We start from the raw sequence: 42,054 nt of genomic DNA, 5'->3' as shown, positions 1-42,054 counted from the left end.
TGCCGCTGGGCGTGAGCACGTTGGTGTTGAAGTCGGCATGCGCGTCGAGCCACAGCACGCGCAGCTTGCGGCCGGCCTCGCGGCAATGGCGCGCGACGGCGCTGATGCTGCCGATGCCCAGGCAGTGATCGCCGCCCAGCAGCACCGGCAGGCGGCCGAGCGCGAGCTCCGCGTACATCGCTTCGTGAACGGCCTGGTTCCAGGCCACGACCTCGGGCAGGTGGCGGTAGCCGTCCACCGGCGGCTGCCAGGGGTTGCGCGGGCCGATCAGGTTGCCGCGGTCGACGACCTCGAGGCCGTGGCCTTCGAGCGCCGCCTGGAGGCCGGCGACGCGCAGCGCCTCCGGGCCCATCGAGGCGCCGCGCGCACCGGCGCCGATGTCGGTCGGTGCGCCGACCAGCGAGATCTTCGTCGTCGTGCTCATGTCGGTCACATGTCCTCGGCGAAGCGCCCCGTCTGGGTGTCGGGGGCGTCCAGGCCGTAGTGTCGCTCGATCAGGCCCCAGGCTTCCTCGGCGCTCTCGACGAAGTGGAAGAGCTTCAGGTCCTCGGCCGAGATCATGCCGGTGCCGACCAGCAGGTCGAAGTCGATCAGGCGGGTCCAGAACTCGCGGCTGACGAGCAGCACCGGGCGCCGCCGCACCTTGCCGGTCTGCATCAGCGTCAGCGCCTCGAACATCTCGTCGAGCGTGCCGAAGCCGCCCGGAAAGCACACCAGCGCGATCGCGCGCATCAGGAAGTGCATCTTGCGCAGCGCGAAGTAGTGGAACTGGAAGCACAGCTCCGGCGTGATGTAGTCGTTGGGCGCCTGCTCGTGCGGCAGCACGATGTTCAGGCCGATGCTCGGCCCGCCGGCCTCGAAGGCGCCGCGGTTGCCGGCCTCCATGACGCCGGGGCCGCCGCCGGTGACGACGGCGATCGGATGCTCGAGGCGCCGCGAGGCGGTCGTGACCATGCTCGCGAAGCGCCGCGCTTCCTCGTAGTGGTGCGACATCGCGAGCGCCATGCGGGCGCGCTGCAGCGCCGGCTCGTCGCCGCCGGCCTCGGCCTCGGCCAGGCGCCGGGCAGCGAGGTCCTGCGGCGCGATGCGCGCGCTGCCGAAGATGACGATCGTCGACTCGATGCCGTGTTCGCGCTGCACCAGCTCGGGCTTGAGCAGCTCGAGCTGCATGCGCACGGGCCGCAGTTCCTCGCGCAGCAGGAAGTCGGTGTCGTCGAAGGCCAGACGGTAGGCGCTCTCGGGGCCTGCATAGCGCGAGGCGGGCGTGACCGCGGCCACGTCTTCCTGGGCCGACGGGAAATTGCGCGCGCGCAGATCGTCGAGGGGTTCTTCCATGATTCGGCTCGTCGCGCCGCGGTGGCGGCGATTCAGTGAGGGTTGCCGCAGACCGGGCAGTCGGGACGCCGCGCGACGCGGATCTCGGTCCACTCCATCGCGCGGCCGTCGAGCATCTGCAGTCGCCCGGCCAGGCTGGGGCCGACGCCGGCCAGCAGCTTCAGGGCCTCGGCGGCCTGCATGCTGCCGACGATGCCGACCAGCGGCGCGAACACGCCCATGGTCGCGCAGGCCACCTCCTCGAAGCCGGCGTCCTCGGGGAAGAGGCAGGCGTAGCAGGGGCTCGCCGCGCTGCGCGGGTCGTAGACGGAGATCTGCCCGTCGAAGCGGATCGCCGCGCCCGCCACCAGCGGCTTGCGGTGCGCGACGCAGGCCCGGTTGACGGCGTGGCGGGTCGCGAAGTTGTCGCTGCAGTCCAGCACGACGTCGGCTTCGCGCACCAGCACGTCCAGCCGGGCGGCGTCGGCGCGCTCGACCAGCGCCTGCACGCGCACCTCGGGATTGATGGCTGCGATGCTGCGCGCCGCCGACCGGGCCTTCGGCGTGCCGACGCGGGCAAGGTCGTGCACGATCTGGCGCTGCAGGTTGGTCAGGTCGACCTCGTCGTGATCGACGACGGTGATGCGGCCGACGCCGGCCGTGCCCAGGTACAGCAGCGCCGGCGACCCCAGCCCGCCGGCGCCGATGACGAGCGCGTGGCCATCGAGCAGGCGCTGCTGGCCTTCGACGCCGATCTCGTCGAGCAGGATGTGGCGGCTGTAGCGCAGCAGCTGGTCGTCGTCCATGCGGCAAGCATAGCGGGCGCACCAGGCAGAAAGCCCGCCGTAGCGGGCTTTCCGGCACGACGCAGGGGTCGCGTCAGTTGGTCTTGGTGTCCTCGGGCTTGCGCTCGGTCTGCGTCTTCGACGCGACCACCGTCTTGCCCTTCAGGCGGTTGAGCGCCTGCTGCAGCGGGAAGTCCTCGGCGCTGCCGAACTCGGGCAGCGGCTTGGGGGCCTTGTCCTTGCCGTTGGCTTCCTCGAGCTTCTTCAGGGCTTCTTCGCGGGCCTTCTCGCGCGCGGTGTCCTTGATCTCGGCGCCCTGGCCGCTGGAGATGTGCTTCTCGAGGTCGGCCTCGCGGGCCCGCAGGCTGCCGAAGATGGTGCCTTCCGCGGTCTCGTCGAGCCACACGTCGGGCACGATGCCCTTGGCCTGGATCGAGGCGCCGCTGGGCGTGTAGTAGCGCGCCGTGGTGATCTTGAGCGCGGTGTCGGGCGACAGCTGGCGCACCGTCTGCACCGAGCCCTTGCCGAAGGTCTGCGCGCCCATGATCGTGGCGCGCTTGTGGTCCTGCAGCGCGCCGGCGACGATCTCGCTGGCCGAGGCCGACCCTTCGTTGACCAGCACGACCAGCGGTACCGACTTCAGCGCCTCGGGCAGCTTCTTCAGCGGGTCGCTGCCGCGGCGGGCGTAGAACTCGGCGTTGGCCTTGAAGACCTGCTTGGACTCGGCGATCTGGCCGTTGGTCGACACGACCACCACGTCCTTGGGCAGGAACACCGACGAGATGGCGACCGAGGCCTCGAGCAGGCCGCCCGGATCGTTGCGCAGGTCGAGCACGATGCCCTTCAGGTTGGGGTCCTGCTTGTACAGCTCGCCCAGCTTGACCGCGAAGTCCTCGACGGTGCGGTCCTGGAACTGGCTGACGCGCAGCCAGCCGTAGCCGGGCTCGACCATGCGCGAGCGCACGCTCTGGACGCGGATCTCCTCGCGCGTGATCGTCACCGGGAAGCTGCGGTTCTCGTCCTTGCGGAAGACCTGCAGCAGCACCTTGGTGTTGGGCTCGCCGCGCATCTTCTTGACGGCCTGGTCCATCGTCAGGCCCTTGACGAAGGTGTCGTCGATCTTGGTGATCAGGTCGCCGCTCTTGATGCCGGCGCGGAAGGCCGGCGAGCCCTCGATCGGCGTCTGCACCTTGACCAGGCCGTCTTCCATGCCGATCTCGATGCCGACCCCGACGAAGCGGCCGCTGGTGCCTTCGCGGAATTCCTTGAAGGTCTTCTTGTCGAAGTACTGGGAGTGCGGGTCGAGGCCGGCCACCATGCCGCCGATGGCGTCGGTGATCAGCTTCTTCTCGTCGACCGGCTCGACGTAGTCGCTCTTGACCATGCCGAAGACCGCCGCGAGCTGCTGCAACTCTTCCAGCGGCAGGGCGCCGGTGGTGTTGCGCGCGATCGCCGTCAGCTGCATCGTGGTCAACGCGCCGGCGACGGCACCGAGGGCCAGCCAGCCCGCCACTTTCGTCTTTCCACCCATGACGTCCCGCGTCCTTTCAGCAAGGTCGACCCAGTATAGGACTGGGCCCCGGCTATGAGCGTGGGCGAGTGCCGAAAGTTGCGTGCAAGCGAGGGCTTTGCACGCCTTCACGTCCGGACGCCGGCTCAGCCCGGCGCGGGCTGGCGGGGGAAGGTCACGACGTGGTCCACCTCGGCGCGGATGCCGATCCACTCGCCGAGCTGGTGGTCGTGGTGCGAGGGCACGTGGGCCAGCACGCGCTCGCCGCTGGCCAGTTGCAAGGTGTAAAGAAACTCCGAGCCGCGGAAGGCCTTGCGCTCGATGCGCGCCTTCACCGGCGAGGCGTCGTCGTGGACGATGTCGTCGGCGCGCAGCAGCACCTCGCACTCGCCGTCGGGATAGGCCGCCGGCATCGGACACTCGCCGACGTCGCGCAGGTCGCCCAGCGGGGTGCGCACCTGCGGGCCGCCGCCGTGGTCGCCCTCGACGATGCGGGCCGGCGTGAAGACGCCGTGGCCGATGAAATCGGCCACGAAGCGGGTCGCCGGGCGGTGGTACAGCTGGTAGGCCTGGTCCCACTGCTCCAGCCGGCCGCGGTGCATGACGCCGATCGTGTCGCCGAGCGCGAAGGCCTCGAGCTGGTCGTGGGTCACGAACAGCGCGGTCGTGCCGGTCTGCTTGAGGATGGCGCGCAGTTCCTGGGCCAGGCGCTCGCGCAGGTCGACGTCAAGGCTGGAGAAGGGCTCGTCGAGCAGCAGCAGGCGGGGCGACGGCGCCAGCGCCCGCGCCAGCGCGATGCGCTGCTGCTGCCCGCCCGACAGCTGGTGCGGCGCGCGCTTCGCGGCCGCGGCCAGGCCGACCAGGTCCAGCAGCTCGGCCACGCGCTCGTCGCGCCGGGCGCGGGGCAGCTCGGCGACGCCGAAGGCCACGTTCTGCGCCACGGTCAGGTGCGGGAACAGCGCGTAGTCCTGGAACACCATGCCGATGCGGCGCGCCTCGGGGGCGAGGTGGCGGCCGGTCGCGGCATCGCCCAGCACCTCGTCGCCCAGCGTGATCCGCCCGCCGGCCAGCGGCTCCAGGCCCGCCACGGCGCGCAGCAGCGAGGTCTTGCCGCAGCCCGACGGGCCGATCAGCACGCCGATCTCGCCCTGGGCCAGGCCGAACGACACCGCGTCGACGGCCGCGCGCTCACCGCCGCCGGGGTGAGCGGCGGTGTAGCGGATCGAGACCTGATCGAGCGCCAGCAGCATCGCCCTATGATACGAATTGATTTCAAATGAAAGTCGTTCGTATTCATATTGCCCTTGCCGAGTGCAGCCGGCGCTGCGGCGGCGGCTGAGCTGGCATGCGCCGTCTCGCCATCGTCCTGTGCATCCTGCTGGCCTTGCCGCTGGTCGGCGTGCTGGGCGCCTGGCTGACGCCGCAGGCCCAGACCTGGGAACTGCTGCGCCACCAGGCGGCCACGGTGCTGCCGGGCTATGCGTTCAGTTCGCTGGTGCTGGCGGCCGGGGTGGCGATCGGCGTCGCGCTGCTGGGCGGGGCGACCGCCGCAGCGGTGACGCTGTTCGACTTTCCGGGCCGTCGCGTCTTCGAGTGGGCGCTGCTGCTGCCGCTGGCGATGCCCGCCTACGTGCTGGCCTATGCGAGCACCGACTTCCTTCAGTACAGCGGCCCGCTGCAGACTGCGCTGCGCGACCTGACCGGAGCCCAGGGGCCGCTGTGGCCGGACGTGCGCAGCCTGCCGGGCGCGATCGTGCTGTTCACGCTGGCGCTGTATCCGTACGTCTACCTGCTGACCCGCGGTGCCCTGGTCGAACGCGGCCTGCACCTGATGGAAGCCGCCCGGCTGCTGGGCGCCGGGCTGGGCCGGCGCGTGCGCACGGTGGCCCTGCCGCTGGCGCGGCCGGCGCTGGCGGCGGGCGTGGCGCTGGCGCTGATGGAGACGCTGGCCGACTACGGCGTCGGTTCCTATTTCGGCCTGACGACCTTCACCACCGGCATCTACAAGGCCTGGCTCGCCATGGACGACCGCATCGCGGCCGCCCAGCTGGCGACGCTGCTGCTGGCGATCGTGGCGGTGCTGCTGTGGGCCGAGCGGCGCGCCCAGGCGCGCTTGCGCTATGCCAGCGCGCGGGGCGGCGCGTCCGAGCGCGAAGCGCGCCCGGTCCGGCTGCGCGGGCGCCAGGCGCTGCTGGCCGTGCTGCTGTGTGCGCTGCCGGTGCTGCTGGGCTTCGTTCTGCCGGTCGCGGTGCTGCTGCGCGCGGTGTGGCGCGAAGCCCTCCATGGCGAGTTCGGGCTGCCCTGGGAGCGCTTCTCCGGCTGGGCCTGGACCAGCCTCCAGCTGGCGACCCTGGCGGCGCTGGCGGCCGTGGCGCTCGCGGTGCTGCTGGGCTTTCTGCTGCGCAGCCGCGCGGGGGGCGCGCTGCCGCCGCTGGCGCGGCTGGTGTCGCTGGGCTACGCGGTGCCGGGCGCGGTGATCGCCGTCGGGCTGCTGCTGCCGGTCGGCTGGGTGCAGGCCGCGGCGCCGGGGTCGGCGGCGGCCGGCTGGGTCACGCTGGCGGCCACCGGCAGCATCGCGGGCCTGTTGTTTGCCTACCTGGTGCGCTTTTCGGCGGTGGCGCTGCAGTCGGTCGAGGCCGGCTATGCGCGCATCCCGGTCAGCTTCGACGACACCGCGCGCACGCTCGGTGCCGGCGCGCGGCGGCTGTTCTTCGGCGTGCATGCGCCGCTGCTGACACGCTCGGCGCTGGCCGCGGCGCTGCTGGTCTTCGTCGACGTGATGAAGGAACTGCCGGCGACGCTGGTGCTGCGGCCCTTCGACAGCGACACGCTCGCGGTCGTCGCCTACCAGTTCGCGCGCGACGAGCGCCTGGCCGAGGCCGCGCTGCCCTCGCTGGCGATCGTGCTGGTCGGGCTGATCCCGGTGGTGCTGCTGAGCCGCGCGATGCGCGCCCGCTGAGTGCCCGGACCGGCGGCTGGCGCCTCCGACAGGAATCGAACCTGTATCTGCCGCTTAGGAGGCGGCCGTTCTATCCATTGAACTACGGTGGCGGACCGCCGTGATTGTAGGAGCCGCCCTTGCGACGTCGGCCCGCGGTCAGTTCCAGCGAAAGATCCAGATCAGGTCGACCGCCGGGTCCTCGCCCGACTGCGCGCGCAGCGTGAAGCGCTGCGCGATCCGGTAGATCAGCTGCCAGTTCCCGGCGGTCGCGTTCAGGCCGCGTTCGTAGCCGACGTAGACGCGGTCCGAGAGCTGCTTGCCGAGCGTCACCACGGTGTCGCGCACGGTGCCGTCGCTCTGCCGCACCGACAGCTCGTCCAGCTGCAGCGCCCGCGCCACGTCGAAGCTGCTGTCGGCGCCGTCGCCGGCCAGCAGCGCGAGCGCGGCGCGCTGCAGCAGCAGGGTCTCGGTGCCGCCCAGGCTGTCGTAGCTGCGCCCGGTGACCAGCAGCGCCAGCTTCTCGGTGTCCGGCAGCTCGGGGTCGGAGAACAGCCGCACGCGCGGCGACTGCGCGCTGCCGCCGACGATCACGCCGACGCGCGTGTCGGTGTTGGCACGCACGGCCTCGATGTCGAGCCTCGGGTTGGCGACGTCGCCGACGAAGGTGATGACGCCGCGCTCGATCGCGAGCTTCTGGCCGTAGGCCTCGTAGGTGCCGTTGTCGGTGCGGACCTCGCCGTGCGTCGCCAGCTTGCCGCCGGGACTGGTCAGGCGCAGCTGGCCCTGCAGGCGCGTGTCGATGCCGCGACCGCGGATGCGGAAGCGCTGGCCCAGATCGACGCCGACGCGCAGCTCGACGCCGCGCGGCGGGCGGCGCGCGGCGGTGTCCGCCGCTGCGGCCCGGTCCCCCGGCCGCTTGACGGTGACGTCGTCGCCGAGGGTCGGCGCATCGCCGCGGCTGGCGTCGATCAGGCCCTCGTCGGCGCGCAGGTCGCCGTCGATCCGGAGCGTCTGCGCGTCCAGCTGCACCGCGACCTTGCCGCTGGCGACGACACGCCGGTCGACGCGGCCCAGCACCGTCGCGCGCTCGGCCTCGAACTGCAGTCGCGCCTGCGGCTGCTCGCCCAGGCGCGCTTCGCCGCTGGCGCCGATCTCGCCGTCGCCGGCCTTGAAGCGCAGCGTCGTCAGCCGCGCGGTGTCGCCCTCGAAGCGCGCGTCGAGCTGGCCGTCCGTCAGCGTCACGCCCTCGAGCGTGTTGCGCACCGCGAGCTGGCGGCCCTGGACTTCGCCGATCCACTGCGGCGCGCCGAAGCGGCCGGCGATCCGCAGCGTGCCGTCCAGCGCGCCGCCGAGCCGCCAGCCGGCCGGCACCCAGGCGCCCCAGGTGGCCAGCTGCTCGACCTGCACGCGCAGCGCGCCCTCGATCGGCGCGTCGGGCGCCGGCCACAGCCGCTGCGGATCGGTGCGCACCCTCTGCGCGCCGACGACGCGGCCGAGATTGGCGCCGGCCACGAGCTGGTTCATGCGCCAGGTGCCGGCCTCGGCCACCAGCTCGATGCGCGCGTCGCTCAGGCCCAGCGGCTGCACGCTGCCGAACTCGCTGACCTGCAGGTCGCCGCCGCTGCGCGCGATCTCGATGCGCGCGTTCACCGTCGGGTCGCTCGTCACGCTGGCGCGCGCGCCGACCTTCAGGTCGCCGGTCCAGCCGAAGTCCGGCTGCAGCCGCTGCAACAGCTGCGCGACGACGAAGGGCTCGACCTCGGCCTGCAGGTCGAGCCGCGGTTCGGCCGTGCCGCTGCGCTCCCAGCGCAGGCGGCTCCAGCGCAGCACCGCGCCCAGCACGTCGGCGCTGCCGGGCTGGGCCTGCAGGCGCAGCAGCTGCGGGCCCTGCTGCAGCTCGAAGGCCAGGTCGCGGGCGATGACCAGCGGCAGCGACGGCGTCGCACCCGCCTTGGCCGCGGCTGCGGTCTTGTCCGGACTCGCGGCCACATTGGGCCGCAGTGCCAGCTCCGGCAGCGTCACGCGCCAGGACTGCGGTGCCGCGCCTTCACCGGCGCGCCAGTTGCCGGCGAGCGTGGCGTCGAGGGCCAGCGGCGCCGGCTCGCCCTCGGTGGACTCGGTGCCGGCCGGCTGGGGCTGGCGCAATGTGGCGCGCAGTTCGGCGCGGTGCTCGGCCAGCGTGCCGTTGGCCTGGAGGTTTGCCGCCGGCACCAGCAGGCCGGGCAGGCGCAGGCGCGTCAACGCGGCCTGGGCTTCGACGCGGGTACGGGCCATCGCGGCGCCTGCGGCCTCGGCGCCCGGCAGCGTGGCGTTCCACTGGCCGGTGGCGAGATCGAGGCCGTTGCTGCCCAGGGCCAGGGCCTCGAACTTGAAGCTGCCGCGCGTACCCAGCGTGCCGCGCGCGCCGCCACCCAGCAGCCAGGCGCCGAGCGATCCGTCGGCCTCGGCGTCGACCTGGGCGCGGCCGGCCAGCGCGCCGAGTCCCAGTGCCTGGGCCAGCGGCGCGAGCTGCGCCAAGGCCGGCGCCTCGAGCTTGAACTGCAGCCGCTCGTCGGCCGTCGCCGCGGCGCGCGAAGGCGCGCGCATCTTCAGGCTCAGCGAGGCGCGGTTGTCGGCGGCACGCGCTTCGCCGTCGACGCCGAGCCGGCCGCTGCCGTCGGCGTCGGCCTGGAGCCGCAGCGCCAGGGGTTGGCCGGCCAGCGCGCTGTCGGTCAGCTCGGCACGCAGACTGCCGCGCAAGGCGGCCAGCAGGGCGGCGGTGTCGGGCGTGTCGGCCGGCACCTGGACGTCCAGCGCGAAGTCGCCGTTGAGCGCATTGCGACTGCGTCGCCACGCGGCCGCCGGCTCGCCGGGCAGCCACAGCGATGGGTCGAAGCCGGCCAGCTTCAGCGTGGCCTCGGTGGCCCAGAAGCCGCCGTTGCGCCGCGCCTGGGCCTTGCCGTCCAGCCGCGCGGCACCGGCCGTGGCCGCCAGGCGCGAGAGCGTGGCCGAGGTCGGCGTCGCGCTGCCGGTGGCCACCAGGCGCACGTCGTCGCGCAGCGGCCGGGGTGCGCGCTCGCGCGGCCCGCCGACCAGCGTGCCCTCGAGCCGCGCGTCGAAGTCCAGCGCGCCCCAGGCCGCACTCGATCCTGCGGCCAGCGGCGCGTGCTTCAGCGCGATCGGCCCCGACAAGCGCAGCGGCGGCGCGCGCTGGTCCAGGCCCTGCAGGACGACGCCACCGAGCTCGAGCTTGGCCTCGGCACGCCCGGCCTCGATGCGGCCCGAGCCGCCCAGCGTGCCGGCCGGCGTGCGCAGGTCGGTCGCCAGCTGCAGCAGCGCGCGCTCGATCTGCCAGCGGTCGTCGCGACCTTGCGCCAGCACGTCGATCTCGCGCACCGGCGCGCGCTGCTGGTCCCAGCGACCGGGCAGGCCGTTGCGCGCCTGGACCTCGACGCGCAGGGGCTCGCCGGCCTGCAGCTGCACGACCGCGGTGCCGGCCAGGTCGGTGACCGGTGCCGCGGCGACGCCGAAGGGCGCCAGCAGGCGCGCCAGGTCGAGCTGCTCGAAACGCGCGTCGAGCTGCGCGACCGGCAGTGCCGCAAACGGCGTGACGCGCGCCAGCGCCTCGAGGCGCTGCGACTGCATCGCCAGGCTGCCCTGGGCGTCGAAGGCCGCGAGCGGCCCGCCGGCCTGCAGCGCGAGCGTCAGGTCGCGGGCCCAGGCCGGCAGGGCGGCGGCGTCGGCCTGCGGATCGCTGCGCACCGACAGGCGGGCCTTCAGGGTCATGGGCGCGGCGGCGTCGATCTGCGCCGCGCCCTCGGCGCGCAGGCCATGCCAGCGCAGCGCGAGCGCGTCGACGCGGTGCACGGGGCCGACCTCGAGGCGCGCCGTCAGCTCCTCGACCGGCTGCGCCAGCCCCGGCAGCTCGAGCCGGGTCACGCGCAGGGCGTCGATGACCGCGGTCAACGGCAGTTGCAGGTTTGTCGGCGCGACGGTGGGCGGCACGGGTTGCGGGGCCGGCGTCGTCGTCACGGCGACGGACTGCGCCTCGGCCGAGCGCGCGCTCAGGTGCACGAAGGGCGTGCTCCAGCGCCAGTCCCGCAGCTGCAGGCCGCTGGTCCGCAGCCCGTCGATGCGCACGCTGCTGCGGCCGGCCTGCAGCGTCAGCCGCGCGAGCCGGAACTCGCTGCCTGCGCCGAGCAGCGCGCCTTGCGGCTGATCGAGGGCGATGCCCGGCAGGTAGGGGGCGGCACGCTCGAGCCACCAGCGCGTTCCGGCTTCGGTGTGCAGCGCCTGCCAGGCCGACGCGACGAGGGCCACGCCCGCCGCCGGCAGCGCCAGCATCGCCAGCAGCAGGAGGCGCCAGCGCCAGCGCGTAGCCGCGACGGCCATCAGAACGTGACCCCCACGCTGACATGCAGGCGCACCGACTTGACCTTCTGGCCGTAGGCCAGGTCGACGCGCAGCGGGCCGATCGGGCTGCGCCAGCGCACGCCGACGCCGTAGCCGATGGCGGGCTCGTAGTCCTCCCAGTCCTGGGCGGCGTTGCCGGCGTCGACGAACACCGCGCCGTACCAGTTGCGCCATTGCGCCGAGGTCTGCGAGAAGCGGCGCATCAGCTCGATGCTGCCGGTGGCCATGACCGGCCCGCCGACCACCGCACCGTCTCGCACTGGGCCCAGCGTGCGGTAGCCGTAGCCGCGCACCGAGTCGTCGCCGCCGGCGCGGAACAGCAGCGAGTCGGGGATGCCGAGCGACTCCCTCTTCAGCACCTGCGCGACCTCGGCACGCACCTGGCCGAGCCAGCCGCCGAACAGCGGCTGGTACCAGACCCCGGCGAGGTAGAGCCGCGCGAACGGGCCGCGCTCGCGGTCGGCGTCCTGCGCCACGCCGGCACCGCCCTGCGCGCTGAGGATCAGCCCGCGCGTCGGGAACACGAGGTTGTTGACGTCGCGACGCACCCACTCGGAGTTGGCCAGCACCGCGCGGTCGGTCGTGCTCTGGGTCGCGGTGTCGAGCGTCGTGCGGTTGTATTCGAGGTAGTAGAGGCGGTCGAGCCGTTCGGTGTCGCGGCTGCGGCCGACGCGCACGCGCTGCGTCTGCGTCACGGCGCCGCCGGCGTCGAGGTAGTCGGCGCGCAGGCCGACGAGGTTGCGGTAGCCGCCGGGCTGCGGATAGGTCAGCAGGTCGAAGGACAGCTCGCGTTCGTCGCGGCCGAGCTTGAGCTTGCTGCTGGCCACCAGGTCGCGACCGAAGGCACGCCGGTGCGTGTGCTCCAGGCCGACGCGCGGGCCGGTGTTGCTGGAGAAGCCGACGCTGACGGTGGCGTTCTGCGTCGCCTGCTCGCGCAAGCGGGCCACCACCGTCGCGCGGTCGGCCTGCTGCGGGTCGAGGTCCAGCTCGACGGCGACGCCTTCGTAGAGCCCGGACTTCTGCAGCGCCTCCTGGTAGTCGAGCAGCATCTTCTCGGTGTAGGGCTGGCCGGTCTCGAAGGGCAGCAGGTTCAGCGCGGCCTCGGGCGGCGTACGCTCCAGGCCCTCGATGCGAATCTCGCCGATGCGGTAGGCCGGTCCGCTGTCGACCACGACGAAGAGCCGCGCGCGGTTGCGCGCCGCGTCGACCTCGGCGCCGGTGCCGGCGAAGGCCGCGCTGGCGTAGCCGCGCGAGCGCAGGCTGGCGAGCAGCGCGTTCTTGGCGGTGTTCCAGGCCGGCTGACTGAACGCGCTGCCCGATGGCAGCAGCCAGCGCGACTGCAGGCGCTGCCAGCGGCGCTGCAGCGCCGGGTCGCCGGCGCCCATCGCTTCGGCATAGGGTCCCTGGATCTCGAGCTGCACGCGCTCGACGCGCGTCGGCGGGCCGGGCTCGACGCGCACGCGCAGCAGCGGCGGCCCGCCCTCGGCGTCGTCGCGCGCCACCTCGACGACGGCGTTGAAGTAGCCCTCGGGCTCGAGCAGGCTGCGCACCTGGGCCGGCGTGGCTGCCAGCAGGCGGCCCACCTCGACCGGCGAGATGTCGGCCTGGTCGCGGAAGCGCACCAGGTCCAGGTGGCGCAGCAGCAGGTCGCGCAGCGGATTGGGCGCCCGCAACTCGATCCGGTAGGCGCCGTTGGCGCCGGCCGGCAGCGTGGCGACGCCGGGGTCGAACAGCGGGGCCGCGTACTGCTCTTCGGGCGGCGGCGCCTCGGCTTCGGTGTCGTCGTCGGCCGTCTGCGCCGCGACCTGCGCTGCGCCCAGCAGCCCCGCGAGCGCGAGGGCCGGGCCGATCCGTCGCAGCGCGGCGCGCAGGCTCACTTGCTGAGCAGCCGCATCGCCCCCTCCAGCCCCTGCAGCGTCAGCGGGAACATCCGCTGCTGCATCAGCTGCTGGATGACCGAGATGCTCTGCCGGTAGCCCCACACGCCCTGCGGCTCGGGGTTGATCCACGCGTACTTGGGGAACGCATGGGTCAGCCGCTGCAGCCACTCGGCGCCGGCCTCCTCGTTGTTGTATTCGACGCTGCCGCCGGGTTGCAGGATCTCGTACGGGCTCATCGTCGCGTCGCCGACGAAGACCAGCTTGTAGTCCCGGTTGTACTTGCGGATCACGTCCCAGGTCGAGTGCTTCTCGCTGAAGCGGCGACGGTTGTTCTTCCACATGAAGTCGTAGACGCAGTTGTGGAAGTAATAGAACTCGAGGTGCTTGAACTCGTTCTTGCAGGCCGAGAACAGCTCCTCGACGCGGTGGATGTGCTCGTCCATCGTGCCGCCGACGTCCATCAGCAGCAGCACCTTCACCTTGTTGTGGCGCTCCGGAATCATCCGGATGTCCAGCAGGCCGGCGTTGGCGGCGGTGCCGTGGATGGTGCCGTCGAGGTCGAGCTCGAGCTCGTTGCCCTCGCGCGCGAAGCGCCGCAGGCGGCGCAGCGCGACCTTGATGTTGCGCGTGCCGAGTTCCTTGGTGTCGTCGTAGTCCTTGTAGGCGCGCTGCTCCCAGACCTTGACCGCGCTCTTGTTCTTGCCGGCGCCGCCGATGCGGATGCCCTGCGGGTTGTAGCCGGAGTTGCCGAAGGGCGAGGTGCCGCCGGTGCCGATCCACTTGCTGCCGCCTTCGTGGCGCCCCTTCTGTTCCTCGAAGCGCTTCTTCAACGTCTCCATCAACTCGTCCCAGCCCATCTTCTCGATGGCCGCCTTCTGCTCGGGCGTCAGCTCGATCTCGAGCGTGCGGCGCAGCCATTCGAGCGGCACTTCCTGGGTGAAGTCGGCCACCGTCTCGACGCCCTTGAAGTAGGCCGCGAAGGCGCGGTCGAACTTGTCGAAGTGGGCCTCGTCCTTGACCAGCGTGGTGCGGGCCAGGTAGTAGAACTGCTCGACGGAGGTGTCGATCACGCCGGCCTGCAGGCCTTCCAGGAGCACGAGGTACTCCTTGATCGACACCGGCAGCTTGGCGGTGCGCAGCGAGTAGAAGAAGTCGATCAGCATGGCAGCTCGCGGTGGGTCGCCGGGCCGTGGCGGGGGCGACCCTCGGGTCCGATGGTAGCCAATGCGACTCAGGCGCCGCGGTCGGTGCGCGGATCCCCCGGCGAGACGACCTGTCGATCGTCGCCGCGCCACGGCCGGCGACGCGCCGGAGAGGGGGGCGCGGCCGCGGGCGGCGGTGCCGGTTCCGGGGCCGGCGCGGGTCGCGTGGCGCGGGCCGGCGGCGGACGCGGCGTGGGCCGGTAGGGCCGGGCCCGGACCGGCCCGAAGATGCGGCGCTCGCGCAGCGCACCGAAGGCGACGAGCGCGATGCCCGACAGCTCGAGGATCCAGTTCCAGCGCAGGCCGAAGGCGGTGTCCTTCAACCAGATGTCGACGTGGTGGAAGGACGAGGCGCGCGCCACGACGAACACCAGCAGGAAGCCGATGCCACCCAGCGCCAGCGCCCGGCCGCGCGACAGCGGCCACGACAACCGCCCGAGCCAGGCGGCGCCGGCGATGCCCGCGACCGCGACGGCGGCGATGAAGGCGACCTGCACCTCGTGGCGATGCTCGTACCAGCCATCGGCGCGGGCCATGTCGCGCCCGATCTGCGTCAGCGCGCTCTGCAGGTCGAGCTGCTTGTTGAGGCCGAGGATGGCCATCGCGACCGCCAGCAGCAGCCAGTAGCGCGCGGGCGCTGGCGCGGCGCGCCCGCGCTGCGTCTGGCTGGCACGCCAGCAGGTCCACGCGGCGACCGCGTAGGCCGCGACCGTGAGCCAGCCGCCGATCGTCGGGTCGCCGATGCCCGGTTCCCAGCGGCCGGCGACGTTGGCCATCTCGTCGGCCCGTCCTTCAGCGCGGACGCTGCAGCTGCCACTGCAGGTGCGCCTTGACGGTCGGCCACTCGGTCGCGGTGATGCTGTAGACCGCCGTGTCGCGCAGCGTGCCGTTGCCGGCGCGCTGGTGCGCCCGCAGGATGCCGTCGAGCTGCGCGCCGAGTCGTTCGATCGCACGGCGACTCTGCTGGTTGAAGCGGTGCGTGCGGAACTCGACCGCGATGCAGTCCAGCGCCTCGAAGGCATGGCCCAGCAGCATCAGCTTGCACTCGGTGTTGAGCGGGCCGCGCTGGGCGCCGGCGGCTGTCCAGGTCGAGCCGATCTCGACGCGGCGGTGGGTCGCGTCGATGTTCATGTAGGTCGTCATGCCGACGATGCGGCCGGTCGCGTCGAGCACGGTGAACGGCAGCATCGAGCCGCGGGCCTGCAGGCCGAGCCGTCGCTCGATCTCGGCCGCCATGTTCTCGGGCGTCGGGATGCTCGTGTACCAGAGCTTCCACAGCTCGCCGTCGCGCACCGCCCCGGCAAGCCCCGCCTCGTGCGTCGCCGCCAGCGGCAGCAGCGACGCGTGCCGCCCACGCAGCTCGACCGGATCGGGCCAGGGTGTCGCCATGCGTTCAGCGGTTGCGCGATTGCATGAACACGAGCTTCTCGAACAGCGTCACGTCCTGCTCGTTCTTCAGCAGCGCGCCCAGCAGCGGCGGGATCGCGACCTTGTCATCCTGGCTCTGCAGGGCCGACAACGGGATGTCCTCGGCCAGCAGCAGCTTGAGCCAGTCGAGCAGTTCGCTGGTGCTGGGCTTCTTCTTCAGCCCGGGCAGGCCACGCACGTCGTAGAAGCTCTTCAGCGCCGCGGCCAGCAGGTCCTTCTTCAGCCGGGGGAAGTGCACCTCGACGATCTGGCGCATCGTCTCGGCCTCGGGGAACTTGATGTAGTGGAAGAAGCAGCGGCGCAGGAAGGCGTCGGGCAACTCCTTCTCGTTGTTGCTGGTGATGAAGACCAGCGGCCGGTGCCTCGCCTGCACCAGCTCGCGCGTCTCGTAGACGTGGAACTCCATGCGGTCGAGCTCGCGCAGCAGGTCGTTGGGGAACTCGATGTCGGCCTTGTCGATCTCGTCGATCAGCAGGGCGACCGGCTGCTCGGCCGTGAAGGCCTGCCAGAGCGTGCCCTTGACGATGTAGTTGCGGATGTCCTTGACCTTCTCGTCGCCGACGCCGGACAGCTGGCTGTCGCGCAGCCGACTCACCGCGTCGTACTCGTACAGGCCCTGCTGGGCCTTGGTCGTGCTCTTGATGTGCCACTGCAGCAGCGGCAGCTTCAGCGCGCGCGCCACTTCCTCGGCCAGCATCGTCTTGCCGGTGCCCGGCTCGCCCTTGATCAGCAGCGGACGCTGCAGCGTGATCGCGGCATTGACCGCAAGCATCAGGTCCGGGGTGGCGACGTACTGGTCGGAACCGTTGAATTTCATGGCGCTGGGAGTGAGGGACGGCGAGGCGACGGTATGTCGGCGCCGACCGATTCAGTATAGGGGCGCCCTTATACTCCCGCGCCAGACTCAACCCCCCGCCGGACCATGAAGACTCTGTTCCCCGCGATGCTCGCGCTGTGCGCGCTGACCATCGGCACGACCGCGCACGCTCAGGACAAGGCCGGCGACGCTGCTGCCGGCCACAACAAGAACGCCATGTGCGTCGGCTGCCATGCGCTGCCGGGCTACCAGGCGAGCTTCCCGGAGATCCACAAGGTGCCGATGATCGCGGGCCAGAACGCCAAGTACATCGTCGCGTCGCTGAAGGCCTACAAGAAGGGCGAGCGCAAGCACCCGACGATGCGCGGCATCTCCGAGTCGCTGAGCGAGCAGGACATGGCCGATCTGGCGGCCTACTACGAAGCCGAAGGCGGCCCGCGCGCCGAACTGCCGGCCACGCCGGCCAAGGCGGCCGCGCCTCAGGTCGCCGAGCTGCTGAAGAAGGGCAACTGCGCCGCCTGCCACGGCGAGAACTTCAGCAAGCCCATCGACCCGAGCTACCCCAAGCTGTCCGGCCAGCATGCCGACTACCTGACGGTGGCGCTCAAGGCCTACCGCACCGAAGGCAACCCGCAGGTCGGCCGCGGCAACGCCATCATGGCGGCGCAGGCCAAGCCCTACACGCTGGCCGAGCTGAAGGCGATGGCGGCCTACATCGCCTCGCTGCCCGGCGACCTGAAGACGGTGCCGCAGGCGCGCTTCAAGTAAGTCCGGCGCCGCCGGCTCCCCCGCCAGCCGCCCGACCGCGAGGTCTGGCGGCTTTTTCGTGCCCGACTCGGGCGATCGCCGGCTACAGAACGGCGCGGCGCGGCCGATCTGAAGGAGTGGCAAGCCGTCGTGGAGAGCCCGTTGGGGGGCCAACATGTTGAAGCGCATTCCTGTCGACCAGCTGCGGCTGGGCATGCATCTGCACGAGCTCTGCGGTGCCTGGGTCGACCACCCGTTCTGGCGCTCGAAGTTCGTGCTGCGAGACTCCGCCGACCTCGAGAGCATCCGCGCCAGCAGCATCCGCGAGGCGGTGATCGATGTCGATCTGGGCCTCGACGTGGCGCCGGCTGCGGCGCCCGTCGCCGCCGTGGCCGTGCCGCCGCCTGCCGCGCCGGCTGCGGCCGAGCGCCCGCGCGAGCGGACGCAGGCGCGCGCGCAGCATCTGGCGCACGCGCGCAAGCTGGTGCGCCAGTCGCACCGCCAGGTGCTGTCGATGTTCAACGAGGTGCGCATGGGCCGCGCCGCCGACATGGACGGCGGCCGCCGCCTGGTCGACGAGATCGCCGGTTCGGTGATGGACAGCCCCGGCACCCTGGTGAGCCTCGTGCGTCTCAAGTCGGCGGATCAGTACACCTATCTGCATTCGGTGGCCGTGTGCGCGCTGATGGTGTCGCTGGGTCGCCAGCTCGGCCTGGCCGAGGACGCGGTGCGCGAGGCCGGCCTCGCCGGACTGATGCACGACCTGGGCAAGGCGATGATGCCGATGGACGTGCTCAACAAGCCCGGCAAGCTGACCGATGCCGAGTTCACCGTCATCAAGAGTCATCCGAAGCGCGGCCACGAACTTCTGGTCGAAGGCGGCAACGCCAGCGCCGAGGTGCTCGACGTGTGCCTGCACCACCACGAGAAGTTCGACGGCAGCGGTTCCCCCGAGCGGCTGTCCGGCGACGCCATCTCGCTGGTGGCCCGCATGGGCGCGGTCTGCGACGTCTACGACGCCGTCACCTCCGACCGCCCGTACAAGGCCGGCTGGAATCCGGCCGACGCGCTGCGGCAGATGGCGCAGTGGAAAGGGCACTTCGACCCGGTGGTGTTCCAGGCCTTCGTCAAGTCGATCGGCATCTACCCCGCGGGTTCGCTGGTGCGGTTGGCGTCGGGTCGGCTGGCCGTGGTGCTGGAGCAGAACGGCGGCTCGCTGCTGGCGCCGCGCGTCAAGGCCTTCTTCAGCACCAAGTCCAATCTGCGCATCGTGCCCGAGGAGATCGACCTCGCGGCGCCGCGTTGCAGCGACAAGATCGTCGCCGTCGAACCCCCCGAGCAGTGGCGCTTCCAGGACATCGACGAGCTGTGGGCCGGAGAGGCCGCGCGACCCTAGAGCCCGCTCCACGCTCTATACACTCGGGCGGTCCACCTCGCTCCCGCGACCACCGCCATGACGAAACGCCTGACGATCCTGGCCGGCCTCGCGCTGGCTGCCGCCGCCATCGCCGCGCCCGCCCAGACGCTGCGCTGGGCCACGCAGGGCGACATCCAGACCACCGACCCGCACTCGCAGAACGATTCGCTGACCAACGCGGTCAACGGCCAGGTCTACGAGACGCTCGTCAACGTCGGCAAGCAGCTCGAGCGCGTGCCCGAGCTCGCGACCGAGTGGCAGCAGCCCGATCCGCTGCTGTGGCGCTTCAAGCTGCGGCCGAACGTGAAGTTCCACGACGGCACCCCGTTCACGGCCGATGACGTGGTGTTCTCGGTGCAGCGCGCGGCGCAAGCCAGCTCGGACATCAAGGTCTACGCCAACGCGCTGGGCGAGGTCCGCAAGATCGATGCGCTGACGGTCGAGTTCCGGCTCAAGCAGGTCAATCCGATCTTCATGAACCACCTGGGCACGATCTTCATCATGAGCAAGGCCTGGAGCGAGCAGCACAAGGTGACGCGCCCGCTGGACTTCAAGGCCAAGGAAGAGAGCTACGCGTCGCTGCACCAGAACGGCACGGGCCCGTTCATGCTGGTGTCGCGCCAGCCCGACGTGAAGACCACCTACAAGCGCAACCCGGCCTGGTGGGGCCGCATGGAGGGCAATGTGCAGGAGGTCGTCTACACGCCGATCAAGAGCGACGCGACGCGTTCGGCGGCCCTGATCTCCGGCGAGCTCGATTTCGTGCTCGACCCGTCGCCGCAGGATGCGCCGCGGCTGCGCAACACGGCCGGCGTCCGGGTGGTCGACGGGCCCGAGAACCGCATCCTCTTCATCGGCATGGACCAGTCGCGCGATCAGCTGCTCTACGGCAAGGTCCCGGGCGATCGCAACCCCTTCAAGGATGTGCGCGTGCGCCGGGCGCTCTACCAGGCCGTCGACATCGAGACGCTCAGGACCAAGCTGATGCGCGGCCAGAGCCTCCCGACCGGCGGCCTGACGCCGTCGCCGCTGGGCACCTACAACGACCCCGTGCTGGAGAAGCGCCTGCCCTACGACCTGGCGGCGGCGAAGAAGCTGATGGCCGAGGCGGGCTACCCGCAGGGCTTCGAGGTCACGCTGGACTGCCCGAACAACCGCTACATCAACGACGAGGAGATCTGCCTCGCGCTGGCGGCGATGTGGTCGCAGCTGGGCGTCAAGCTCAAGGTCAACGCGATGCCGCGTGTCCTCTACTTCCCCAAGCTGCAGCGGCTGGACACGTCCATGTACCTGCTGGGCTGGGGCGGCGCGACCACCGATGCCGAGATCATCTTCACGCCGGTGATGCGCAGCCGCGGCGAGGGCGGCGTCGGCTCCTGGAACTTCGGCGACGTGAAGAACCCGAAGTTCGACGAGCTCGCCGCAACCTCGAGCCGCGAGCCCGATGCAGCGAAGCGCGAGACCCTGGTGAAGGCCGCGCTGGCCGAGTATCAGCAACAGGTGCACGCGATCCCGCTGCACCGCCAGGTGATCCCGTGGGCGGCGCGCAGCAACGTGAGCTTCGTGCACCGCGCCGACAACTTCTTCATCTGGCAGTGGGTCACCATCAAGTGACCGCATGCCGGGCGGTCAGCGCGTCGCGCGGCGCCTGACGCCCTCGATGTAGGCCTCGCCGTCGGGCGGCAGGCCGCTCTTCTGCGAGGCCCAGACCATCTCGCCCAGGCACTCCATCACCTCGTGGGCCGCCTCGTGGGCCGAGCCGCGGCGCGCGGCCAGCAGCTCGAAGGCCTGGCGGATGCCGCGCGGCTGATCGACGCTGAGCTGTTCGCTGATCGACAGATGCATCGACAGGTGCAGGAAGGGATTGGTGCGCCCGTTCTCGACGGTGTAGCTCGCCGCGACGGCGGCTTCGGCGTCGGCCAGGTCGGCGTGGTACTCGGGGTGCTGGGCGATCCAGTCGGCCGCCAGCGCCTCGATCGGCGCCAGCACCTCGCCGGCGCGCTGCTTGCGGAAGGCCTCGCAGAAGAAGCGGCGGACCTCGTGTTGTGACGGGCTGAACATTCCACAATTGTCGGGTCCTTCGCCCGACCCCGAGGTCCGCATGCAGATCACCACCGAGCAGCTCTTCGACGACGCGCGCACCCACAACGGCTGGCTCGATCGGCCGGTACCGGCGTCGACGCTGCGGCGCCTGTGGGACCTGCTGAAGTGGGGTCCGACCTCGGCCAACTGCAGCCCGCTGCGCGTGTGCTTCGTGTCGTCGCCCGCGGCGAAGGCGCAGCTCGTGCCGCTGATGTCGGCGGGCAACCGCGACAAGACCGCGCAGGCGCCGGTGACGGCGATCCTGGGCATGGACCTGGGCTTCGTCGACACGCTGCCGCAGCTGTTTCCGCACGTCGACGCGCGGCCCTGGTTCCAGGGCGAGGAGATGCTGCGCAACACCGCCTTTCGCAACAGCAGCCTGCAGGGCGGCTACTTCATCGTCGCGGCGCGCGCGCTGGGCCTGGACTGCGGGCCGATGAGCGGCTTCGACGCGGCCGCGGTCGATGCGGCCTTCTGGTCCGGCACGCGCGTGAAGACCAACTTCATCTGCAACCTGGGGCACGGCAACCCGGCCGAGCTCTTCGCGCGGAGCCCGCGCTTGTCGTTCGAGCAGGCGTGCCGGGTGCTGTGAGCTTCAGCGTCATCTCCGACCCGGTGTTCTGGGTCGTCGCCGTGCCCGCCGTCCTGATGATGGGACTGGCCAAGAGCGGCTTCGGCGCCGGCTTCGGCGCGCTGGCCACGCCGCTGATGGCGCTGGCGCTGCCCGTGCCGCAGGCCGCCGCGATCATGCTGCCGCTGCTGGCGGTGATGGACGCCTTCGGGCTGGCTGCGCTGTGGCGCGAGGCCGACCGCGCGCTGCTGAAGCTGCTGCTGCCGGCCGGCCTGCTGGGCACGCTGCTGGGGACGCTGAGCTTCGGGCTGATGCCGGCCCACGCGGTGGCCGGTATCGTCGGCGCGCTGACGCTGCTGTTCCTGGCCCAGCGGCTGTTCTTCCCGCCGCACGCCGATGCACCCGCGCCGCCGCGCTGGCTGGGCTTCGGCCTGGGGATCGCGGCGGGCTACACCAGCTTCGTCGCGCATGCCGGCAGCCCGCCGGTGATGGCCTACGTGCTGCCGCTGCGGCTTCAGCCCATGATCTTCACCGGGACGATGGCGGTCTTTTTCGCCGCGGTGAACGCCTCCAAGTGGATCCCGTATGCCTGGCTGGGCCTGATCGACGCGCGCAACCTCGCGACCTCGCTGCTGCTGATGCCGCTGGCGCCGGTGGGCGTGCTGATCGGCGTGCGGCTGGCGCGGCGCATGCGGCCGACGCTGTTCTACCGGCTGGTCTCGATCGGCATGTTCCTGACCGGCGCGAAGCTGCTCTGGGACGGCCTGCGCGGCTGAGCGCCCGCCCGCCGGTCGATGCGGGTTTCCTCGGTGCTTGTAATTATGAATTTTGTCGGCTAGTCTTCATCTATCCCACCCCCGACACCCCATGGCCGACCTCAGCGACCTCCAGCCCCTGACCGGCGCGATCCGCCCGGTGTCGCTGCACGAGGAAGTCGCCTCGCGGCTGCGCACGCTGATCTTCGAGCGCCAGCTGGCGCCCGGCCAGTGGGTCGACGAGCAGGCGCTGGCGCGCGACTGGGCGATCAGCCGCACGCCGGTGCGCGAGGCGCTGAAGGTGCTGGTCGCCGAGGGCCTGGTGACGCTGACGCCGCGCCGCGGCTGCGTGGTCACCGAGGTGTCGGAAGACGACGCCGAGCGGCTGTTCCCGGTGATGGCCCTGCTGGAGGGGCGCTGCGCCCACGAGGCCGCGCTGCATGCCAGCGACACCGAGCTGCGGGAGCTGGCGCAACTGCACGACACGCTGGAACGCCATGCCGCGGCGCGCGACATCGAGGCCTACTACCGCGCCAACCACGTCTTCCACAGCCGCGTGCAGGCGGTGGCCGGCAATCCCTGGCTGGGCCGGGCGACCGATCAGCTGCGCGTCTTCATGCGGCTGCTGCGCGGCCGCCAGCTGCACCAGCCGGGCCGCATCGACGATTCGATCGGCGAGCACCGCGAGCTGATCGAGGCGCTGCTCGCGCGCGACGCGGAGCGCGCCGGCCGCCTGATGCACGACCACCTGATGGCCCAGCTGGATGCGCTGAAGGCGCTGCGCGAGGCGGAGCGCGCAGCGGCCGCGCCGCGTCGCAAAGGCCGGGCGAGGGCGGCATGAGCGCGACGGGCCGCTCCCGAGCGCTCATCCCGCAGCGCGCAGCGCGGAGGGTCGTCCAGTGAGCCTGTGGCGCCTGTCGACCCACAACTCGCGCGGCCGCGGGGCGCCGCCGCCGACGCGTCGGCGCGTCGTGCCGCGGCCCGATCCGAAGCGGCTCGACCGCATCGCGCGCACCAGCCGCAAGCTGCTGTCCGAGCCCGGCGAGGCCAACAGCTTCGTCATCGCCGGCGATCTGCTCGACGAACTGCAGGCGCTGCCGCCGGAGCAGCACGCCGAGCTGTTCGCGCTGCTCGAGTCGCAGTTCGGGCCCGACCCGCAGGCGGTGCTGGGTGCGGCGCAACGCTACGCGGCCGAGCCCAGCGCCGCGGCGCTGATCGAACTGACGGCCCGCGCCGAGCCGCCGCGCCAGGAGCTGCTGCGCCGACTGAGCCGCGCGCCGGGCGGCATTGCCGCGATCGTCGCGCTGCGGCGGTCGCTGCTGGCGGCGCTGAAGACGCGCCCCGAGCTGGCGGCGGTCGAGGCCGACTTCCAGCACCTGCTGTCGTCCTGGTTCAACGCCGGCTTCCTGCAGATGGAGCGGGTCGACTGGAGTTCCAGCGCGGCGCTGCTCGAACGCATCATCGAGCACGAGGCCGTCCACGCGATCGACGGCTGGAACGACCTGCGCCGTCGGCTGCAGCCGGACCGCCGCTGCTTCGCCTTCTTCCATCCGCAGCTGCCGGGCGAGCCGCTGATCTTCGTCGAGGTCGCCCTGCTGGCCGAGATGCCCGAAGCCGTCGGGCCGCTGATCGACCCCGGCTCCGAGCCGCGCGCGCCGCGCGAGTTCAAGGTCGCGACCTTCTATTCGATCAGCAACTGCGAGCCCGGGCTCAAGGGCGTCTCGCTCGGCAACTTCCTGATCAAGCGCGTGGCCGAGCAGCTGAAGCACGAGCTGCCGCAGCTCAAGACCTTCTGCACCCTGTCGCCGATGCCGGGCTTTGCCGACTGGCTGCGCAAGAGTGGCGGCAGGACGCCGCGCCAGGAGCTGTCGACGCGCCAGCGCACACGGATGACCGAGGCCGATGCGGTGCTGCGCGCCGAGTTCGGCGCCGACCTCGCGGGGCTGGGCAGCGGCTTCTCGCCGGACCGGGCGAGCCCGGCCGGCCGCGAGGCGATCGAGCGGCTGGCGGCCCACTACCTCGCGCACGAGTCGGTCGAGCCCGGCGGCAACGCGGTGGCCAAGTTCCATCTCAACAACGGAGCGCGGCTCGAGCGCCTCAACTGGGCCGGCGACCGCAGTGCCAAGGGGCTGAAGCAGGCGCTGGGCATGATGGTCAACTACCTGTACAACCTCGACGAAGTCGAGTTGCAGCACGAGCGCTTCGTGCACGGCGAGGTGGTCAGTTCACGGCGCGTGGCGCGCAAGCTGTAGCGCGGGCTGCAGTCCTTCACGACAACAACGGAGACAAGTCCATGAGCAAACCGACGATCGCGGGTCGCCGCGGGACCCTGCACACCCTGGTCGCGCTCGCGGCCGCGCTGGCCACGCCGTGGGCGGCGGCGCAGGCCTGGCCCAGCAAGCCGGTGACCATCATCGTTCCCTTCCCGGCGGGCGGCGGCACCGACGCCTTCGCGCGGCCGCTGTCGGCGATCCTGACCAAGCAGGTCGGCCGCCAGGTCATCATCGACAACAAGGGCGGCGCGGGCGGCACGCTGGGCGCCGGCATCGCGGCCAAGTCGGCCCCCGACGGCTACACCTGGTTCATGGGCGCGGTGCACCATGCGATCGCGCCTTCGGTCTACCCCAAGCTCGACTACAACATCCAGACCGACCTGGTCCCGGTGGCGCTGATCTCCAAGGTGCCGCAGGTGGTGGTGGTCAACCCGGGCAAGATCCCGGCGAACAATCTCAAGGAGTTCCTGGCCTACGTGCGCGCCAACCCGGGCAAGGTCAACTACGGCTCGGCCGGCAACGGCACCTCGCACCACCTGGCGGGCGAGCTGTTCAAGATGCAGACCAAGACCTTCATCACCCACATTCCCTACCGCGGGGCCGGGCCGGCGCTGCAGGACCTGATCGCCGGGCAGGTGGACGTGATGTTCGACGGACTCGGTTCGTCGGCAGCGCACATCAAGGGCGGCCGCATCAAGGCGCTGGCGGTGGCGGCCGAGAAGCCGGCGCCGGGTTTCCCCAACATCCCGACCAGCATCGACGGCGGCGTGCCGACCTACCAGGTCTCGACCTGGTACGGCCTGTGGGCACCCAAGGGCACGCCCAGGGAGCTGATCGACCGCATGACGGCCGAGGTCACCAAAGCGCTCAATTCGCCCGAGCTGAAGGAAGCCTGGACCGGCATCGGCTCGGAGACACCGACACTGACCGGCGCGGCCTTCGGCGACTTCGTCAACGCCGAGATCGCGCGCTGGGCCGAGGTGGTCAAGGCGTCGGGCGCCAAGCTGGACTAGTGATGACAGCTCCCACGTCGCTGCGCTCCTGCCCCCCGAGGGGGCGCTCAGCCGCCTTGGGGCGGCCCGGCGGCGTCTGAGTCGAGGCCGAGTCATGTCCGGACACCTGCGCTTCGAGCGCGCTGCGCACGATGCGCGCGTCGGCCTGTTGACGCTGTCCAATCCGGGCAAGCACAACGCGATCAGCGTCGCGATGTGGCGGGAACTGCGCGAGATCGCCGCCGGCCTGGACGCGATGACGCCGACGCTGCACGCCGTGATCGTGCGCGGCGAGGCGCACGAGTTCGCGGCCGGCGCCGACATCGAGGAGTTTCCGGACTTTCGCTTCGACCGCGACCGGCTGCGCGCCTACCACGAGGGCCAGGTCGCGCCGGCGCTGCAGGCGCTGCGCGCCACCGACGTGCCGCTGATCGCGCAGATCGAGGGTGCCTGTGTCGGCGGCGGCCTGGAGATCGCGGCCTGCTGCGACCTGCGCATCGCGCAGCACGGCGCGCGCTTCGGCGTGCCGATCGCCAAGCTCGGCTTTCCGATGGCGCCGGCCGAGCTGGCCGTCGTGCTGGCCGTGGCCGGGCGCGACGGTGCGGCGGAGTTCCTGCTGGAGGCCCGGCTGATCGATGCCCCCACGGCCTTGCAGCGCGGGCTGGTGCAGCGGGTCGTGGCCGACACCGCCGCCGAGGCGCTGGCGACCGCCGGGCGGATCGCCGCGCTGCCGGCCAGCGTCGCGCGCGCCAACAAGCGCAGCCTGCGCCAGCTGCTGGCCGGGGGGCCGAGCGCCGCCGAACTCGAAGCACACTTCGGCTACGCGAACAGTGCCGTGCACCGCGAGGGCATCGCTGCCTTCAATGAACGGCGACCACCGAACTTCGAGACCGAAGACCCGTCATGAGCGCCCACAACGAGAACCTCTTCGTCGCCCTGCGCGCCGGATTCCCGGCCGACCTGGATCGCATCGCGATCGAGACCGACAGCGGCCTGGCCTACAGCTGGCGCGACCTCGACCGGGCGACGGCGATGATCGCCAACCTGCTGGACTCGCTGGACCTGCCGGCCGGCGCGCGGGTGGCCGCGCACACCGACAAGTCGGTCGAGGCGCTGCTGCTGTACCTGGCGACGCTGCGCGCAGGCTACGTCTACCTGCCGCTGAACAACGGCTACCAGCAGGCCGAGCTCGAGTACTTCATCGACAACGCCGAGCCGAGCGTCGTGGTCTGCACCGGCCGCAACTTCCACTGGGTCGGCAAGCTGGCCTTCCAGCGCGGCGTCGGTCACGTGTTCACCTTGAACGACGACCGCAGCGGCAGCCTCCTCGAGCGCGCCGCTCAGCACGCGGACCGGCACACGGCCGCGACCCGCAGCGCCGGTGACCTGGCCGCGATCCTCTACACCTCGGGCACGACCGGTCGCAGCAAGGGCGCGATGCTGAGCCACGGCAACCTGCTCAGCAACGCCCGCACCCTGCAGCGCTACTGGGACTGGCGCCCCGACGACGTGCTGATCCACGCCCTGCCGATCTTCCATGTGCATGGGCTGTTCGTGGCCTCGCACGGCGCGCTGATCAACGGCAGCACGATGCTGTGGCTGTCCAGGTTCGACCCGCGCGCGGTCGTCGAGCGCCTGCCGCGGGCGACGGTCTTCATGGGCGTGCCGACGCTCTATGTGCGCCTGCTGCAGGAGGCCGGGCTGACGCGCGCGGCCTGTGCGGCGATGCGGCTGTTCGTCTCGGGGTCGGCGCCCCTGCTGATCGAGACCTTCCGCGACTGGCAGGAGCGCACCGGGCACACCATCCTCGAGCGCTACGGCATGAGCGAGACCGTGATGCTGACCTCCAACCCCTGTCGGGCCGAGGACGGCACCCGCATCGGCGGCACAGTCGGCAAGGTGCTGCCGGGCGTGGGCCTGCGCATCACGGGGGAAGGCGGCGCGGTCGTGCCGGCCGGCGAGATCGGCAACGTCGAGGTCAGTGGAGCCGGCGTCTTCGGGGGCTACTGGCGCATGCCCGAGAAGACGGCGGAGGAGTTCACGGCCGACGGCTGGTTCCGCACGGGCGACGTCGGCCGCTTCGACGCCTCCGGCCACCTGACCATCGTGGGCCGCAGCAAGGACCTGATCATCAGCGGCGGCTACAACGTCTACCCGGCCGAGATCGAGGGCTACCTGAACGAGATGCCGGGGGTCGCCGAGTCGGCGGTCATCGGCGTCCCGCACCCGGACTTCGGCGAGGCGGTGGTCGCGGTGGTGGTCGGCAAGCCGGGCGAGGCACTGGACGCGGCGGCGATGACGGCCGGCCTGAAGGACCGCATCGCCGGATTCAAGGTGCCCAAGCGGGTGCTCGTCGTGCCCGACCTGCCGCGCAACGCGATGGGCAAGGTCCAGAAGAACCTGCTGCGCGAGCAGCAGCGCAGCCTCTTCAGCGGCTGAGCGAGCCGGCGACGTCGTCCTGCGACTCGAAGTAGCGCTGGGTGCCGAAGGCGATCGTCGCCATCAGCACCGAGGCGCCGACGATCAGCGCAGCGATCACGCCGAGCACCGCGAGCCAGCCGCTGCGCAGCGGCGGCCGGCCGGCATTGAAGCGCTGGTTCCAGCGCTCGTCGGGCGTCAGGCCGCAGACGATGGCGGCCAGCATGCCTGCCGCCAGCGAGAGGCCGAGCAGCGGGATCAGCACCCAGGCGATGCGGTCGTCCTGACCCAGATCCATCATGCGACGCACGCCGTAGGCGCCCAGCAGCGTCGGCGGCAGGTGCAGCCAGCCGCCGATGTCGCGCAGGCCGTGCAGGTAGAAGCGATGCAGTCCGAGCGCGCCGCCGGCGAAGGCCAGCCACGTGGCCAGGGTCTTGGAGCGGCCGCTCATCGCGGGCCGACGGTCGCGTACTCGACCGGCGCGGTCGCCGAACCCGGGCCGAGCGCGCGCTGCATGATCACGACATCGAGCCAGCGATCGAACTTCCAGCCGGCGCCGCGCATCACCCCGACGTCGTCGAAACCGAGCGCCCGGTGAACGCCGATCGAAGCCGCGTTCGCGCTGTCGCCGATGACGGCGAACATCTGGCGGGCGCCGAGCGCCTCGCAGCGCGCCAGCAGTTCGGCCAGCAGCAGCCGGCCGAGGCCTTGCCCGCGCGCGTCGGGGGCGAGGTAGACCGAGTCCTCGAGCGCAAACCGGTAGGCCGGCCGCGGGCGGAAGTGGTTGGCGTAGGCATAGCCCAGGACCGTGCCCGCCCGTTCGGCCACCAGCCAGGGCAGGCCCTTGGCGAGCACGTCGTCGCGCCGACGCGTCATCTCGGGGAGGGACGGCGGCTCGAGTTCGAAAGTGCCGCTGCCGTGTTCGACGTTCCAGGCGTAGATGGTCGTGATCGCGGGGAGATCGTCCGGCCGGCTGGGGCGCAGCAGCAGCCCGGTGAGGGGAGGGGCGACAGGCATGGGCGACGAGTTTATAATCGCGGGCTCCGGTGGCGGCCAGGACTCGGGTCCGCGGCGTATCTACGACACCGGCCCGGCAGCCTCTGGCTGCGATCGATTCGCTGGCCCGCGTGTCCCGGGCGACGTGGATCCTGCATACGACGCAAGGAAACATCATGGTCGTGATCCGACTCGCACGCGGCGGCTCCAAGAAGCGCCCGTTCTACAACATCGTCGCCGCTCCGCAGCGCAACCGTCGCGACGGTCGCTTCCTCGAGCGCGTGGGCTTCTACAACCCGGTCGCTGCCGGCGGCGAAGAGCCGCTGCGCGTGGCCTTCGACCGCATCGACCACTGGGTCGGCCTGGGCGCCCAGCTGTCGCCGACCGTGGCGCGGCTGGTGAAGGACGCCAAGGCGAAGGCGGCCCCGGCCGCCTGAGGCCCTTCGGGGCGTCCGACGTACTCGAGCGCGTGACCGTGCAGGGCGAGATCGTCGCCTGGCCTGAAGACGCGATCGAGGTCGGGCGCATCGTCGATGCCTGGGGCATCAAGGGCGGGATCAAGGTCCTGCCTTTCTCCTCGGATCCGCAAGCGCTGTTCTCCACGCGGCGCTGGTTCCTCAAGCCTCCCGAAGACAAGATCGTTCCGGCCGGCGCGTCGGCCCCGCCGGCGCTGCTGCGCGTCACCGATGCACGCGAGCAGGGCGACGTGATCGTCGCCACGGCGCAGGACGTCCCCGACCGCAATGCAGCCGAGTCCTTGCGCGGCTGCCGCGTGTTCGTGTCACGTGCCAGTTTCCCGACCGCCGATGTCGGCGAGTACTACTGGATCGATCTGATCGGACTGACGGTCGTGAACCGCCAGGGCGAGGCGCTCGGCGAGGTTGCCGATCTGCTCGACACCGGCGCCCACAGCGTGCTGCGCGTCGTCCCGGCCGCTGGCACGGACGCCGTTGCCTCGGCGGAGCGCCTCATTCCCTTCGTGGCTGCCTACATCGACGACGTGAGCCTGAGCCAGCGCCGCATCACGGTGGACTGGGGCCTCGATTACTGAGGCGCCGGCATGCGCTTCGACGTCCTGACGCTGTTCCCGGAGCTCTTTGCGCCCTTGCGCACGGTCGGTGTGACCCGGCGGGCCTTCGATGCCGGGCTGGTCGACCTGCGGCTGTGGCCGGTGCGCGACTTCGCGGACGACGCCTACCGGCGTGTCGACGACCGGCCCTATGGCGGCGGCCCAGGCATGGTGATGCTGGCCGAGCCGCTGGAGCGTGCGCTCGCTGCCGTTCGCACGTCCCAGATCGATGCCGGAGCGACGCGGACGCCGGTGCTGCTGTTCAGTCCGGCAGGCCGACCGATGAGCCAGGCCCGGATCGCCGAACTGGCCGGTGGCCCTGGCGCCGTGCTGGTCTGCGGGCGCTACGAGGGCATCGACCAGCGCTTCGTCGACCGCCACGTCGACGACGAGCTGAGCCTGGGCGATTTCGTCCTGTCCGGCGGCGAGCTGCCGGCGCTGGCCCTGCTGGACGCCGTGGCGCGGTTGCAGCCCGGTGTGCTGAACGACCAGGCGTCGCACCAGCAGGACAGCTTTTCGGACGGTCTGCTCGACTGTCCACACTACAGCCGGCCCGAGCGGCTGGAGGGGGGCGACGCGACCCGGGACGTTCCCGCGGTGCTGCTGTCGGGTCACCATGGCGACATCGCCCGCTGGCGGCGTGAGCGCCAGCTCGAACTGACCGCCCGGCGCCGGCCGGACCTGATCGCGGCAGCCCGGGCCGCAGGCCGCTTGTCGGTGGCCGACGAGCGCTACCTGGGCTCGCTGGGCGCAGCTGGCCTATAATCTGTGGCTTTTCGATCCTCTGCCAGGCCCTCGTTTCACCCGCCGCCCCGGCGCGTGAAGCTTCCCCACCGGGACCGGTCGCGCTGGCACGATCACTTGGAGATCCCATGGACCTGATCCAGACCCTCGAGCAAGAGGAAATTGCTCGCCTGAGCAAGACCATCCCGGCCTTCGCGCCGGGCGACACGGTCATCGTGAGCGTCAACGTCGTCGAAGGCACGCGCAAGCGCCTGCAAGCCTACGAAGGCGTCGTCATCGCCAAGCGCAATCGTGGGCTCAACAGCTCGTTCATCGTGCGCAAGATCTCCAGCGGAGAAGGCGTCGAGCGGACCTTCCAGCTCTACAGCCCGCTGATCGCGTCGATCGAGGTCAAGCGCCGCGGCGACGTGCGCCGCGCCAAGCTGTACTACCTGCGCAGCCGCAGCGGCAAGTCGGCGCGCATCAAGGAGAAGCTCGCGTAAGCGAGCTCCCGCGCGATCTTGCAGGCCGCCCTCCGGGCGGCCTTGTCATTTCGGAGCGCCTAAGCTTGTCCACGATGCAACGCGTGCCCGTCCTCGACCCTCGCGGCGTACCGGTGATCGGCAACGACGCGCACCTGCCTGCCGTCGGCGCCGAGCGACTGAGCGCAGCGGCCCTGCGCCAGCGCTTCCTGGCGCCGCCGGCGTGGCAGGTCGAGTTCCCGGGGGACGGCCGGCTGATCGATCGGGAACCCGCCGACGCTTCGGTGCTGGTGCCGCTGGTGATGCGCGGCGGCGACCTGTCCGTGCTGCTGACCCAGCGCACCGACCACCTGCACGACCACGCCGGACAGATCAGCTTCCCAGGCGGGCGTGCCGAGCCGCACGACGACGATGCGATCGCCACCGCGCTGCGAGAGACCGAGGAAGAGGTCGGCCTGCCCCGCCACCACATCGAGATCATCGGTCAGCTGCCGACCTACACCACGGTGACCAACTTCGTCGTCACGCCGGTCGTCGCGCTGATCGAGCCCGGGTTCACCGTCCAGCCCGACCCTTTCGAGGTCGCCGAGGTGTTCGAGGTGCCGCTCGCCTTCCTGATGAACCCGACCCACCACCAGCGCCACGCGATCGACTGGAGCGGCGGAAGGCGCGAGTTCTATTCGATGCCCTGGCGGCCGCAGCCACAGGCGCCGGATTACTTCATCTGGGGCGCCACGGCCGCGATGCTGCGCAACTTCTATCGCTTCCTCAGTGCCTGAGCCAGCCGCGGCGCGGGCCGCCTGCGAGAGGCCGCTCGCTATCATCGCCGCATGAGTTTCTTTGCGGTCCTGCTGGCCCTCGTCATCGAGCAACTGAGGCCTCTGCCACGCCAGAACCGCATCCACGACTCGCTGGTCGCCTGGACCCGCTGGACGGGCCGCAACTTCGACGCCGGGCGCGATCACCATGCCTGGGTCGTGTGGACGATCAACGTGGCCCTGCCGGCGGTGCTGGTGTTCGTCGTGCATCTGCTGCTGACGCGCTTCAACCTGATGCTGGCGCTGGCTTGGGACATCGTCGTGCTCTACCTGACCCTGGGCTTCCGCCAGTTCAGCCACTACTTCACCGACATCCGCAACGCGCTGGAGCGTGGCGACGAGATCCAGGCGCGCCGCCTGCTGGCCGAATGGCGCCAGCTCGACGCGAGCGACCTGCCGCACACCGAACTCCTGCGCCATGTGATCGAGCACTCGCTGCTGGCGGCGCACCGTCACGTGTTCGGCGTGTTCTTCTGGTTCGTGCTGCTGTCCTCGCTCGGGCTCGGTCCGGCCGGCGCGGTGTTGTACCGCCTGGCCGAGTTCTCCAGCCGCTACTGGGCGTTTCGCAGCCGCACCGTCGGCGTGCCGATCAACGAGCGGCTGATGCAGCGCTCGCAGCAGCTGTTCACCTGGATCGACCACGTGCCCGCGCGACTCACGGCCTTCGGCTTCGCCGTGGTCGGCGACTTCGAGGAAGCGATCGCCTGCTGGCGGCGCGATGCCGGGCTCTGGCGATCGGGCAACGACGGCATCATCCTGGCCGCTGCGGCCGGTGCCGTCGGGGTGAGACTGGGAGGCAGTGCGCCTCCGCCGTTGACGCCCGAACGCAGCCGCGGCTTCACGGCCGGCGGCAGCACCGAGGACACCGATGCGGCGGGCTCGACGCCGGGTCTGCCGCCCGAACTCGGCCACCTGCGCAGCGTCGTCGGGCTGGTGTGGCGCTCGGTGGTGCTGTGGATGCTCTTGCTGGCCCTGCTGAGCCTGGCCAACCTGGTCGGTTGAGACCGGCGTCCCTGCCGCTCGCTCAGAGCGCGGGCTTGGTCTTCACGAAGTCCGCGACGTCGTCGAGGACCGGTGCGATCCAGCGCAGCGGTCGCGCAAAGGCGCCGGCCAGCGTCACATGGTTGGCGCGTTCGTACCAGCGCAGCGTGACATCGGTGCCGGCGCGTTGCAGGCGTTGTGCCAGTTGCTCGGTATTGCGCTGCGGGTTGACCAGCGAATCGGTCCGGGCCGCCCCGAGGAAGCTGCGGATCGCCTGCCGGTCGGCATGACGGATCGGCTGCGACTCGGGCGGCTCGTTCGGATGATGGAAGACTGGCCGCACATCGGGGTTGACGACGGGAATGAAGTCGTAGGGCCCCGCCAGGCCGATCCAGCCGGCCAGCTGCTTCGGGCTCAGATCCAGCGGCGCCAGCCAACGCTCGTCGAGCGCGAGCATCGCGGCGTTGTAGGCACCTGCGCTGTGACCCATCACGAACACGCGTTGTGCGTCGCCCGCCAGCCGCGGTGCTTCGCGCAGCGCGTAGGCCAGTGCGCGGGCGCAGTCGTGCAGGAAGTCCGGATAGCTGACCTGCGGGTAGAGCCGGTAGTCGGCGACCAGCGCGAGCAGGCCCTGCGAAGCGAGCGCCTCGCCGACGAAGCGGTAGTCGGCGCGCGAGCCGGTGTTCCACGAGCCGCCGTAGAAGAACAGCACGACGGGGTAGCCGCCGGCAGGCGCTGGGCCGCGTGGCTGGTAGATGTCCAGACGCTGACGCGGGTCGTCGCCGTAGGCGACGTCGGCGGTGAGCGTGTGCGTGTCGCCGGGCAGCCAGGCGTTGAGCACCCGTGCCGGCGAGCACCCGGCCAGTGCCAGCGCACCGCCGGTCAGTCCCCCTGTCAACAGCACGCGACGAATGTTCATCCGTTGCGATACGCGCGCCGCTGCGTCGCGGATGCCGGCCGGCGTCAGCCGGCCAGGCGGGTCCGGTGGCGCGCGATCTGCGCCCGGACCTGGGTCGGGGCGGTGCCCCCGAGCACGCCGCGCGCGTCGAGCGAGCCGCGCAGCGTCAGCACCGGCCGCACGTCCTCGCCGATGCTCGGGTGGAAGGTCTGAAGCGCCGACAGCGGCAGCTCGCCGAGGTCGACCCCCTGGGCGATGGCCGCCTTGACGGCGTGGGCCACGACCTCGTGCGCATCGCGGAACGGCAGGCCCTTCTTCACCAGATAGTCCGCCAGATCGGTGGCCGTCGCGTAGCCGCGCTTCGCGGCACGTTCCATGGCCTCGGGCTTGACCGTGATGCCGCCGACCAGCTCCGCAAAGATCCGCAGCGTGTCCTTCAGCGTGTCGACGGTGTCGAACAGCGGTTCCTTGTCTTCCTGGTTGTCCTTGTTGTAGGCCAGCGGCTGGCCCTTCATCAGCGTGACGAGCGACACCAGGTGGCCGACGACGCGGCCGGTCTTGCCGCGCGCCAGCTCCGGCACATCGGGATTCTTCTTCTGCGGCATGATCGACGAGCCGGTGCAGAAGCGATCGGCCAGGTCGATGAAGCCGAAGCTCTGACTCATCCACAGGATCAATTCTTCGCTCAGGCGCGACACGTGGACCATGCACAGCGTCGCGGCAGCGGTGAATTCGATCGCGAAGTCGCGGTCGCTCACGGCGTCGAGCGAGTTCTGGCACACGCCGTCGAAGCCCAGGCTGCGAGCGACGCGTTCGCGATCGAGCGGATAGCCCGTGCCGGCCAGCGCCGCAGCGCCCAGCGGCAGCCGATTGGTGCGGCGGCGCACATCGGCCATGCGCTCGGCATCGCGCGCGAACATCTCGACGTAGGCCAGCAGGTGGTGGCCGAAGCTCACCGGCTGCGCGACCTGCAGGTGGGTGAAGCCCGGGAGGATGACGTCAGCGTTCGGCTCGGCCACGTCGACCAGCGCGAGCTGCAGCGCTGCGAGCAGGCCGGTGATCGCATCGATCTCGTCGCGCAGCCAGAGCCGCACGTCGGTGGCGACCTGGTCGTTGCGCGAGCGTCCGGTGTGCAGCCGTTTGCCGGCGTCGCCGACCAGCTGCGTCAGCCGCGCCTCGATGTTGAGGTGCACGTCCTCGAGCTCGAGCTTCCAGCTGAAGCGCCCGGCCTCGATCTCCTCGCGGATCTGCGCCATGCCGCGCTCGATCGCGGCGAGGTCCTCGCTGCCGAGGATGCCCTGCGCGGCCAGCATCTCGGCATGCGCCAGCGAGCCGGCGATGTCCGCGCGCCACAGGCGTTGGTCGAAGCCGATGCTCGCGGTGTAGCGCTTCACCAGGTCGCTCATCGGCTCGGAGAACAGCGCCGACCAGGCCTGCGACTTCTTGTCGAGTTGGTTGTCTTTGCTCATGGTCCGACCCGCCGACGGTGCTTGCCGCGGGTCGTGAAGGTTGTGGACAATCGATTGTAGGAGTCCCCGCCGAGTGAACCGCGCCCCAGAACCCACCGATGTCGGCCCGAATGCGATCGACGCCGATGCGGCAGGTGGCGTGGAGTCGCCGCCGCTCAGCACCGGGTTCGGCAGCTTCGGGGGCTTCGAGCCGGCGCGCGAATCCTCGGCCGACATGCAGCCCGAGCGCTCGGCCTTCGACGTCTGCCATGTCGGCGTGGTGTTGCGCGCGGTGCTGTTCCTGCACGGTGTGCTGGCGCTCGGCGCAGCATTCGTCGCGCGCGATGTTGCTGGCTGGGGCCTGCTGCTGACCGAGGCCTCGGGCGTCGGCATGCCGGCATTGCTGTGCTGGCTCCTGACGGCCTGCCTGGCCCAGCGGCGGCTGGCGCGGCTGCCGATCGGCCCGCAGTGGGTAGCGGCGACGCTCGCGGGCGCTGCCTGGGGCCTGGCCGCGTGGTGGCTCTGGGGCGAGCTCCAGTGGGCGGCGTCGCCCCGTGCCGAGGGTTTGAGGACCCTGGCCGTTGCAGCGACGGGTGCGGCGATGGCGGCGGCCTTCTTCCATTGGTTGCGGCAGCGGGCACGGCTCGAGCGGCCGGCAGCGACGACCGCCAGGCTGGCCGAGTTGCAGTCGCGCATTCGCCCGCACTTCCTGTTCAACACGCTGAACACGGCGATCGCCCTGGTGCGCATCGATCCGTCGCGGGCGGAAGCGGTGCTCGAGGATCTGGCCGAGCTCTTTCGCGTGGCGCTCGGCGACACGGGTGCGCAGGCCGCCGCCAGCCTGCGCGACGAGGTCGAGCTGGCACGGCGCTATCTTGCGATCGAGCAGATCCGCTTCGGCGAGCGCCTGCAGGTGCGCTGGGAGATCGATCCGCAGGCCGACGGCGCCCGCCTGCCGCCCTTGCTGCTGCAGCCGCTGGTCGAGAACGCAGTCAAGCACGGTATCGAGCCGTCGCCGCGCGGCGGGACCATGCGGGTGCGCACCCGCGTCCGGCGCGGCCAGGTCGAGATCCTGGTGGCCAACAGCGTGCCGCAGCAGGCTTCGGTGCCCGGGCACGGCATGGCCCTGCGCAACGTGCGCGAGCGGCTGCGGCTGATGCACGACGTCGCCGCGGACTTCCGCGCGGGCCGCGACGGCGACGTGTATCGCGTGCAGATCGTGGTGCCGCTGTGAGCGACGCGCTGAGAGTGCTCATCGTCGACGACGAGCCCCTGGCCCGATTGCGGCTGGCGCAACTGGTGCGCGACGTGGCGGCCACCGCCGATCCGGCGGCCGAGGTGATCGGCGAGCTGTCGCACGGTGACGAGGCCTTGTCCTGGCTGGCCCGTCAGCGTGCGGACGTGCTGCTGCTCGACATCCAGATGCCCGGCCTGGACGGCATGGCGCTGGTCGCGCGGCTGCAGGCGCTGCCGCAGCCGCCCGCGGTCGTGTTCGTGACCGCGCACGCAGAGCACGCGCTGCGCGCCTTCGAGCTCGAGGCGACCGATTACCTCACCAAGCCCGTCAAGCGCGAACGCCTGCAAGCGGCGCTCGCGCGCGCGGCACGTCGCTCCGCCGGTGCGACGGCGGACGAGGCGGTGATCGTCGTCAGCGAGCGCGGCCGCCTCGTGCGCGTGCCGTTGGCGGAAGTCCTCTACCTGAAGGCCGAGCTCAAGTACGTCACCCTGAGGACCGCGCTGCACACCTACGTACTCGACGACCCGCTGACCGAGATCGAGCAGCGCCTCGGCGACCGCTTCCTGCGAGTCCACCGCAATGCCATCGTGGCCAAGGTCGCGGTGCGCGCCCTGGAGCGCCGCGCGAGCGAGGAAGAGGGTGCCGAGGGCTGGGCGGTGCGCGTGGCGCCGACCGACGAATGGCTGGCGGTGTCGCGTCGCCAGGCGGGTGCCGTGCGGGAGGCGCTGGCCGCCGGGGGGCTCTGAGCGCCGTGCGGCTGATCGACCGCCACGGATAATCAGGCCGATGCATCCGGCCGCCTTGCTCGACCTTGCCACCGAACTGCTCCGCAAGGTCCTCGCTTTCGATGCGCCGGCCGACGGCGTGCTGTCGAGCTTCTTCCATCAGCATCGTGGTCTTGGCCAGCGCGAGCGTCACACCTTGGCGGAGACCACCTATGCGGTGCTGCGACGCCGCCTGCTCTTTCAGCATCTGGCGCAGTCCGGCCGCGGCCCGCTCGAGCGGCGATTGGTCCTGCTGGGTTGGCAAGGCGGCGACGATTTCGTGCGCACCGCTCTGGCGCCCGACGAACGCGAGTGGGTCGGCCGGGCGCGCGGCGTCGATCTGTCAACCTTGCCCGACCGATTGCGCCACAACCTGCCCGACTGGCTGGCCGATCCGTTGAGGAGCACGCTCGGTGACGCCGAGTTCTGGCCCCTGGTCGAGAGTCTCAACGCGCCGGCGCCACTCGACCTGCGCGTGAACGCGCTGCGGGCCAGGCGCGAGGACGTGACGGTGGCGCTGCGCGACGCGGGGGTCGAGGCCGTAGCGACACCGCACTCGCCCTGGGGTCTGCGGGTTCAGGGCAAGCCTGCGCTCAACAAACTGGAGGTCTTCAGTCGCGGCGACGTCGAGGTTCAGGACGAGGGCAGCCAGTTGCTCGCGTTGCTGACGGAGGCACGACGGGGCGAGATGGTGGTCGACTTCTGCGCCGGCGCCGGCGGCAAGACGCTGGCGCTGGGGGCGATGATGCGCAACACCGGGCGTCTGTACGCTTTCGACGTGTCCGGACACCGGCTCGAAGCGCTCAAGCCGCGCATGGCACGCAGCGGTCTGTCGAATGTCCATCCGGCCCAGATCGCGCACGAGCGGGACGAGCGGATCAAGCGCCTGGCCGGCAAGATCGACCGGGTGCTGGTCGACGCGCCTTGCTCGGGCCTGGGTACCTTGCGCCGCAATCCCGACCTCAAGTGGCGTCAGTCGCCGCAGGCGATCGAGGAGCTGCGCGCCAAGCAGCAAGCCATCCTGACCAGTGCCGCGCGCCTTGTGAAGCCCGGAGGGCGCCTCGTCTACGCGACCTGCAGCCTGCTCGAAGCCGAGAACGAGGCGATCGCCGAGTCCTTCCTGGCGTCCCAGCGTGACTTTGTCGCGCTCCCGGCCCTGGAGGCCCTTGAGCGTCAGAAACTGACCGGAGCCGCCGGCCTGGTACGCGGCAGCTATCTTCGTTTATGGCCTCATCGGCACGCAACGGACGGCTTCTTTGCTGCAATCTGGCAGAAACGCTAGCTTTGGCCTGGAGGAACGTTTTGCGGGCCGCCCGGTCCGAAATCCTTGTCCGATCCGGGAAAGTCCGTAGTTTCCCCGGGCGGCCGAGCACATCGGCACCTACAATCCCGCAGCAATCAGCAAAGGATAGTGATGGACTGGGTTTCGACGATGTGGGACGGCGCGGTTAGCGGTCTGGCCCAGGGGTATCTCGACGCGACGTGGTGGCAGGTGCTTGCCTACACCCTGGTGGCGACGCATATCACGATCGCCGCGGTGACGATCTTCCTGCACCGTTCGCAGGCCCACCGGGCGCTCGATCTCCACCCCACCGTGATGCACTTCTTCCGGGCCTGGCTGTGGCTGACCACGGGCATGGTGACCAAGGAGTGGGTGGCGATCCATCGCAAGCACCACGCCAAGTGCGAGACTGAGGACGACCCGCACAGCCCGCAGACGCGCGGCATCAAGACTGTGCTGCTGACCGGCAGCGAGCTCTACCGCCACGAGGCCAAGAACCAGGAGACGCTCGCCAAGTTCGGCCACGGCACGCCCGACGACTGGATCGAGCGCAATCTGTACACCCGCTACAGCTGGCAGGGTGTGGGCCTGTGCCTCCTGGTGAACCTGTTCCTCTTCGGTGCGATCGGCGCTGCGGTGTGGGCGGTCCAGATGCTGTGGATCCCGATCACCGCCGCCGGCATCATCAACGGCATCGGCCATTGGTGGGGTTATCGCAGCTTCGAGGCGCCGGATGCATCGACCAACATCTCGCCATGGGGAATCATCATCGGCGGCGAGGAACTGCACAACAACCACCACACCTACCCGACCTCGGCCAAGCTCTCGGTCAAGCCCTATGAGTTCGACATCGGCTGGCTCTACATCAGCGTGCTGCAGAAGCTCGGCTTGGCCACAGTGCGCAAGACGCCGCCCCGGTTGGCGCTCGGTGCGGTCAAGCCGGTGGCCGACAGCAAGACCCTCGAGGCGATCATCGCGAACCGTTACGAGCTGATGGCCGGCTATGGCCGTGAGCTCCGGGCCGCTTGCCACACTGAACTGACGCGCCTGAAAGCTCAAGGGCAGCGCGACACGACGAAATGGAAGCAACTGCGCCTCGCCAAGCGCTGGCTGCACCGCGACGACGACCGCATCCCTCAGGCCGTGCGTTCCGACGTCGCGACCGCGCGTGCCGAACACCCAGTGCTCGACAAGCTGGTGACGATGCGCGAGGAACTGCGACTGCTCTGGACGCGCACCAACGTGTCGGCCGAACAGCTGGTCGCCGATCTCCAGGCCTGGTGTCGCAAGGCCGAAGAGAGTGGCATCGCGGCCCTGCAGGACTTCGCCATGCGCTTGCGCGCGGCGCACGCCTGACGCTCGAAGGAATCGCGGGTTCGACCCGCAAAGAAAAGGCGCCCCGAGGGGCGCCTTTCTCTTGGAGCGAAGCCGGAGACCTACTTCAGCTTCACTTCCTTGTAGGCGACGTGCTTGCGCGCCTTGGGGTCGAACTTCATCAGCTCCATCTTCTCGGGATGCAGCTTCTTGTTTTTGTCGGTCGTGTAGAAATGACCGGTACCGGCCGTCGACTCCAGCTTGATCTTCTCGCGTCCACCTTTGGCCATGATCTTCTCCTAGCTCAGAGTTCGCCCTTGGCACGCAGGTCGGCGACGACCTGATCGATGCCGACCTTGTCGATGAGGCGCAGCGCGGCGTTCGTGACGCGCAGGCGCACCCAGCGGTTCTCGGTCTCGAGCCAGAAGCGGCGGTACTGCAGGTTCGGCAGGAAGCGACGCTTGGTTTTGTTGTTGGCGTGGGAGACGTTGTTCCCCACCATCGGGCCTTTGCCCGTGACTTGACAGACGCGTGCCATGACGCTTCTCCGTTCGATGTGATCCACTCGGGCGCCGAGGGACGCCCGGCGAAGCCTTGCATTATAGCGAGGAAACGCCGGCTAGACACCTGGCCCCGCCGGGCTCGCTCCGATCAGTCCTGTTCGAGGAAGCGCTGCGCGTCGAGCGCCGCCATGCAACCGGTGCCGGCGCTGGTGATGGCCTGGCGGTAGACATGGTCCTGCACGTCCCCGGCGGCGAAGACCCCGGGCACGCTGGTCATCGTGGCCAGGCCCGTCAGGCCGGAGCGCGTCAGGATGTAGCCATCCTTCATCTCGATCTGGCCCTGGAAGATCTCGGTGTTGGGCCGGTGCCCGATGGCGATGAAGCAACCCTTGAGCGCGATGTCCTGCGTCCGGCCGGTCTGCGTGTGTTTGACGCGGACCCCGGTCACCCCGCTGGCATCCCCCAGCACCTCGTCGAGCACGTGGAAGAGCTTGAGCTCGATCTTGCCGGCTGCAACTTTCTCCATCAGCTTGTCCACCAGGATCGCTTCGGCCTTGAACTTGTCGCGCCGGTGCACCAGCGTGACCTTGCTCGCGATGTTCGACAGGTACAGCGCTTCCTCGACCGCCGTATTGCCCCCGCCCACCACGCAGACCTGCTGGTCGCGATAGAAGAAGCCGTCGCAGGTCGCGCAGCCGCTGACGCCCCGGCCCATGAAGGCCTCCTCGGACGGCAGCCCCAGGTACTGCGCGGATGCGCCAGTGGCCAGGATCAGGGCGTCGCAGGTGTAGGTGCCGGCGTCGCCGGTCAGGGTGAACGGTCGTTTCGACAGGTCGACCCGGTTGACGTGGTCGAACACGATCTCGGTGCCGAAGCGCTGGGCGTGCTCCAGGAAACGCTGCATCAGGTCCGGTCCTTGCACGCCCATGACATCGGCCGGCCAGTTGTCGACCTCGGTGGTGGTCATCAGTTGCCCACCCTGGGCCAGGCCGGTGATCAGGACCGGCTGCAGGTTTGCACGGGCCGCGTACACCGCCGCCGTGTAGCCGGCGGGGCCGGAACCGAGGATCAGGACTTTGGCGTGCTTGCTCATGAGGCGTGTGGGTTGGATGGGAAACGAAGCGGGATCAGGGACGATCCGGGTTTGTGAGCGCTGACCTTCGGTTAGAGTTCGAGCGGGACATTTCTCACGTTCCGCGGCATGGCGATCCGGCCGGGGAATTGTAGGTAGTGCTGTCATGTGCCGCCGCAAGGTGGCCTATGGCCTCGATAGACCAACCAGAGCGAAGGTGATCCGATGGCGATGCTGTCCAACCTTGACCTGATCCGGCGCGTGCCGTTGTTCTCGCTGCTCACCGGCGAGCAGGCGCAGGCCATCGCAGAGGGCGTGATCAAGCGCCGCTACCGACGCGGCGAGGTCATCGTCGAGCAGGGCACCAAGTCCAACGCGCTCTACATCCTGCTCACCGGCCGCGCCAGGGTCGTGACGGCCGATGCCCGGGGCCGTGAGGTGATCCTCGCCGTGCTGCAGCCCGGCGACTACCTGGGCGAAATGAGCCTCATCGACAACGAACCGCACTCCGCGACCGTGCGCGCCGAGGTGCAGTGCGATGTGCTGGTGCTGGGTCGCGCCGAGTTCGCGCGCTGCCTGCCCGAAAACTCGAGTCTCTCGTACGCCATCATGCGCGGGCTCGTCGCCCGCCTGCGCGCTGCCGATCGGCAGATCGAGTCTCTGGCGCTGCTCGACGTCTATGGCCGCGTCGCGCGGGCCCTGCTCGACATGTCCGAGGAAGGCGCCGAGTACAAGTTGATCCGCAACAAGGTCTCTCGGCAGGACCTGGCCAAGGTCGTGGGTGCGTCCCGCGAGATGGTCAGCCGCGTGATGAAGGACCTGGAAGAGCGTGGTTTCATCCAGACCCAGGAGAACGGCGCGGTCCACATCATGGAGCGCCTGGCCCATCGCTAGCTGTGACGTTCCGATAGGTTGTTCATCCGTTCCTGATTTGGGAAGCTGG

Annotated in this window: 41 protein-coding genes and 1 tRNA gene; 22 read left to right on the top strand and 20 right to left on the bottom strand. The window is 70.7% G+C overall.

Features of this window, described 5'->3' with window-relative positions:
* From QZV97_RS12845 to QZV97_RS12825, 5 genes are all read right to left on the bottom strand, one after another.
* The coding region (locus QZV97_RS12845; protein WP_295642545.1) for an arginase family protein at positions 1–424 on the bottom strand (424 nt) is incomplete at its 3' end.
* Positions 425–429: 5 nt separating this feature from the next.
* Positions 430–1,335 carry a TIGR00730 family Rossman fold protein gene (locus QZV97_RS12840; protein ID WP_295642542.1) on the bottom strand — a complete coding sequence of 302 codons (906 nt, stop codon included), beginning with the start codon at positions 1,333–1,335 and terminating at the stop codon, positions 430–432.
* A gap of 32 nt (positions 1,336–1,367) precedes the next feature.
* Positions 1,368–2,120: a HesA/MoeB/ThiF family protein gene (locus tag QZV97_RS12835; protein ID WP_295642538.1), complete on the bottom strand. Its 753-nt coding sequence runs from the start codon at positions 2,118–2,120 to the stop codon at positions 1,368–1,370.
* Positions 2,121–2,193: 73 nt separating this feature from the next.
* A complete protein-coding gene (locus QZV97_RS12830) occupies positions 2,194–3,630 on the bottom strand; it encodes a S41 family peptidase (protein ID WP_295642535.1) in 1,437 nt (478 codons plus the stop codon).
* 125 nt (positions 3,631–3,755) lie between these two features.
* Entirely contained in the window at positions 3,756–4,859 is a 1,104-nt protein-coding gene (locus tag QZV97_RS12825) for an ABC transporter ATP-binding protein (RefSeq protein WP_295642532.1), read from the bottom strand.
* A 95-nt stretch (positions 4,860–4,954) separates the two neighbouring features.
* On the opposite strand from QZV97_RS12825, the gene QZV97_RS12820 reads away from it, so the two are divergent.
* On the top strand, positions 4,955–6,568 hold the full coding sequence (locus QZV97_RS12820) for an iron ABC transporter permease (protein ID WP_295642528.1): 1,614 nt from the start codon (positions 4,955–4,957) through the stop codon (positions 6,566–6,568).
* A gap of 17 nt (positions 6,569–6,585) precedes the next feature.
* On the opposite strand, the gene QZV97_RS12815 is transcribed toward QZV97_RS12820, so the two are convergent.
* The 7 genes from QZV97_RS12815 to QZV97_RS12785 all read right to left on the bottom strand — a co-directional run bounded on the left by QZV97_RS12815 (position 6,586) and on the right by QZV97_RS12785 (position 16,269).
* Positions 6,586–6,660, bottom strand: a tRNA-Arg gene (locus QZV97_RS12815).
* Positions 6,661–6,706: 46 nt separating this feature from the next.
* Positions 6,707–10,921, bottom strand: coding sequence for a translocation/assembly module TamB domain-containing protein (locus QZV97_RS12810; protein ID WP_295642524.1), 4,215 nt, complete (start codon positions 10,919–10,921; stop codon positions 6,707–6,709).
* On the bottom strand, positions 10,921–12,819 hold the full coding sequence (locus QZV97_RS12805; protein ID WP_295642521.1) for a BamA/TamA family outer membrane protein: 1,899 nt from the start codon (positions 12,817–12,819) through the stop codon (positions 10,921–10,923). The genes QZV97_RS12810 and QZV97_RS12805 overlap by 1 nt, the downstream gene beginning before the upstream one ends.
* A complete protein-coding gene (locus tag QZV97_RS12800; RefSeq protein ID WP_295642518.1) occupies positions 12,816–13,985 on the bottom strand; it encodes a hypothetical protein in 1,170 nt (389 codons plus the stop codon). Before QZV97_RS12800 ends, QZV97_RS12805 begins: the two co-directional genes overlap by 4 nt.
* Positions 13,986–14,053: 68 nt before the next feature.
* Positions 14,054–14,800, bottom strand: a complete 747-nt coding sequence (locus tag QZV97_RS12795; RefSeq protein ID WP_295642515.1) for a hypothetical protein — start codon at positions 14,798–14,800, stop codon at positions 14,054–14,056.
* A gap of 16 nt (positions 14,801–14,816) precedes the next feature.
* Positions 14,817–15,413 carry a GNAT family protein gene (locus QZV97_RS12790; protein WP_295642512.1) on the bottom strand — a complete coding sequence of 199 codons (597 nt, stop codon included), beginning with the start codon at positions 15,411–15,413 and terminating at the stop codon, positions 14,817–14,819.
* A gap of 4 nt (positions 15,414–15,417) precedes the next feature.
* A complete protein-coding gene (locus tag QZV97_RS12785) occupies positions 15,418–16,269 on the bottom strand; it encodes a MoxR family ATPase (protein WP_295642509.1) in 852 nt (283 codons plus the stop codon).
* A 105-nt stretch (positions 16,270–16,374) separates the two neighbouring features.
* Here QZV97_RS12785 and QZV97_RS12780 point away from each other — a divergent pair, with 105 nt between their 5' ends.
* From QZV97_RS12780 to QZV97_RS12770, 3 genes are all read left to right on the top strand, one after another.
* Positions 16,375–17,037, top strand: a complete 663-nt coding sequence (locus QZV97_RS12780; RefSeq protein ID WP_295642506.1) for a c-type cytochrome — start codon at positions 16,375–16,377, stop codon at positions 17,035–17,037.
* A gap of 154 nt (positions 17,038–17,191) precedes the next feature.
* The gene (locus tag QZV97_RS12775; RefSeq protein WP_295642504.1) at positions 17,192–18,412 is read left to right on the top strand and encodes an HD-GYP domain-containing protein; all 1,221 of its coding nucleotides are present in this window, start codon (positions 17,192–17,194) and stop codon (positions 18,410–18,412) included.
* Positions 18,413–18,469: 57 nt separating this feature from the next.
* A complete protein-coding gene (locus tag QZV97_RS12770; RefSeq protein ID WP_295642501.1) occupies positions 18,470–20,047 on the top strand; it encodes an ABC transporter substrate-binding protein in 1,578 nt (525 codons plus the stop codon).
* 15 nt (positions 20,048–20,062) lie between these two features.
* Here QZV97_RS12770 and QZV97_RS12765 read toward each other — a convergent pair whose 3' ends face one another.
* Positions 20,063–20,494, bottom strand: a complete 432-nt coding sequence (locus tag QZV97_RS12765; protein ID WP_295642498.1) for a DUF1841 family protein — start codon at positions 20,492–20,494, stop codon at positions 20,063–20,065.
* 40 nt (positions 20,495–20,534) lie between these two features.
* On the opposite strand from QZV97_RS12765, the gene QZV97_RS12760 reads away from it, so the two are divergent.
* The 7 genes from QZV97_RS12760 to QZV97_RS12730 all read left to right on the top strand — a co-directional run bounded on the left by QZV97_RS12760 (position 20,535) and on the right by QZV97_RS12730 (position 27,545).
* The gene (locus QZV97_RS12760) at positions 20,535–21,107 is read left to right on the top strand and encodes a malonic semialdehyde reductase (RefSeq protein ID WP_295642496.1); all 573 of its coding nucleotides are present in this window, start codon (positions 20,535–20,537) and stop codon (positions 21,105–21,107) included.
* Complete coding sequence (locus QZV97_RS12755) at positions 21,104–21,862, top strand: sulfite exporter TauE/SafE family protein (protein ID WP_295642493.1); 759 nt, start codon at positions 21,104–21,106, stop codon at positions 21,860–21,862. Before QZV97_RS12760 ends, QZV97_RS12755 begins: the two co-directional genes overlap by 4 nt.
* Positions 21,863–21,953: 91 nt before the next feature.
* The gene (locus tag QZV97_RS12750; RefSeq protein ID WP_295642490.1) at positions 21,954–22,682 is read left to right on the top strand and encodes a GntR family transcriptional regulator; all 729 of its coding nucleotides are present in this window, start codon (positions 21,954–21,956) and stop codon (positions 22,680–22,682) included.
* Between the two features lie 58 nt (positions 22,683–22,740).
* Entirely contained in the window at positions 22,741–24,093 is a 1,353-nt protein-coding gene (locus QZV97_RS12745) for a malonyl-CoA decarboxylase (protein ID WP_295642486.1), read from the top strand.
* 41 nt (positions 24,094–24,134) lie between these two features.
* On the top strand, positions 24,135–25,127 hold the full coding sequence (locus tag QZV97_RS12740; RefSeq protein ID WP_295642483.1) for a tripartite tricarboxylate transporter substrate binding protein: 993 nt from the start codon (positions 24,135–24,137) through the stop codon (positions 25,125–25,127).
* A gap of 94 nt (positions 25,128–25,221) precedes the next feature.
* Positions 25,222–26,013 carry an enoyl-CoA hydratase-related protein gene (locus QZV97_RS12735; RefSeq protein ID WP_295642481.1) on the top strand — a complete coding sequence of 264 codons (792 nt, stop codon included), beginning with the start codon at positions 25,222–25,224 and terminating at the stop codon, positions 26,011–26,013.
* Complete coding sequence (locus QZV97_RS12730; RefSeq protein WP_295642477.1) at positions 26,010–27,545, top strand: malonyl-CoA synthase; 1,536 nt, start codon at positions 26,010–26,012, stop codon at positions 27,543–27,545. Before QZV97_RS12735 ends, QZV97_RS12730 begins: the two co-directional genes overlap by 4 nt.
* Here the strand turns inward: QZV97_RS12730 and QZV97_RS12725 are convergent.
* A complete protein-coding gene (locus QZV97_RS12725; protein WP_295642474.1) occupies positions 27,535–27,975 on the bottom strand; it encodes an NINE protein in 441 nt (146 codons plus the stop codon). The genes QZV97_RS12730 and QZV97_RS12725 overlap by 11 nt on opposite strands.
* The gene (locus tag QZV97_RS12720; protein ID WP_295642471.1) at positions 27,972–28,541 is read right to left on the bottom strand and encodes a GNAT family N-acetyltransferase; all 570 of its coding nucleotides are present in this window, start codon (positions 28,539–28,541) and stop codon (positions 27,972–27,974) included. Before QZV97_RS12720 ends, QZV97_RS12725 begins: the two co-directional genes overlap by 4 nt.
* Positions 28,542–28,696: 155 nt before the next feature.
* Between QZV97_RS12720 and rpsP the strand changes: the two genes are divergently transcribed.
* The 6 genes from rpsP to QZV97_RS12690 all read left to right on the top strand — a co-directional run bounded on the left by rpsP (position 28,697) and on the right by QZV97_RS12690 (position 32,614).
* The gene (gene rpsP, locus QZV97_RS12715; protein ID WP_295642468.1) at positions 28,697–28,957 is read left to right on the top strand and encodes a 30S ribosomal protein S16; all 261 of its coding nucleotides are present in this window, start codon (positions 28,697–28,699) and stop codon (positions 28,955–28,957) included.
* A gap of 32 nt (positions 28,958–28,989) precedes the next feature.
* On the top strand, positions 28,990–29,571 hold the full coding sequence (gene rimM, locus QZV97_RS12710) for a ribosome maturation factor RimM (protein ID WP_295642465.1): 582 nt from the start codon (positions 28,990–28,992) through the stop codon (positions 29,569–29,571).
* Between the two features lie 9 nt (positions 29,572–29,580).
* Entirely contained in the window at positions 29,581–30,354 is a 774-nt protein-coding gene (gene trmD / locus QZV97_RS12705) for a tRNA (guanosine(37)-N1)-methyltransferase TrmD (RefSeq protein WP_295642462.1), read from the top strand.
* 107 nt (positions 30,355–30,461) lie between these two features.
* The gene (gene rplS / locus QZV97_RS12700; protein ID WP_295642459.1) at positions 30,462–30,815 is read left to right on the top strand and encodes a 50S ribosomal protein L19; all 354 of its coding nucleotides are present in this window, start codon (positions 30,462–30,464) and stop codon (positions 30,813–30,815) included.
* Positions 30,816–30,889: 74 nt separating this feature from the next.
* Complete coding sequence (locus tag QZV97_RS12695) at positions 30,890–31,573, top strand: CoA pyrophosphatase (RefSeq protein WP_295642456.1); 684 nt, start codon at positions 30,890–30,892, stop codon at positions 31,571–31,573.
* 51 nt (positions 31,574–31,624) lie between these two features.
* A complete protein-coding gene (locus tag QZV97_RS12690) occupies positions 31,625–32,614 on the top strand; it encodes a CobD/CbiB family protein (RefSeq protein ID WP_295642453.1) in 990 nt (329 codons plus the stop codon).
* Between the two features lie 22 nt (positions 32,615–32,636).
* On the opposite strand, the gene QZV97_RS12685 is transcribed toward QZV97_RS12690, so the two are convergent.
* Both QZV97_RS12685 and argH read right to left on the bottom strand, forming a co-directional pair.
* Entirely contained in the window at positions 32,637–33,512 is an 876-nt protein-coding gene (locus tag QZV97_RS12685) for an alpha/beta hydrolase (RefSeq protein WP_295642450.1), read from the bottom strand.
* Positions 33,513–33,556: 44 nt separating this feature from the next.
* Positions 33,557–34,960, bottom strand: coding sequence for an argininosuccinate lyase (gene argH / locus QZV97_RS12680; RefSeq protein WP_295642447.1), 1,404 nt, complete (start codon positions 34,958–34,960; stop codon positions 33,557–33,559).
* Between the two features lie 73 nt (positions 34,961–35,033).
* Here argH and QZV97_RS12675 point away from each other — a divergent pair, with 73 nt between their 5' ends.
* The 4 genes from QZV97_RS12675 to QZV97_RS12660 all read left to right on the top strand — a co-directional run bounded on the left by QZV97_RS12675 (position 35,034) and on the right by QZV97_RS12660 (position 39,578).
* Positions 35,034–36,173, top strand: a complete 1,140-nt coding sequence (locus tag QZV97_RS12675; RefSeq protein ID WP_295642444.1) for a histidine kinase — start codon at positions 35,034–35,036, stop codon at positions 36,171–36,173.
* A complete protein-coding gene (locus QZV97_RS12670; RefSeq protein ID WP_295642441.1) occupies positions 36,170–36,922 on the top strand; it encodes a LytTR family DNA-binding domain-containing protein in 753 nt (250 codons plus the stop codon). The genes QZV97_RS12675 and QZV97_RS12670 overlap by 4 nt, the downstream gene beginning before the upstream one ends.
* 40 nt (positions 36,923–36,962) lie before the next feature.
* A complete protein-coding gene (locus QZV97_RS12665; protein WP_295642437.1) occupies positions 36,963–38,222 on the top strand; it encodes an RsmB/NOP family class I SAM-dependent RNA methyltransferase in 1,260 nt (419 codons plus the stop codon).
* A 132-nt stretch (positions 38,223–38,354) separates the two neighbouring features.
* Positions 38,355–39,578, top strand: a complete 1,224-nt coding sequence (locus QZV97_RS12660; RefSeq protein ID WP_295642434.1) for a fatty acid desaturase — start codon at positions 38,355–38,357, stop codon at positions 39,576–39,578.
* Between the two features lie 80 nt (positions 39,579–39,658).
* Here QZV97_RS12660 and rpmG read toward each other — a convergent pair whose 3' ends face one another.
* The 3 genes from rpmG to trxB all read right to left on the bottom strand — a co-directional run bounded on the left by rpmG (position 39,659) and on the right by trxB (position 41,132).
* On the bottom strand, positions 39,659–39,826 hold the full coding sequence (gene rpmG, locus QZV97_RS12655; RefSeq protein WP_011828714.1) for a 50S ribosomal protein L33: 168 nt from the start codon (positions 39,824–39,826) through the stop codon (positions 39,659–39,661).
* Positions 39,827–39,840: 14 nt separating this feature from the next.
* A complete protein-coding gene (gene rpmB / locus QZV97_RS12650; RefSeq protein ID WP_295642548.1) occupies positions 39,841–40,074 on the bottom strand; it encodes a 50S ribosomal protein L28 in 234 nt (77 codons plus the stop codon).
* 113 nt (positions 40,075–40,187) lie between these two features.
* Positions 40,188–41,132, bottom strand: coding sequence for a thioredoxin-disulfide reductase (gene trxB / locus QZV97_RS12645; RefSeq protein ID WP_295642429.1), 945 nt, complete (start codon positions 41,130–41,132; stop codon positions 40,188–40,190).
* Positions 41,133–41,336: 204 nt separating this feature from the next.
* On the opposite strand from trxB, the gene QZV97_RS12640 reads away from it, so the two are divergent.
* Positions 41,337–42,005 (top strand): Crp/Fnr family transcriptional regulator, encoded by a 669-nt coding sequence (locus tag QZV97_RS12640; RefSeq protein ID WP_295642427.1) that lies wholly within the window; start codon positions 41,337–41,339, stop codon positions 42,003–42,005.
* Positions 42,006–42,054 lie beyond the last annotated feature (49 nt).

The organism is uncultured Methylibium sp., assembly GCF_902826655.1.
Lineage (GTDB): Bacteria > Pseudomonadota > Gammaproteobacteria > Burkholderiales > Burkholderiaceae_C > Methylibium.
This window is presented reverse-complemented; position numbering and strand designations above follow the sequence as displayed.

Coding starts and splice junctions, on each gene's coding strand:
- QZV97_RS12725 (WP_295642474.1), bottom strand. CDS start 27,975: ATGAGCGGCCGCTCCAAGACCCTGGCCACGTGGCTGGCCTTCGCCGGC.
- QZV97_RS12820 (WP_295642528.1), top strand. CDS start 4,955: ATGCGCCGTCTCGCCATCGTCCTGTGCATCCTGCTGGCCTTGCCGCTG.
- QZV97_RS12665 (WP_295642437.1), top strand. CDS start 36,963: ATGCATCCGGCCGCCTTGCTCGACCTTGCCACCGAACTGCTCCGCAAG.
- QZV97_RS12795 (WP_295642515.1), bottom strand. CDS start 14,800: ATGGCCAACGTCGCCGGCCGCTGGGAACCGGGCATCGGCGACCCGACG.
- QZV97_RS12840 (WP_295642542.1), bottom strand. CDS start 1,335: ATGGAAGAACCCCTCGACGATCTGCGCGCGCGCAATTTCCCGTCGGCC.
- QZV97_RS12695 (WP_295642456.1), top strand. CDS start 30,890: ATGCAACGCGTGCCCGTCCTCGACCCTCGCGGCGTACCGGTGATCGGC.
- QZV97_RS12690 (WP_295642453.1), top strand. CDS start 31,625: ATGAGTTTCTTTGCGGTCCTGCTGGCCCTCGTCATCGAGCAACTGAGG.
- rpsP (WP_295642468.1), top strand. CDS start 28,697: ATGGTCGTGATCCGACTCGCACGCGGCGGCTCCAAGAAGCGCCCGTTC.
- QZV97_RS12750 (WP_295642490.1), top strand. CDS start 21,954: ATGGCCGACCTCAGCGACCTCCAGCCCCTGACCGGCGCGATCCGCCCG.
- QZV97_RS12685 (WP_295642450.1), bottom strand. CDS start 33,512: ATGAACATTCGTCGCGTGCTGTTGACAGGGGGACTGACCGGCGGTGCG.
- QZV97_RS12760 (WP_295642496.1), top strand. CDS start 20,535: ATGCAGATCACCACCGAGCAGCTCTTCGACGACGCGCGCACCCACAAC.
- trxB (WP_295642429.1), bottom strand. CDS start 41,132: ATGAGCAAGCACGCCAAAGTCCTGATCCTCGGTTCCGGCCCCGCCGGC.
- QZV97_RS12835 (WP_295642538.1), bottom strand. CDS start 2,120: ATGGACGACGACCAGCTGCTGCGCTACAGCCGCCACATCCTGCTCGAC.
- QZV97_RS12730 (WP_295642477.1), top strand. CDS start 26,010: ATGAGCGCCCACAACGAGAACCTCTTCGTCGCCCTGCGCGCCGGATTC.
- QZV97_RS12780 (WP_295642506.1), top strand. CDS start 16,375: ATGAAGACTCTGTTCCCCGCGATGCTCGCGCTGTGCGCGCTGACCATC.
- QZV97_RS12740 (WP_295642483.1), top strand. CDS start 24,135: ATGAGCAAACCGACGATCGCGGGTCGCCGCGGGACCCTGCACACCCTG.
- QZV97_RS12825 (WP_295642532.1), bottom strand. CDS start 4,859: ATGCTGCTGGCGCTCGATCAGGTCTCGATCCGCTACACCGCCGCTCAC.
- QZV97_RS12790 (WP_295642512.1), bottom strand. CDS start 15,413: ATGGCGACACCCTGGCCCGATCCGGTCGAGCTGCGTGGGCGGCACGCG.
- QZV97_RS12785 (WP_295642509.1), bottom strand. CDS start 16,269: ATGAAATTCAACGGTTCCGACCAGTACGTCGCCACCCCGGACCTGATG.
- QZV97_RS12775 (WP_295642504.1), top strand. CDS start 17,192: ATGTTGAAGCGCATTCCTGTCGACCAGCTGCGGCTGGGCATGCATCTG.
- trmD (WP_295642462.1), top strand. CDS start 29,581: ATGCGCTTCGACGTCCTGACGCTGTTCCCGGAGCTCTTTGCGCCCTTG.
- QZV97_RS12660 (WP_295642434.1), top strand. CDS start 38,355: ATGGACTGGGTTTCGACGATGTGGGACGGCGCGGTTAGCGGTCTGGCC.
- QZV97_RS12720 (WP_295642471.1), bottom strand. CDS start 28,541: ATGCCTGTCGCCCCTCCCCTCACCGGGCTGCTGCTGCGCCCCAGCCGG.
- QZV97_RS12770 (WP_295642501.1), top strand. CDS start 18,470: ATGACGAAACGCCTGACGATCCTGGCCGGCCTCGCGCTGGCTGCCGCC.
- QZV97_RS12810 (WP_295642524.1), bottom strand. CDS start 10,921: ATGGCCGTCGCGGCTACGCGCTGGCGCTGGCGCCTCCTGCTGCTGGCG.
- QZV97_RS12830 (WP_295642535.1), bottom strand. CDS start 3,630: ATGGGTGGAAAGACGAAAGTGGCGGGCTGGCTGGCCCTCGGTGCCGTC.
- argH (WP_295642447.1), bottom strand. CDS start 34,960: ATGAGCAAAGACAACCAACTCGACAAGAAGTCGCAGGCCTGGTCGGCG.
- rplS (WP_295642459.1), top strand. CDS start 30,462: ATGGACCTGATCCAGACCCTCGAGCAAGAGGAAATTGCTCGCCTGAGC.
- QZV97_RS12735 (WP_295642481.1), top strand. CDS start 25,222: ATGTCCGGACACCTGCGCTTCGAGCGCGCTGCGCACGATGCGCGCGTC.
- QZV97_RS12640 (WP_295642427.1), top strand. CDS start 41,337: ATGGCGATGCTGTCCAACCTTGACCTGATCCGGCGCGTGCCGTTGTTC.
- rpmB (WP_295642548.1), bottom strand. CDS start 40,074: ATGGCACGCGTCTGTCAAGTCACGGGCAAAGGCCCGATGGTGGGGAAC.
- rpmG (WP_011828714.1), bottom strand. CDS start 39,826: ATGGCCAAAGGTGGACGCGAGAAGATCAAGCTGGAGTCGACGGCCGGT.
- QZV97_RS12765 (WP_295642498.1), bottom strand. CDS start 20,494: ATGTTCAGCCCGTCACAACACGAGGTCCGCCGCTTCTTCTGCGAGGCC.
- QZV97_RS12800 (WP_295642518.1), bottom strand. CDS start 13,985: ATGCTGATCGACTTCTTCTACTCGCTGCGCACCGCCAAGCTGCCGGTG.